Origin of the sequence: Ruegeria spongiae (assembly GCF_023502395.1) — a bacterium.
Taxonomy (GTDB): domain Bacteria; phylum Pseudomonadota; class Alphaproteobacteria; order Rhodobacterales; family Rhodobacteraceae; genus Ruegeria_C; species Ruegeria_C spongiae.
The window spans coordinates 1-56,237 of record NZ_JAMFMB010000012.1; the positions used below are offsets into that span (position 1 = coordinate 1).

At 62.2% G+C, this 56,237-nt stretch carries 53 protein-coding genes, 1 tRNA gene and 2 pseudogenes (1 of these 56 running past the window's edge); 28 read left to right on the plus strand and 28 right to left on the minus strand.

Annotated features, from left to right (window positions below):
* The 6 genes from M3P21_RS10810 to pepN form a co-directional block, all read right to left on the minus strand.
* Window positions 1-461 (minus strand): hypothetical protein (locus M3P21_RS10810; RefSeq protein WP_249709980.1); only part of this gene is annotated, 461 nt, incomplete at its 3' end.
* Window positions 462-890: 429 nt separating this feature from the next.
* Window positions 891-2,402, minus strand: a complete 1,512-nt coding sequence (gene gatB / locus M3P21_RS10815; protein WP_249709981.1) for an Asp-tRNA(Asn)/Glu-tRNA(Gln) amidotransferase subunit GatB — start codon at window positions 2,400-2,402, stop codon at window positions 891-893.
* 88 nt (window positions 2,403-2,490) lie between these two features.
* A complete protein-coding gene (locus M3P21_RS10820) occupies window positions 2,491-3,762 on the minus strand; it encodes a hypothetical protein (protein WP_249709982.1) in 1,272 nt (423 codons plus the stop codon).
* Window positions 3,763-3,901: 139 nt separating this feature from the next.
* Window positions 3,902-4,330: a hypothetical protein gene (locus M3P21_RS10825; RefSeq protein ID WP_249709983.1), complete on the minus strand. Its 429-nt coding sequence runs from the start codon at window positions 4,328-4,330 to the stop codon at window positions 3,902-3,904.
* Window positions 4,330-5,070: an SDR family oxidoreductase gene (locus M3P21_RS10830; protein WP_249709984.1), complete on the minus strand. Its 741-nt coding sequence runs from the start codon at window positions 5,068-5,070 to the stop codon at window positions 4,330-4,332. The genes M3P21_RS10825 and M3P21_RS10830 overlap by 1 nt, the downstream gene beginning before the upstream one ends.
* Window positions 5,071-5,073: 3 nt before the next feature.
* Window positions 5,074-7,626: an aminopeptidase N gene (gene pepN / locus M3P21_RS10835; protein WP_249709985.1), complete on the minus strand. Its 2,553-nt coding sequence runs from the start codon at window positions 7,624-7,626 to the stop codon at window positions 5,074-5,076.
* A gap of 251 nt (window positions 7,627-7,877) precedes the next feature.
* Between pepN and M3P21_RS10840 the strand changes: the two genes are divergently transcribed.
* The 5 genes from M3P21_RS10840 (at window position 7,878) to M3P21_RS10860 (ending at window position 12,870) form a co-directional block, all read left to right on the plus strand.
* Entirely contained in the window at window positions 7,878-8,198 is a 321-nt protein-coding gene (locus M3P21_RS10840; protein ID WP_249709987.1) for a hypothetical protein, read from the plus strand.
* Between the two features lie 161 nt (window positions 8,199-8,359).
* Window positions 8,360-10,507, plus strand: coding sequence for a malate synthase G (locus tag M3P21_RS10845; protein WP_249709989.1), 2,148 nt, complete (start codon window positions 8,360-8,362; stop codon window positions 10,505-10,507).
* Window positions 10,508-10,598: 91 nt separating this feature from the next.
* On the plus strand, window positions 10,599-11,024 hold the full coding sequence (locus tag M3P21_RS10850; protein WP_249709990.1) for a GlcG/HbpS family heme-binding protein: 426 nt from the start codon (window positions 10,599-10,601) through the stop codon (window positions 11,022-11,024).
* 57 nt (window positions 11,025-11,081) lie between these two features.
* Entirely contained in the window at window positions 11,082-11,960 is an 879-nt protein-coding gene (locus M3P21_RS10855) for a DUF4396 domain-containing protein (RefSeq protein ID WP_249709991.1), read from the plus strand.
* Between the two features lie 130 nt (window positions 11,961-12,090).
* Window positions 12,091-12,870 carry a gamma-glutamyl-gamma-aminobutyrate hydrolase family protein gene (locus M3P21_RS10860; protein WP_249709992.1) on the plus strand — a complete coding sequence of 260 codons (780 nt, stop codon included), beginning with the start codon at window positions 12,091-12,093 and terminating at the stop codon, window positions 12,868-12,870.
* A 71-nt stretch (window positions 12,871-12,941) separates the two neighbouring features.
* Here M3P21_RS10860 and M3P21_RS10865 read toward each other — a convergent pair whose 3' ends face one another.
* Window positions 12,942-13,565: an HD domain-containing protein gene (locus M3P21_RS10865; RefSeq protein ID WP_249709993.1), complete on the minus strand. Its 624-nt coding sequence runs from the start codon at window positions 13,563-13,565 to the stop codon at window positions 12,942-12,944.
* Window positions 13,562-14,431: a phytanoyl-CoA dioxygenase family protein gene (locus M3P21_RS10870; protein ID WP_249709994.1), complete on the minus strand. Its 870-nt coding sequence runs from the start codon at window positions 14,429-14,431 to the stop codon at window positions 13,562-13,564. Before M3P21_RS10870 ends, M3P21_RS10865 begins: the two co-directional genes overlap by 4 nt.
* Before the next feature lie 336 nt (window positions 14,432-14,767).
* Between M3P21_RS10870 and M3P21_RS10875 the strand changes: the two genes are divergently transcribed.
* Window positions 14,768-15,844 carry a T6SS phospholipase effector Tle1-like catalytic domain-containing protein gene (locus M3P21_RS10875; RefSeq protein WP_249709995.1) on the plus strand — a complete coding sequence of 359 codons (1,077 nt, stop codon included), beginning with the start codon at window positions 14,768-14,770 and terminating at the stop codon, window positions 15,842-15,844.
* Window positions 15,845-15,853: 9 nt separating this feature from the next.
* On the opposite strand, the gene M3P21_RS10880 is transcribed toward M3P21_RS10875, so the two are convergent.
* Entirely contained in the window at window positions 15,854-16,339 is a 486-nt protein-coding gene (locus tag M3P21_RS10880) for a PaaI family thioesterase (protein WP_249709996.1), read from the minus strand.
* 59 nt (window positions 16,340-16,398) lie between these two features.
* Window positions 16,399-17,265: a methylenetetrahydrofolate reductase [NAD(P)H] gene (gene metF, locus M3P21_RS10885; RefSeq protein ID WP_249709997.1), complete on the minus strand. Its 867-nt coding sequence runs from the start codon at window positions 17,263-17,265 to the stop codon at window positions 16,399-16,401.
* 88 nt (window positions 17,266-17,353) lie between these two features.
* Here metF and M3P21_RS10890 point away from each other — a divergent pair, with 88 nt between their 5' ends.
* The 3 genes from M3P21_RS10890 to M3P21_RS10900 all read left to right on the plus strand — a co-directional run bounded on the left by M3P21_RS10890 (window position 17,354) and on the right by M3P21_RS10900 (window position 19,344).
* Window positions 17,354-17,548 carry a YqaE/Pmp3 family membrane protein gene (locus tag M3P21_RS10890; RefSeq protein ID WP_249709999.1) on the plus strand — a complete coding sequence of 65 codons (195 nt, stop codon included), beginning with the start codon at window positions 17,354-17,356 and terminating at the stop codon, window positions 17,546-17,548.
* 6 nt (window positions 17,549-17,554) lie between these two features.
* Window positions 17,555-18,460, plus strand: a complete 906-nt coding sequence (locus tag M3P21_RS10895) for a LysR family transcriptional regulator (RefSeq protein WP_249710000.1) — start codon at window positions 17,555-17,557, stop codon at window positions 18,458-18,460.
* A 92-nt stretch (window positions 18,461-18,552) separates the two neighbouring features.
* Window positions 18,553-19,344, plus strand: a complete 792-nt coding sequence (locus M3P21_RS10900; RefSeq protein WP_249710002.1) for an inositol monophosphatase family protein — start codon at window positions 18,553-18,555, stop codon at window positions 19,342-19,344.
* Window positions 19,345-19,349: 5 nt separating this feature from the next.
* Here M3P21_RS10900 and M3P21_RS10905 read toward each other — a convergent pair.
* The 3 genes and pseudogenes from M3P21_RS10905 to putA all read right to left on the minus strand — a co-directional run bounded on the left by M3P21_RS10905 (window position 19,350) and on the right by putA (window position 23,895).
* Window positions 19,350-19,715, minus strand: a pseudogene (locus M3P21_RS10905) (GFA family protein).
* Window positions 19,712-20,455 (minus strand): rhomboid family intramembrane serine protease, encoded by a 744-nt coding sequence (locus tag M3P21_RS10910; RefSeq protein ID WP_249710004.1) that lies wholly within the window; start codon window positions 20,453-20,455, stop codon window positions 19,712-19,714. Before M3P21_RS10910 ends, M3P21_RS10905 begins: the two are co-directional and overlap by 4 nt.
* A 41-nt stretch (window positions 20,456-20,496) precedes the next feature.
* The gene (gene putA / locus M3P21_RS10915; RefSeq protein WP_249710005.1) at window positions 20,497-23,895 is read right to left on the minus strand and encodes a bifunctional proline dehydrogenase/L-glutamate gamma-semialdehyde dehydrogenase PutA; all 3,399 of its coding nucleotides are present in this window, start codon (window positions 23,893-23,895) and stop codon (window positions 20,497-20,499) included.
* A 109-nt stretch (window positions 23,896-24,004) separates the two neighbouring features.
* Between putA and M3P21_RS10920 the strand changes: the two genes are divergently transcribed.
* The 5 genes from M3P21_RS10920 (at window position 24,005) to M3P21_RS10940 (ending at window position 26,902) form a co-directional block, all read left to right on the plus strand.
* Window positions 24,005-24,475, plus strand: a complete 471-nt coding sequence (locus M3P21_RS10920; RefSeq protein WP_249710006.1) for an Lrp/AsnC family transcriptional regulator — start codon at window positions 24,005-24,007, stop codon at window positions 24,473-24,475.
* Between the two features lie 42 nt (window positions 24,476-24,517).
* Window positions 24,518-25,084 (plus strand): tetratricopeptide repeat protein, encoded by a 567-nt coding sequence (locus tag M3P21_RS10925; protein ID WP_249710007.1) that lies wholly within the window; start codon window positions 24,518-24,520, stop codon window positions 25,082-25,084.
* A gap of 59 nt (window positions 25,085-25,143) precedes the next feature.
* Window positions 25,144-25,229, plus strand: a tRNA-Leu gene (locus M3P21_RS10930).
* A 246-nt stretch (window positions 25,230-25,475) separates the two neighbouring features.
* Window positions 25,476-26,564, plus strand: a complete 1,089-nt coding sequence (rsgA, locus tag M3P21_RS10935) for a ribosome small subunit-dependent GTPase A (RefSeq protein ID WP_249710114.1) — start codon at window positions 25,476-25,478, stop codon at window positions 26,562-26,564.
* 146 nt (window positions 26,565-26,710) lie between these two features.
* Window positions 26,711-26,902, plus strand: a complete 192-nt coding sequence (locus M3P21_RS10940) for a hypothetical protein (protein ID WP_249710008.1) — start codon at window positions 26,711-26,713, stop codon at window positions 26,900-26,902.
* Here M3P21_RS10940 and M3P21_RS10945 read toward each other — a convergent pair whose 3' ends face one another.
* On the minus strand, window positions 26,903-27,661 hold the full coding sequence (locus tag M3P21_RS10945) for an alpha/beta fold hydrolase (protein WP_249710009.1): 759 nt from the start codon (window positions 27,659-27,661) through the stop codon (window positions 26,903-26,905). It lies immediately after the preceding gene.
* Between the two features lie 92 nt (window positions 27,662-27,753).
* Here M3P21_RS10945 and M3P21_RS10950 point away from each other — a divergent pair, with 92 nt between their 5' ends.
* Window positions 27,754-28,128, plus strand: a complete 375-nt coding sequence (locus M3P21_RS10950; RefSeq protein WP_249710010.1) for a hypothetical protein — start codon at window positions 27,754-27,756, stop codon at window positions 28,126-28,128.
* Between the two features lie 80 nt (window positions 28,129-28,208).
* Here the strand turns inward: M3P21_RS10950 and glyA are convergent, their stop codons facing one another.
* Complete coding sequence (glyA, locus tag M3P21_RS10955; protein ID WP_249710011.1) at window positions 28,209-29,504, minus strand: serine hydroxymethyltransferase; 1,296 nt, start codon at window positions 29,502-29,504, stop codon at window positions 28,209-28,211.
* A gap of 169 nt (window positions 29,505-29,673) precedes the next feature.
* Between glyA and M3P21_RS10960 the strand changes: the two genes are divergently transcribed.
* The gene (locus tag M3P21_RS10960; RefSeq protein ID WP_249710012.1) at window positions 29,674-30,435 is read left to right on the plus strand and encodes an NAD kinase; all 762 of its coding nucleotides are present in this window, start codon (window positions 29,674-29,676) and stop codon (window positions 30,433-30,435) included.
* A 353-nt stretch (window positions 30,436-30,788) separates the two neighbouring features.
* Here the strand turns inward: M3P21_RS10960 and M3P21_RS10965 are convergent, their stop codons facing one another.
* Window positions 30,789-32,243, minus strand: coding sequence for an amidase family protein (locus tag M3P21_RS10965; RefSeq protein ID WP_249710013.1), 1,455 nt, complete (start codon window positions 32,241-32,243; stop codon window positions 30,789-30,791).
* A 221-nt stretch (window positions 32,244-32,464) separates the two neighbouring features.
* Between M3P21_RS10965 and M3P21_RS10970 the strand changes: the two genes are divergently transcribed.
* On the plus strand, window positions 32,465-33,946 hold the full coding sequence (locus M3P21_RS10970) for a peroxidase family protein (RefSeq protein WP_249710015.1): 1,482 nt from the start codon (window positions 32,465-32,467) through the stop codon (window positions 33,944-33,946).
* Window positions 33,947-33,981: 35 nt separating this feature from the next.
* On the opposite strand, the gene prpE is transcribed toward M3P21_RS10970, so the two are convergent.
* The 3 genes from prpE to M3P21_RS10985 form a co-directional block, all read right to left on the minus strand.
* Complete coding sequence (gene prpE, locus M3P21_RS10975; protein WP_249710016.1) at window positions 33,982-35,871, minus strand: propionate-CoA ligase PrpE; 1,890 nt, start codon at window positions 35,869-35,871, stop codon at window positions 33,982-33,984.
* A gap of 234 nt (window positions 35,872-36,105) precedes the next feature.
* Entirely contained in the window at window positions 36,106-36,495 is a 390-nt protein-coding gene (locus M3P21_RS10980) for a GFA family protein (RefSeq protein WP_249710017.1), read from the minus strand.
* A 31-nt stretch (window positions 36,496-36,526) separates the two neighbouring features.
* Complete coding sequence (locus M3P21_RS10985; protein ID WP_249710018.1) at window positions 36,527-38,800, minus strand: NADP-dependent malic enzyme; 2,274 nt, start codon at window positions 38,798-38,800, stop codon at window positions 36,527-36,529.
* A 107-nt stretch (window positions 38,801-38,907) separates the two neighbouring features.
* On the opposite strand from M3P21_RS10985, the pseudogene M3P21_RS10990 reads away from it, so the two are divergent.
* The 6 genes and pseudogenes from M3P21_RS10990 to M3P21_RS11015 form a co-directional block, all read left to right on the plus strand.
* Window positions 38,908-39,048 (plus strand): annotated as a pseudogene (locus M3P21_RS10990) (cupin domain-containing protein); the annotation flags it as partial.
* A gap of 72 nt (window positions 39,049-39,120) precedes the next feature.
* Window positions 39,121-39,513: a cytidine deaminase gene (locus M3P21_RS10995; protein ID WP_249710019.1), complete on the plus strand. Its 393-nt coding sequence runs from the start codon at window positions 39,121-39,123 to the stop codon at window positions 39,511-39,513.
* A 4-nt stretch (window positions 39,514-39,517) separates the two neighbouring features.
* Window positions 39,518-40,825: a thymidine phosphorylase gene (locus M3P21_RS11000; RefSeq protein WP_249710115.1), complete on the plus strand. Its 1,308-nt coding sequence runs from the start codon at window positions 39,518-39,520 to the stop codon at window positions 40,823-40,825.
* 94 nt (window positions 40,826-40,919) lie between these two features.
* Window positions 40,920-41,906: an adenosine deaminase gene (locus tag M3P21_RS11005; protein WP_249710020.1), complete on the plus strand. Its 987-nt coding sequence runs from the start codon at window positions 40,920-40,922 to the stop codon at window positions 41,904-41,906.
* Window positions 41,903-42,535: a uracil phosphoribosyltransferase gene (gene upp, locus M3P21_RS11010; RefSeq protein WP_249710021.1), complete on the plus strand. Its 633-nt coding sequence runs from the start codon at window positions 41,903-41,905 to the stop codon at window positions 42,533-42,535. Before M3P21_RS11005 ends, upp begins: the two co-directional genes overlap by 4 nt.
* A 68-nt stretch (window positions 42,536-42,603) precedes the next feature.
* Window positions 42,604-43,368, plus strand: coding sequence for an SPOR domain-containing protein (locus M3P21_RS11015; protein ID WP_249710022.1), 765 nt, complete (start codon window positions 42,604-42,606; stop codon window positions 43,366-43,368).
* A 4-nt stretch (window positions 43,369-43,372) separates the two neighbouring features.
* Here M3P21_RS11015 and M3P21_RS11020 read toward each other — a convergent pair whose 3' ends face one another.
* Window positions 43,373-44,386, minus strand: coding sequence for a hypothetical protein (locus M3P21_RS11020; protein WP_249710024.1), 1,014 nt, complete (start codon window positions 44,384-44,386; stop codon window positions 43,373-43,375).
* Between the two features lie 159 nt (window positions 44,387-44,545).
* Between M3P21_RS11020 and M3P21_RS11025 the strand changes: the two genes are divergently transcribed.
* A complete protein-coding gene (locus M3P21_RS11025) occupies window positions 44,546-45,454 on the plus strand; it encodes a DMT family transporter (RefSeq protein ID WP_249710025.1) in 909 nt (302 codons plus the stop codon).
* A 39-nt stretch (window positions 45,455-45,493) separates the two neighbouring features.
* Window positions 45,494-46,141: a sulfotransferase family 2 domain-containing protein gene (locus tag M3P21_RS11030; protein ID WP_249710116.1), complete on the plus strand. Its 648-nt coding sequence runs from the start codon at window positions 45,494-45,496 to the stop codon at window positions 46,139-46,141.
* Between the two features lie 407 nt (window positions 46,142-46,548).
* On the opposite strand, the gene M3P21_RS11035 is transcribed toward M3P21_RS11030, so the two are convergent.
* The 8 genes from M3P21_RS11035 to M3P21_RS11070 all read right to left on the minus strand — a co-directional run bounded on the left by M3P21_RS11035 (window position 46,549) and on the right by M3P21_RS11070 (window position 54,596).
* Entirely contained in the window at window positions 46,549-48,747 is a 2,199-nt protein-coding gene (locus M3P21_RS11035; RefSeq protein ID WP_249710026.1) for a 3-hydroxyacyl-CoA dehydrogenase NAD-binding domain-containing protein, read from the minus strand.
* Window positions 48,744-49,229: a cupin domain-containing protein gene (locus M3P21_RS11040; RefSeq protein ID WP_249710027.1), complete on the minus strand. Its 486-nt coding sequence runs from the start codon at window positions 49,227-49,229 to the stop codon at window positions 48,744-48,746. The genes M3P21_RS11035 and M3P21_RS11040 overlap by 4 nt, the downstream gene beginning before the upstream one ends.
* Window positions 49,229-50,440 (minus strand): acetyl-CoA C-acetyltransferase, encoded by a 1,212-nt coding sequence (locus M3P21_RS11045; protein WP_249710028.1) that lies wholly within the window; start codon window positions 50,438-50,440, stop codon window positions 49,229-49,231. The genes M3P21_RS11040 and M3P21_RS11045 overlap by 1 nt, the downstream gene beginning before the upstream one ends.
* A gap of 10 nt (window positions 50,441-50,450) precedes the next feature.
* Window positions 50,451-51,089, minus strand: coding sequence for a glutathione S-transferase family protein (locus M3P21_RS11050; RefSeq protein WP_249710029.1), 639 nt, complete (start codon window positions 51,087-51,089; stop codon window positions 50,451-50,453).
* Between the two features lie 184 nt (window positions 51,090-51,273).
* Entirely contained in the window at window positions 51,274-51,486 is a 213-nt protein-coding gene (locus M3P21_RS11055) for a hypothetical protein (RefSeq protein ID WP_249710030.1), read from the minus strand.
* A gap of 55 nt (window positions 51,487-51,541) precedes the next feature.
* Entirely contained in the window at window positions 51,542-53,323 is a 1,782-nt protein-coding gene (locus tag M3P21_RS11060) for an acyl-CoA dehydrogenase C-terminal domain-containing protein (protein ID WP_249710031.1), read from the minus strand.
* Between the two features lie 46 nt (window positions 53,324-53,369).
* Entirely contained in the window at window positions 53,370-53,771 is a 402-nt protein-coding gene (locus tag M3P21_RS11065) for a MerR family transcriptional regulator (protein WP_249710032.1), read from the minus strand.
* Between the two features lie 456 nt (window positions 53,772-54,227).
* Window positions 54,228-54,596 carry a MerR family transcriptional regulator gene (locus tag M3P21_RS11070; protein ID WP_249710033.1) on the minus strand — a complete coding sequence of 123 codons (369 nt, stop codon included), beginning with the start codon at window positions 54,594-54,596 and terminating at the stop codon, window positions 54,228-54,230.
* Window positions 54,597-54,698: 102 nt separating this feature from the next.
* Between M3P21_RS11070 and M3P21_RS11075 the strand changes: the two genes are divergently transcribed.
* The 3 genes in view from M3P21_RS11075 to M3P21_RS11085 are tightly spaced (each overlapping or abutting the next) and all read left to right on the plus strand, a layout consistent with a single transcriptional unit that may run on beyond the window.
* Window positions 54,699-55,130, plus strand: a complete 432-nt coding sequence (locus tag M3P21_RS11075; RefSeq protein ID WP_373319994.1) for a PaaI family thioesterase — start codon at window positions 54,699-54,701, stop codon at window positions 55,128-55,130.
* On the plus strand, window positions 55,130-55,654 hold the full coding sequence (locus tag M3P21_RS11080; protein WP_249710035.1) for a PaaI family thioesterase: 525 nt from the start codon (window positions 55,130-55,132) through the stop codon (window positions 55,652-55,654). The genes M3P21_RS11075 and M3P21_RS11080 overlap by 1 nt, the downstream gene beginning before the upstream one ends.
* Window positions 55,651-56,237 carry the beginning of an MATE family efflux transporter gene (locus M3P21_RS11085; protein WP_249710036.1) on the plus strand. It continues 733 nt past the right edge of the window, so the window shows 587 of its 1,320 coding nt (coding positions 1-587); its start codon is at window positions 55,651-55,653; its stop codon lies beyond the right edge, outside the window. The genes M3P21_RS11080 and M3P21_RS11085 overlap by 4 nt, the downstream gene beginning before the upstream one ends.

Consider the following 56,237-nt stretch of genomic DNA (forward strand, 5'->3'; position numbering starts at 1 on the left):
AGTTGCCTTTCACGCAGACCCTTGTAGATACGGTTGTATGTCGCATTGATCATTGTGATTGAGCCGCAAATACTCGCAACAATAGCTCCGAGATTGAGTGCCACATCTTGAATCGCACTGAGCTCAATGAACCCCGGTGAGGAATATTTGATCTTCTTAATCTCAGGCTGCCGCTTCCTGCCGACAATACGCTTTACGCCATAGTAAAAGTGGACGGTAGAGAACCCCCCTTTCCAAGGGTAGCGAGCCATTTGCGAAAGCAACCGACCTTGCGTGTCAAAGCCGAGGCTACTGTCTGCACGAAGGGCGACTAAAGCAAATGCCGCGTAATATGACTGTTCAAAGTTTTTTGAGAATTCACTCAGCTCGTCTAGCTTCCATCTCTTGTCCAATTTGACAAAATATGAGGCAGGATCAGAAAATTGTGTTTGCGGGTCAAACTTATAGTCACCTTCTGCCAATCCAATTTCCCTTCAATATCAGTAAATCTGGAACAATATTTAGATTAGCTTGTCAGGTTGCCAAAGGGTTTACAACCCGGGCGAACTTTCAACAGTTGGCAGGATTTGGTGCATAAGTCATAAAATGTGGGCCAATGGCCAGACCCGAGCAAAATCACGGCGCGGAAGTGGTGCTCAAATCCGGTGCGAATTTGCCCTGTCGTGGTCGATACTTTCAAACTTTGCAAAGTCCGTGCCCTGCGCAAAGCGGGAGCCCGGTATATTGCGAAGGCTATGACGAAACAATGCAAGCCTGACAGTCACCCAACCCGCTGTGCCCCCTGTATCAGAGTCGCGCCGGTGACCCAAAAACAAAAAGGGCGTCACGAGTGACGCCCTTCGGAATGTCTAAATCAACCTTTTTGCCCGGCAAGGCAGGCTTGGGTGGTCTCACCCGCCCAGTTTCTGCGCCACCAACTGGTTCACCGCCTTGGGGTTGGCCTTGCCGCCGGTGGCTTTCATCACCTGACCCACGAACCAGCCCGCCAGTTTCGGGTTCACCTTGGCCTTTTCCACCTGCGCCGGGTTGGCGGCGATGATTTCGTCCAGGGCGGCCTCGATGGCGCCGGTATCCGTCACCTGCTTCATGCCGCGCGCGTCTACGATTTCAGCGGGGTCGCCGCCTGTCGTATAGACGATCTCGAAGAGATCCTTGGCGATCTTGCCCGAGATCGCATCCGAGGCGATCAGGTCGATGATCCCGCCCAGCTGCGTGGGCGAAACCGGCGAGTCGGTGATCTCGTGGTCTTCTTTCTTGAGCCGCCCGAACAGCTCGTTGATGACCCAGTTCGCGGCCAGCTTGCCGTTGCGCCCCTGTGCCACCTCTTCGAAATAGGCCGCCGATTCCACCTCGGCCGTCAGCACCGAGGCGTCGTAATCGGTCAGGCCGAAATCCGCGATAAAGCGCGCTTTCTTCTCGTCCGGCAGTTCCGGCAGCCCGGCGGCGATGTCATCGACCCAGGCCTGTTCGATCTCCAGCGGCAAAAGATCGGGGTCGGGGAAGTAGCGGTAATCATGCGCCTCTTCCTTGGAGCGCATCGAGCGCGTCTCACCCTTGTCGGGATCGTACAGGCGCGTTTCCTGATCCACCGTGCCGCCACCTTCAACGATGGCGATCTGGCGGCGGGCCTCGACCTCGATGGCTTGCTGGATGAAGCGCATGGAGTTCATGTTCTTGATCTCGCACCGCGTGCCGAGATAGTCGAAATCCTGGGTTTCCTGATATTTCTCATAAGCGCCCGGCAGGCAAATCGAGACGTTAACGTCCGCCCGCAGGTTGCCGTTCTGCATGTTGCCATCACACGTTCCCAGATAGCGCATGATCTGGCGGATCTTGGCGATATAGGCGGCGGCCTCTTCGGGGCCGCGAATGTCGGGGCGGGAGACGATCTCCATCAGGCAGACACCGGTGCGGTTGAGATCGACAAAGGACATGTTCGGGTCCATGTCGTGGATCGACTTACCCGCGTCCTGCTCCATGTGGATGCGTTCGATCCGCACCAGTCGGGCCGTGCCGTCGCCCATCTCGACCAGCACTTCGCCTTCGCCCACGATCGGGTGGTAGAGCTGGCTGATCTGATAGCCCTGCGGCAGGTCGGGGTAGAAGTAGTTCTTGCGGTCAAAGGCGGACTTCAGGTTGATATCGGCCTTCAGCCCCAACCCGGTGCGCACCGCCTGTTCGATACAATATTCGTTGATCACCGGCAGCATGCCCGGCATCGCCGCATCCACGAAGGCCACGTTCGAGTTCGGTTCCGCGCCGAACTGCGTCGAGGCGCCCGAGAACAGCTTGGCATTGGATGAGACCTGCGCATGCACCTCTATCCCGATCACCAGTTCCCAATCGTGCTTGGCTCCGGCAATGGTTTTGACTTTGGGCGTGTCGTAGGTCAGGTCCAGCATGGGGGCGCCTCATGTCCGTATCAGGTTCGACCCGCCTTCTAGGCCCGGCTCGGGTCGTGGGCAAGAGGCAATGCAGTGCGCGGCGGCTTCAGAGCGCCTCCAGCCGCAGCCCGTCAGGGGTGAAGGTGACCCGCTGGCCCTGACGGATTTCATCGGCAAACAGCGCTGAAAGGCAGCGCAGCGCATCCGCCCGCCCGCGCGAGGCGAACTGACGGGACGAGCGCACATGCAGATTGTTGACGAACCGATCCGAGGCATGGGCCCAGATCAGCGGGTGGATCTCGGTCAGGTGGTCGCGGATCAGCCAGTCGGCGGCGGCCGCGATCCGGGCGCGATTATCGCGACCCGGATCGTTCCCACCGGCCCCACCGGGCAGAGCAACACAGCAAAAGGCGGTCAGCAGATTGACCATCTCCTGATCGGGGCGGGCGCGCAGGATATCGCGCAGCCCGTCGAGAAAAAAGGGCACATCCACTCGCGCACAGGCCCCGGCATCCAGCACGATGGCGTCGAAATAGACCCAGGCATAGCCGCCGGCCCCCCACATGAACTGGGTGCGGACGGCGGTCCGGCGGGCCTCAAGTTCCAGCGCGCCGTAGCTGCCGAACCAGCGCGGCAGCATGTGATTGCCCAGCGCCCGCATATGGCGCGGGTTTTCCGGTGCCAGATCGATCAGCGTCTCATACTCGTCAGCGACGGCCAGGGCGCCATCGCTGCCGCCCGCGCGCGCGGCACAACCGGCTGCCAGCAGGGCCGGGCTTTGCAGGGTTGCGCCGCACTGGCGTGACAGCAGCGTTCGGGCGCGGTCGAAATGGGCGTTGGCGCGCCTTTCATGCCGGGGCGGGGTTGCCTCGGGCCAGCCCTGGCCGCGCCAGGCCCAGCCCAGATCGATATGGGTGAGCGCCACCACCAGCGCGATCATCGGGTCGCCCTGATGGTCCTGCAAGGCGGCCTCAAACCCCATCACGCCGTCCAGCAGCAGGTTTTCATCATCCGCGCTCTCCGAGGTCAACGCTTGCTCGACGCTCTCGACCACATCGGCGCGGGCCCCGAACGCCAGCAGGTCGACCGAGGGCAACCCGCCTTGCGTGCTGTCGCGCTGCGCCTCGGCCTGTCGCATCGCATGTGCCAGATCACCCCAGCGCTCTTGACGCACCAGAAACCGGCCGCGTTCCCGGATCAGGTCAGCCTCGCATTCTTCCAGCGCGCGCTCGTTCACGGGGATGTTCAGCCGGTCCTCGGCGACGAGCGCAGCGGGCACGCTCAGCCGTCTGACACGCGGGGATTTGGGCGCTTGTGCCTGCCGTCGCGGCGCCAGCGATCTCAGCCGATTTGCGATCGGTGCAATTCGTTTCAACATTCTCTGTCCTGCTCGCGTCTTTTTGTTCCTGACGCTGAATCTGCGCAGGGTTTGAGGCACAAACGTGGCCCGGAAGCGACCGAGAGGGACAGGTTTTGGGGTAATCTAAGGGTGCCGTTCCGGCATCCGCATCAATCCGTCAAAAGATCGCGAAATGATGCCGTTCCACGTGCAATCCGGCATGCTTCAGGCGGGCTTCGAAATCGCGATGCGGCGGCAGGCACTCATGGGGCAGGCGCAGTTTGCGGTCACTTTGCAGGATCAGCGTGACCCGCACCGACAGGTCCCAGCGGGTATCAAATCGCACGGTCTTGATGTCACCAAGGGCCATGTCGCGGCTGAGCGTGCCGGTGAACCAGCGCAACTCCTGCGCGGTCAGGCTCAGCCCCGCGCGCCGGTCGGTCAGGAATTCGTAAACCGCAGGCAAGGTGCAGAGCACGGCAAGAGCCGCGATCCACCAGACCAGGTCGATGGTAATCAGCCCCACCAGCAGCAGGGCGTAGACCGCGCCCAGAATGATCAGCGCGCGCCAACTGCGGCTGCGGTGATGATATTGGAACGCCTCCATCACCGCCCGCCCGTGACATCCAGCGTGGTGCCGGTGATGTAAGAGGCCTTGTCCGAGAGCAGAAACAGGATCGCCTCGGCCACATCCGTGACCGTGCCCGCGCGTTTGAGCGGCAGTGAGCCGCCGATCCGGTGCGCGCGGTCGGGGTCGCCACCCTTGGCGTGGATCTCGGTGTCGATAAAGCCGGGTCGCACCGCGTTGATGCGGATGCGCTCGCCAGCCATCTCGTCGGCAAAGCCCTTGGTAAAGGTGTCGATGGCGGCCTTGGAGGCGGCGTAATCGACATATTCATTGGCCGAGCCCAGCCGCGCCGCGCCCGAGGACAGGTTGACCACTGCGCCGCCCCGGCCACCGGCCTGCATGCGTTTGACCGCTTCGCTGGCCACCAGGATCGCGCCGATCACGTTCACATCGAAGATGCGCCGCAGCCTTGCGTGGGTCACCTCGGTCATGCGGATATGCAGATCGACGATGCCCGCGTTGTTCACCAGCGCGTCGAGCTGCGGAAAGGCCGCATCGAGCGTGGCGAATATCTGTTCGATCTGCACCGGGTCACTGACATCGCCGGGGCAGAGCACCACCGTTGCACCCGCAGCGCGCGCCGCTTTGGCAACCGCCTCGGCGCTTTCATGATCCTGCCGGTAGTTCAGGGCCAGATCATAGCCCCGCATGGCGGCCAGCCGCGCGGTTTCGGCCCCGATCCCGGCGCTGGCCCCGGTGATGAGCAGCGTGCGGCGCATCGCTCAGGCGTCCAGAATGCGGCTGACCATCTCGGTCGTGTCGCGGGACAACTCGGGCGTGGCCGCGATGCGTTCAAGCTGTGCCCGGATCAGCGCCTGCCGGTCGGCATCATAGCGTTTCCAGGTCTGGAAGGCCGAACACATCCGCGCCGTGGTCTGCGGGTTCACCGGATCAAGCCGGATCAGCCAATCCGCCAGCAGCGCATAAGATGTGCCATCGCCATGGTGAAAGCCTGCATGGTTCATCGCCAGCGGCCCCAGGACCGAACGGAACCGGTTCGGCGTCTTCCAATGGAAGTCGGGATGCCCGGTCAGCTTTTGCGCCACCGCGCAGGTTTGGTCGGGTTCGGCCAGCGAGACCTGCAGGCCGAACCATTTGTCGATCACCAGCCGGTCGGCCTGCCATTGGTCATAAAACGCCGCGAGTTCCTCTTGCCCCTTGCCCGCCCGCAGCAACGCACCCAGCGAAGAAAGCTGCAGGGTCATATTGTCGGATTTGGCGTATTCGCTGGCGGCAAGCTCTCCGCCATCAAGTCGGGTGGTCATCGAGAGCACCACGCTGCCCAGCGACCGTTTGCCCGACTGTTCGGCATCGGGGCGGTAGCTGGCATCGACGCGCATCTGGCTGTGCAGCCGCGGCAGCAGGTCCTGCGCGTGCTGCGCCATTGCCTGTTTCAGCGTCTCGCTTGCCCGCCAGATCGCCATCGGGTCGGGGATGAGGCCGCGATCGGCCAAGACACCTGCCAATTCCGATTGCGTCGGCAGCCCCGCCATCAGCGCGCGATAGGCCGGGTCAAGATCATCGTTTCGCAATACGCTGAGGACGCCGTCCAGATAATCACCCCCCGGTGTTTTACCATCGGTGATCATGCCGATCAGTGTCTCTGTGGCCAGCACCCGAGCCGCGCTCCAGCGGTTGAAAGGATCGGTGTCATGGGCCAGCAGAAAGGCCTGCGCATCGCGGCTGACACCATGCTCCAGAATGACCGGGGCGGAAAACTCGCGCAGGATCGAGGCGGTGGGTTTCGCGGCGAGACCGTCAAAACGGAATGTCTGGCGGGCCTCGGTCAGTTCCAGCGTCTGCGTCTCGCGCACCTCATCGCCATCGGGGCCGAGCAGGCCGACCGCGACGGGGATATGCATCGGCTGCTTGTCCACCTGACCGGGCGAGTCGGGAAGGCTCTGCGAGAGTGTGAGGGAATAGGTGCCATCCCCCCAATCCTCTTCGACCTTCACGCGCGGGGTGCCCGCCTGCGAATACCAGAGCTTGAACTGGCTCAACTCGCGACCGGTCACATCCTCGAACACTTTCAGCCAGTCTTCGATGGTGCAGGCCTGCCCGTCATGGCGCGCGAAATAGAGATCCAGCGCCTCGGCATAAGCCTGATCGCCCACCAGCCGTTTGAGCATGCCGATCACTTCGGCGCCTTTTTCATAAACGGTGGCGGTGTAGAAATTGTTGATCTCCTGAAAGCTCTCGGGGCGGACCGGGTGGGCGAGGGGGCCGTTATCCTCGGGGAACTGCCGCGCGCGCAGGTCGATCACATCGCCGATCCGTTTCACCGGCGCGCTGCGCACATCCGATGTGAACTGCGCGTCGCGGAAGACCGTCAGCCCCTCTTTCAGGCAGAGCTGGAACCAGTCGCGGCAGGTGATGCGGTTGCCGGTCCAGTTGTGGAAATACTCATGCGCGATGATCGCCTCGATCCGTTCGAAATTGGCATCCGTCGCGGTCTCCGGGCTGGCCAGAACGGCGGAGGAGTTGAAGACGTTCAGCCCCTTGTTTTCCATCGCGCCCATGTTGAAATCGTCCACGGCGACGATGTTGAACACATCGAGGTCATACTCGCGGCCATAGACATCCTCATCCCATTTCATCGAGCGTTTCAGCGCGTCCATGCCAAAGGCGCATTTGCCCTCATCGCCGGGGCGGACATAAAGGTTCAGGTCCACCTCGCGCCCCGAGACGGTGGTGAAGTGATCGGAATGAGCCACCAGATCGCCCGCCACCAGCGCAAAGAGATAGGCAGGCTTGGGCCAGGGGTCGTGCCATTCAGCAAAGCCCTCGCCGCTGTCGGTCGGGTTGCCATTGGACAAGAGGACCGGAAGATCGCCGTTCACCCGTACGGTGAAGGTGGACATCACATCGGGGCGGTCGGGGTAATAGGTGATCTTGCGGAACCCTTCGGCCTCGCATTGGGTGCAATACATGCCGTTGGACATGTATAGCCCTTCGAGGGCTGTGTTGTTTGCCGGGTCGATCTCGACCTCGGCCTCGAAGGTGAACGCACCATCAGGAACATCGCAGGTGAGGCCGGTTTCGGTCAGGGTCGGCGTGATTTCCTGGCCGTCGATAGCGGCGCGGATCAGCTTCAGTTGCTCGCCATGCAGGAAGAAGTCGGGGTGTTCAGCATCCGGTTTCGCGGCGAAACGGATTCGGCTGGTCACCCGGGTGGCGTTCGGAGCAAGATCAAAGATCAGGTTAACCTCGCGCACGTCAAAGCCGAATGGCGCATAGTCCTTGAGGTAGATTGTCTGAGGTGCTGCGTCTCGCATGGCGCGTTCGCCCTTCTTTCTGGTTTTCGTTGGCGCCATTGTGGCGGGCGGTCTCAAAGTGACCGCACGTCATGCGCGACTATAGTGCAAAACAATCCATTCAGAATTGATCTCTTCAGCAGAAGTTTGTCAGAACTCACCCCGACACGCTTTTGTGTCGAACAAATAGCGCTCTGGGATTGCGATGATCAAGGGCGCGCAAATGAAAACCGGCGACAGGAATAGAATGACGCCGGAACGAAGGGTTACAAATGGTACTGAACAAATTGAAACATCTGGCGCTGGTCGGTGCGTTGGTGCTGTCCGGGTGTGTGTCGCCGGATGTGGTGCAGCGCAACAACATCGGCGACACCAAGTTGAGCTGCGATGAAATTCACAATCAGATCGCGCAACTGGACGCGATCCGGGCGGAGGCGCGCAAGGGCCAAACGGTCTCGGGCCAGAATGTCGCGGCCGCCTTGCTGTTCTGGCCTGCGGTTATCGGCAATTATTCCAACGCGAGCGAAGCTCTGAAAGCGGCTGATGCGCGGCACGAAGTTCTGGTGTCGCTGAGCCGCAAACGGGGCTGTTAAGCGCCGCGTGCACAAACGCCACCGATCCGCCTTGGGGAGGTTGGATCGGTGCCGGACCTTCTGAATGCCAGAATAAGACGACTTTCTTTACACGTGTTGCCTATCGGAAACTTATTCCTTAGATCAAAGCGGCCAGAAAACATGACCAATCGGAGGGCAGAATGGGCGCGCGGATTGAAAAGCAGGGGCTACAGGTTGCGGCTGAATATGCGGATTTCATCGAGCGGCAGGCCCTGCCCGGGACCGGTGTGTCGCCGGATGATTTCTGGGCGGGGCTCAGCCGGCTGGCACATGACTTCGGTCCGGAAAACCGTGCCTTGCTGCAAAAGCGTGAGGATATCCAGCAGCAGATCGATGCCTGGCATGTCGCCCATCGCGACGCCCCCCACGATGCCGAGGCTTATAAGGCCTTTCTGACAGAGATTGGCTATCTGGTGCCCGAAGGCGCGGATTTCGAGATTGATACGGTCAATGTCGATCCCGAGATCGCGCTTGTGCCGGGACCGCAACTGGTGGTGCCGATCACCAACGCCCGCTATGCGCTGAATGCGGCGAATGCGCGGTGGGGATCGCTTTATGACGGGTATTACGGCACCGATGCGATGGGCTCTGCCCCGCCTTCGGGTGGCTATGACCGGGGCCGGGGCGCGCGGGTTGTGGCGCGGGCGCGGGTGTTTCTGGACGAGGCGTTTCCGATTTCCGGCACCAGCCACGCAGATGTGCGGCGCTACCATGTGAAGGGTGGCGCGCTGCTGATCGACGATCAGCCGCTTCTGCAGCCCGAGAAATTCGCCGGTTTTCGCGGTAACCCCAAAGCCCCGGATGCGGTGCTGCTGCGTAACAATGGTCTGCATGTGGAACTGGTTTTCGACCGCGCCCATGCCATCGGCAGCCGCGATCAGGCCGGGCTGGCGGATGTGCGGCTGGAAAGCGCGATGTCGGCGATCATGGATTGTGAAGACTCCGTCGCCTGCGTCGACGCCGAGGACAAGGTGCTGGCCTATTCCAACTGGCTGGGGCTGATGAAGGGCGATCTGGAGGCCACTTTCCAGAAAGGCGGCAAGACCGTCAGCCGGGCGCTGAATGCGGATCGCGACTTCATAGGCCCCGATGGCGCTCCTGTGGTGCTGAAGGGCCGCGCACTGCTCTGGGTGCGCAATGTCGGGCATCTGATGACCAACCCGGCGGTGCTGGATCGCGACTGCAATGAGATCTTCGAAGGGCTGATGGATGGGCTGACCACCACTCTGATCGCCATGCACGACCTGCAGCGCGAGAGCGGCAATTCAGTGCATGGCTCGGTCTATATCGTGAAGCCCAAGATGCACGGGCCGGACGAGGTCGCGTTCACTGACCGCATCTTCGACGCGGTCGAGGACATCCTCAGCCTGCCGCGCCACACCGTGAAGATCGGTGTGATGGATGAGGAACGCCGCACCAGTGCCAACCTCAAGGAATGTATCCGCGCGGCGAAATCGCGGGTCGCCTTTATCAACACCGGCTTTCTGGATCGGACCGGCGACGAGATTCACACCTCGATGGAGGCGGGGCCGTTCAGCCGCAAGGATTTCATCAAACGCAAGGGCTGGATCGGGGCCTATGAGACCCAGAATGTGGATATCGGGCTGGAATGCGGGCTGATGGGCCGGGCGCAGATCGGCAAAGGCATGTGGGCCATGCCCGACCTGATGGCGGCAATGCTGGAACAGAAGATCGAGCATCCCAAATCGGGCGCGACCTGCGCTTGGGTGCCCAGCCCGACAGCCGCGACCCTGCATGCGTTGCATTATCACAAGGTCGATGTGATGGCGGTGCAGACGCGCCTGCGCGCAGGCGGACGGCGGGCCCATCTGGACGGGCTGCTGGAGATTCCGCTGGCCGCGTTCCGCAAATGGACGCCGGAGCAGATCACGCGCGAGGTCGAGAACAATGCGCAGGGTATCCTCGGCTACGTGGTGCGCTGGGTCGATCAGGGTGTGGGTTGCTCCAAAGTGCCCGATCTGAACGATGTGGGTCTGATGGAGGACCGCGCGACCTGCCGCATCTCGGCCCAGCATATCGCCAACTGGCTGCATCACGGGGTGGTGGATGCGCAGCAGGTGATGGGCCGCTTGCGCAAGATGGCCGAGGTTGTGGACCGCCAGAACGCGGGTGACCCGGAGTATCGCCCGATGGCGCCCGGCTATGACGGGATCGCGTTTCAGGCCGCCTGTGATCTGGTGTTCAAGGGGCGGACGCAGCCCTCGGGCTATACCGAGCCGGTATTGCATGCGCGGCGATTGGAATTGAAAGCCTCGACGGGGGCCTGAGCCGGTAAGCGGGAAGGGGCTGTCTGCCCCCTCTGCCCCCGCGGGGCATTCAGTCCCGAGAAATTTTTAGCCAGAGGAAGAGGAACAGGTCATGGCATTGTCACTGAGGCGCGCGCGTACAATCATTCGCAAGACTTTGGAGAAGGGCCGCGAGCTGGAACTAAAACCGCTCTCGGTCGTGGTTCTGGATGCGGGCGGGCATGTGCAGGCGTTCGAGCGCGAGGACGGGGCGGCGCCGGGGCGGTTCGCGATTGCGCATGGCAAGGCCTATGGGGCGGTGATGCTGGGCATGGCGGGCACCGCACAGATGCAGCGCGCCGAGGGTCAGGCCTATTTCATGGCCGCTGTGAACGGTGTCTATGGCGGGCAGGTGGTGCCGGTGCCTGGCGGCGTGTTGGTGCGCGACAAGAAAGGCGCGGTGATTGCTGCTATTGGCGTCACGGGTGACACATCGGACAATGACGCCGCAGCGGCCCTTGCGGCGATCGAGGCGGTGGGGCTGACCGGCGAGATTTGATCGTCTTGCGGCGATAACCGGTATAATCTTCGATCATACGGATTGGGGAGAATACCGATGATCGAGGGCGCAATGCTGGTCTGGTTTCTGCTCACGGGTGCGAGCGCGGCATTTGTGATATGGGATTCGCTGTTCAATGGCGTGACAAGCTGGGTGCAGCGGGCGGCCTGGATACTGGTGACGCTCTACACCGGGCCGGTGGGGCTGTTCTTCTACCTGCTGACTTGCCGACGGCCGTTTCCCGGCGGGCACGATGCCTTCACCAGGACCACCTGGAAGCAGGGCGTTAACAGTGAGATGCATTGTGTGGCCGGGGATGCCACCGGCATCATCGTGGCGGCAAGCCTGGTGCATTTCCTGACCCTGCCCAATGGCTGGGATATCGTGGTCGAGTATTCCTTTGGGTTCATATCGGGCCTTTTCATCTTTCAGGCTCTGATGATGTTGCCGATGTTCGGCAGCTACACCCAGGCAGTGCGCAAGACGATCTTTGCCGAAACCGTGTCGATGAATTTCGTGATGACCGGCATGATCCCGACGATGGTGCTGCTCGCCGCAGCCTGGCCCGGTTCGGAGGACCCGCTGACGCTGGGTTTCTGGTTTCGCATGAGTCTGGCGACCGTTGTCGGTGCTGTAGTGGCCTTTCCGATCAACTACTGGCTGGTGGCGAACCACCTCAAACACGGCTGCATGACGCTGCCCGGTGCGGATGGTCCGGCGCCGGACATGGGGCACCGTTCGTCGGAAATGGCGGGGCATGAGGGTATGGAGATGGGCGGTCAAATGGATCACGACATGAAGCGCGACCACAAGATGGCCATGCGGTCCGTGCCGACCGGGCAGGCTCTGGCTTGGATCATCGGCACCTATGCGCTGCTGATTGCGGCGCTGTGGCTGACTTCGCGAATGACGCCGATCACGTTCCAGGGTTGGTAGCGCGGCTACACCTCACTATTGTGCAGGGTTCCACATGCGCCTGCGCCATGACGCAGAATGTGCATTGTTGCGAAGCGGATAGGGCGGCAATACAGTCAATCACAACATGAAACCCAGTGCAGGAGCATCCATGGCGCGTCCGGTTGTCGGCATCATCGGCAATTCCTACCTGATGAACGATCAGTATCCGACCCATGCGGGCGGGACGATGAATTCGGATGCGGTGGCCAATGTCTCGGAATGCCTGCCGCTGCTGATCCCGTCGGACCCGCGCTTTGTCTCGGTCGCGGAATTGCTCGAGGTCTGCGATGGCTTCGTGCTGACCGGCGGGCGGCCCAATGTGCATCCGGCGGAATATGGCGAAGCCGAGACCGAAGCGCATGGCGAGTTCGACCGGGCGCGTGATGCGATCGTGTTGCCGCTGGTGCGCGCCTGCGTCGAGCGGGGACAGCCGTTCTTCGGTATCTGCCGGGGGTTTCAGGAGGTGAATGTCGCCATGGGTGGCACGCTCTACCCCGAAATTCGCGATTTGCCCGGGCGAACGAACCACCGGATGCCGCCCGACGGTACGCTGGAGGAAAAGTTCGCTCTGCGCCATGTGGTGACACTGCGCGAGGGCGGGGTGTTTCACAAGGTTCTGGGTGCGCGCGAGGTGATGACCAACACGCTGCACGGGCAAGGGATCAACACGCCCGGCGAACGGATCGTGATCGACGGAGAGGCTGCGGATGGGACGCCCGAGGCGATCTATGTCGAGGACGCGCCGGGCTTTACCCTGTCGGTGCAATGGCACCCGGAGTGGAATCCGGGCAGTGACCCGGTGTCGCGCCCGCTGTTTTGCGCATTTGGCGATGCGGTGCGGGAATGGTCCGTGTCGCGGCGCGGAATCGGATATCAGAAATCCGCCTGAACCGGGTGACAAGGCCGTTTGATACGCCTTATCCCGCGGTCACACTGCTGGCATCTTTGTTTTTCGCGCGTTCAGGCGGCGCGTTCTGCGGCTCTGACAGGGTCGCTCAGAGGGGCCCGTTGTCCCGGGCGGATCACCTCCGGGTCATAGGGTTTGCGGTCAAACACCTCGCGGACCATGGGCACGAAGAACTCCAGCGGTAGCGTGTCATAATCCGGGTCGAACGAGGCCTGATCCCAGCGTTCGCAAAACACCGCGTTGTCGTCGAAACAGGGGTGGCCGCGATGGCGGTCGCGCTTGTTCTGGTCGAACCCCTCCAGGTGATGCCCGTAATAGAGCATCTGGAAATCGCCATGGGTCTGGACCACCCAGGCGCATTGTTCGCGCACAAAGGGTCTGAGGATCGTGGCGGCGTATTCGTCATGATTATAGGGCGCGTAGATGTCGCCGATATCGTGCAACAGGGCCGAGACGACCCAATCGGTATCGGCCCCGTCGCGCCAGGCGCGGGTGGCCGATTGCAGCGAATGGCCCAGCCGGGTGACCTGATAGCCCGACAGGCTTTCGTCCAACTCGACCAGCGCCTTGAGCAGCCGATCGGCGGTATGTCGTGTGTGGTCGATCTCATGGGCGGTGAGAAATTCATACTCTTCCCGCGTGCCGTCCTTCATCTGGGTGAACTTGACCTGTTTCATCCTGCATAGACCCCTTTCTGTTCCTTGGCCCCGGCCATCTTGGCGGCAAGCTCGGCCTTCATGACCTCTTCATAAAGCGCCAGCGAACGCGGCGCGAACAGGGTTTCGGGCGGCGCCATCAATGTGAAATTGCCATGCCGGTCCGCCCCGCGCGCGAGCATGGCATAGTCGCGGTCGGCCACCTGCTGGGCAATATCAGGCCGGCAATAGCGGATCACCAGCCCGATCCGCCGGTCATCGGAACTGTTGGCGCCCGAGCCGTGGATCGTCAGCCCGTGATGCAGCGACATCTGGCCCGGCTGCAACTCGATCGCGACCTTGTCTTCATCGGCCACATCGACCTTGATCTCTTGCCCGCGGCTCAAAAGGTTGGTGTCGCTGAACGTGTCTTCATGCGGCAGGATCGGGTTCTTGTGGCTGCCCGCCACAAAATCCATGCAGCCCGAAGCGGGTGTGGCGGGCGACAGCGCCAGCCAGGCAGTGACCAGCCCGTCGATCTCGCCCAGCCCCCAATAGGTCAGGTCCTGATGCATGGTGACAATATGCCGGGTCTGCGGTTCCTTGACGAAGAACTCGACCGCATAGATCAGGATATCTGGGCCGAGGATGGGTTCGACCGCGTCCAGTATCCTGGGGTCCATCGCAACCTGATAGGCCATCGGCATCACGCAATGGGCGTTGATCTTCTTGTAGGTATTGAGCGGGCGGGGCAGGTCGCTATCGGTCCAGTCCCGCTCGATCCGCTGGAATTTGACGCGCCACTGCGCGGCCTCGTCCGTGCCCATCACGGTGAGCGGGAACAGGAAACCGTCGCGCCAATAGGCCTGCGTCTGGTCTGTCGTCAGGGTCGCATCTCCCTGCGTCATGGCTGGGTCCTCCGCCCGGTTGCGATTCTGCTGCGATCAGTGTCGTGGGGGGGCTGCGGCGGTGTCCACGCCATCTCCGACATCGATATTGTCGCATCCGGTATGGTCTGGCCGCGTTGCGCCAGCATATCGCCGTAATTGTGCCCGATCCGCCCGTTAGGCTGTGCTGCATGGTTACAACGGCTCACGGCAACGTTTCTTGTGTGTATCTTGTCACAGACGCACCGGGTGCCCATGATTTAAGGTACATCTATATTGATCCCGCCGAGGCGAGGGGGCGCCGAAGCGGATATCGCAGGAGATTGTGGCCCCTGAGTGTATGAGAACGGGTGCGGTATGGGTTTCTCACGGCTGAGTAGAAAATTGCTGGGATGGCTTGGAAAGCCGTTGCGTTCCGAGCATTCCGCCGAGACGGCGCATCGCCTGCCGAAGGTGCATGTGATCATCCTCGATGGCACCATGTCCACACTTGAGCCCGGTCGCGAGACCCATGCGGGCCTGACCTATCGGCTGCTGAGCGAGATGGGCGGGCAGGTGTCGGTGTTCTACGAATCCGGTGTGCAATGGCAAAGCTGGCGTGGCACCACGGATGTGCTGCTGGGCCGTGGGATCAACCGACAGATCCGCCGGGCCTATGGCTATCTCGCCTCGCGCTACAAGCCCGGCGACAAGATTTTCCTGATGGGGTATTCACGCGGGGCTTACGGCGTGCGCAGCCTTGCGGGCGTGCTGGACATGGTCGGGCTGCTCAAGGCCGAACATGCGACCGAGCGCAATATCCGGCAGGCGTACCGTCATTATGAATGCAACCCGCGCGGGCCCCACGCAGCGGATTTTGTGCGCGCCTATTGCCATGAGGATGTGCCGATCGAGATGATCGGGGTCTGGGATACGGTCAAGGCACTTGGCTTGCGTCTGCCGCTGCTGTGGCGCTGGGCCGAGGCGCGTCATGCGTTTCACAACCATCAACTGGGTCCAAGCGTACGCCACGGCTATCACGCGCTGGCGCTGGATGAGTCGCGCGAAGTGTTCGAGCCGGTGCTGTGGAAATGCGACCCCAGTTTCAAGGGACATGTGGAACAGGTCTGGTTCCGGGGGTCACATGGCGATGTCGGCGGCCAGCTTGGCGGGTTTGACGCAGCACGTCCGCTGTCCAATATCTCGCTGCTCTGGATGCTGGATCACGCCAAGGCGCATGGTCTGCCGCTGCCGCAGGGCTGGCGCATGCGGTTTGCCACCGATGCCGGCGCGCCTTCGGCCGGAACATGGCGCGGATGGGGCAAGATTTTCCTGTTGCGCGGCAGGCGCCGGATTGGTCAAGACCCGTCAGAGCGGTTGCACGAGTCAATTCCGCGCGAAGCGCTGGAAAAGACCGAGGACGCATTGTCCTTGCAATCCCATGCGGTCAACTGACCAGACGCCTCAGCCTCTCGGCAGCGACAGCACGATGCAGGTGGTTGAGCCGGTCGCATAAAGCCGCCCGTCTTCGACGCCGCGAATTTCTCCTCGCGCCACGCCGGTGGAGCGTCCGACATGTTCGGCCAGCCCCTCGCATTCCACTTCGGCATCCAGCGGAATCGCGCGGAGAATGTTGATCTTGTATTCCAGCGTCGTGAGGGCCACCCCGGAGGGCAGGCGGGTCTGCACCGCGCAGGTCATGGCGCTGTCCAGCAGCGTACCGTACCAACCACCATGCACGGTACCCTGCGGGTTGCAGGTATCGAATGTGGGGGCGCCGCGAAAACAGACGCGGCCCTCTTCGACCGTGTGCATCTGGTAGCCCAGCGTCTTGCCAATGGGCGGGGCGGGCAGGCGACCTTCAAGGATGCCACGGATGAAGTCCAGCCCCGACATCGCGGCCAGATCATTGGGGTTGAACAACTCGTTTGGTCCGTCCGCATAAAGCATGTCGCCTCCTGCCGTGGTGATCTGTTCACGTTAGGCAGAAAAGGCTGACAGGCAAGGTCTTATGCGACGTTCTGCAAGTCCACCTGCGGCACGATCCCCAGCGCGAAACAAACATCGCGGGTCAGTTCGGGACGGTTGAGCGTGTAGAAATGCAGCTTGTTGACGCCGCCGTCGATCAAGTTCGAGCAAAGCTCGGTGCAGACTGCGGTGGCCAGCAGATCCTCGCGCCCGTCGCGGGTGGCTTTTTCGAAGGCATTGATCAGCCATTCGGGGATATGCGCGCCGCAGCGCTTGGCGAAGTTCTGCACGCCGGACCAGTTTTCGATCGGCAGGATGCCCGGCGTAATCGGCGCGTCGATCCCCGCCTTTTCGCAGGCGTCGCGGAAACGGAAGAAGCTTTCCGCGTCAAAGAAGAACTGGGTCAGCGCCTCATTTGCGCCTGCGTCGATCTTGGCCTTGAGCCAGTCGATGTCGTTCTGCGCATCGGCAGCCTCCGGATGCAGGTCCGGATAAGCACCGACACGGATGTTGAACTTGCCGGTCTCGGCCAGCGCCTCGATCAATTCGACCGAGCTGGCAAAACCGTCGGCATGTGCGCGAAACCCGCCCGCGCCTTTGGGCGGATCGCCACGCAGGGCAACGATATCGGTTACGCCGGCTTCGGCGTAATCATGGGCGATCTTGAGGGTTTCCTCGCGGGTGGCGTTCACGCAGGTCAGATGCGCCGCCACGTTCAGGCCCGAATTCTTGTTCAGCGTGGTTACCGCGTCGCGGGTCAGATCGCGGGTGGTGCCGCCCGCGCCATAGGTCACCGAGACAAAACGCGGATCGAGCGGCGCCAGTGTCTGAACCGTATCCCACAGCCGAAACGAGGCCTCCAGCGATTGCGGCGGGAAGAATTCGAAGGAAATGTCTGGTGTGCTCATGGTCGTGTCCTCAATGTATTTCCCCTCTTGTCGCACATGCAGCATTGTGAAACAATTTCATAACACTCAAGTATAACATGAGGTGAGTATGAGGTTGGTTCTGGCGATCCTGTTGCCGTTTTTCGTGTTCTTCACGATCCGGCGCCCGTGGCAGGGGATATTTTGCCTGCTCTTGCAACTGACGCTGATCGGCTGGATTCCGGCGGCGATCTGGGCGGTTTATTCGCTCAGCCAATACAAGACCGAGCGCAAGATCGAAGACAGTCTCGGACGCAGGAACTGACCTGATATGCATATCGAATTTCGCCATTTGCGCACCATCAAGGCCATTCATGACTATGGCGGGCTGGCGCGGGCGGCAGATCAGCTCAACATCACGCAATCGGCGTTGAGCCACCAGATCAAGGGGCTGGAAGATCAGGCCGGGGTCGAGCTGTTCGTGCGCCGCTCAAAGCCGATGCGGCTGTCCCCGGCGGGGCAGCGGCTGCTGCGGCTGGCCGAACAGGTTTTGCCGCAGGTCGAGGCGACGCTGTCCGAATTTTCCTCGCTGCGCGACGGGCGCTCGGGGCGGATGCATATCGCGATCGAGTGCCATGCCTGTTTCGAATGGCTGTTCCCGGTGCTGGAGGCGTTCCGCAAAAGCTGGCCGGATGTGGATGTTGATATTCGCCCCGGTCTTGCCTTCGACGCGCTGCCCGCGCTGCAGAAGGAAGAGGTTGATCTGGTCGTGTCCTCGGACCCCGAAGAGCTGCCCGGCGTCGAATTTGTGGAACTCTTTGACTATAATGCCGTTTTCGTGGCTGCGGCGACCCATCCTCTGGCCTCGAAGCCTTATGTCGACGCCGAGGATTTTCGCGGCGAGACGCTGATCACCTATCCAGTCGAACGCACGCGGCTGGATGTGTTCAGCCAGTTGCTGATCCCGGCCAAAGTTGAACCTACTGCCATCCGGCAGGTCGAGCTGACGGCGGTGATCCTGCTGTTGGTGGCGTCGAACCGGGGTATCTCGGTGCTGCCCGACTGGGTGGTGCGTGAGGTGAAATACAGCTCGGACTATGTGACGCGACCCCTGACCGAAAGCGGCATCACCCGGCGTCTCTATGCGGCGATCCGGTCGGATGATATGGACAAGCCCTTCGTGCGCAAGCTGGTCGATCTGGCGCGGGTCGAGGCGCGCAAGCTGCAGACTCAATGACCCGCGCAGGGCCGCTATGCAAAAGCGTCCCTTGGCAAGCCATTGGGGCCGCTATATACGCGCGCGGTAACCCGGACAGGAGCCTTTGACCAATGAATGGCAGCGCGAACCTCAACATCATGATCAAGGCTGCCCGCAAGGCTGGCCGGTCGCTCGTCAAGGATTTCCGCGAGGTGGAGAATCTGCAGGTCTCGGCCAAGGCGGCGGGCGACTTCGTGTCCAAGGCTGATCTGTCCGCTGAGGCGATCATCAAGGAAGAGCTGCGCGGCGCGCGCCCGACCTATGGCTGGATCGCCGAAGAGGGCGGTGCCGAGGATGGCGAAGACCCGACCCGCCGCTGGCTGGTCGACCCGCTGGACGGCACCACCAACTTTCTGCATGGGATGCCGCATTGGGCCGTTTCCATCGCGCTGGAACACAAGGGCCAGATCGTGGCCGCCGTGGTGTTCGACCCCGCCAAGGACGAGATGTTCGTGGCCGAAAAGGGCTCTGGCGCATGGCTGAACGAAAGCCGCATCCGGGTCTCCTCGCGCAATCGCATGATCGAGTCGGTGTTCGCCACCGGTCTGCCCTTTGGCGCACGCTCGGGCGATCTGCCCGAGACGCTGCAGGATCTGGCACGCATTCTACCGGCAACGGCGGGCGTGCGCCGCTGGGGCTCTGCCGCGCTCGATCTGGCCTATGTCGCGGCGGGACGCTACGAGGGGTATTGGGAGCGCAGCCTGCAAGATTGGGACATGGCAGCGGGCATCCTGCTGGTGCGCGAGGCAGGTGGTCTGGTCGAGGCGGTGAACCCCGAGCAGAAGCTGCTGGAAAGCGGCGATGTGCTCTGCGCCAACGAGCCGATTTTCAACCAGTTCGCCAAGGTGATCCGCAACACCTGAGCCGCTTAGCGGTCTGACGGATGGTTCACGCCATCCGTCCAGGGGATATCTCCGTATGTGCGAGGATTGCCGCCGTCTATACAGCCCAGATTGACGCCGCATTCGCGCGGGTCCGCGCGGCGGCGATGATGGGTGTAGATGCCGCAGGTCTTGCAGAAGTAATGCTAGGCGGTCTGCGTGCCCCAGGAATAGAGCGTCAGATTGTCTTCGCCTTTCAGTACCTTGAGAGACGCGGCTAATGCTGTGACCGCCGCCGCGCCCCGGCGCAGGCAAAAGGAACAGTCACACCGCGCGGCAGAGGCAAGGCCTTGGGGGAAATCGGCCTCAATCTCAATGGCGCCACAATGGCAGCTGGCTTTCAGAACACTCATTTGCGGGGTACTTTCGGGATGCGGCTGGGGCTGAAGGTGTATTCGTGCTCGGGATGCGGTGGGTGACCGTGGGTTTTGCGCCAAAAGGCTGGCCCGCCCAGTTTCAGCCAGAGCGGGACGCTCAGCACCAGCCCGGCTGCAAACCCGCCGGTATGGGCCCAATAGGCGACACCACCTTCATCTGGGTCCGCGCCGAGCCCGCCAATGAATTGCATCCCCAGCCAGACGCCCAGCATGATGTAGGCAGGGATGGTGAAGACGCGGAAATAGATGATCAGGATCAACAGGATATCGACGCGGGCTTTGGGAAACAGCAGCAGATAGCCGCCCATCACGCCCGCAATGGCACCGGAAGCGCCCACCATGGGCACGATTGATCCGGGTGCGCCCAGCACATGCAGAAACGCCGCGCCAATGCCGCTGGCCAGATAGAAGATCAGGAAGCCCAGATGCCCCATCTCGTCTTCCATATTGTCGCCGAAAATCCACAGGAACAGCAGGTTGCCCGCCAGATGCAGCCAACCGCCATGCATGAACATCGAGGTCACATAGGTATAAAGCGCGACACCATCCGAGGCGCGGGCCGGGATCAGAGCATAGTCGAAGAAAATGCGGTTGATCCGGCGCGGGTCGTCCATGACGCCGACATAGCTGAGGAAGAACAGCAGATTGGCCGCCATCAGGGCGTAAACGACATAAGGCGTGCGCCCCGACGGGTTGTGGTCGCGAATGGGTAACATGACGGGACGCTGAGCCGAATTCAGCCCAGCGTCAAGACAGGTTATCCGGCGCCGCCCAACAGCGCTGCGTTGCCGCCTGCAGCCGTGGTGTCGACGCAGACATGACGCTCGCCCAGCACCCGCGCGCGGTCGGGCAGGCCGGGGATCAGCGGCAGGATCGGACCCTGACGCCGGGCCAGATACCGCTCGATTGCGCGCGCGGTTTCCGCGTCACCCCACCAGAGCACGCCCGCGATGCCGCCCAGCGTTTCAAGCTGTTCGGGGGCGAGTGAGCCGGTGGCGCGGATCGCCATGCCGCCCAGATCCTTCACGGCTTTTGCCTGCGCCTCAACAGCGGATGCGCCGGGGCCGAGGCAGAGGAGCGGCGCGCGCGGGAATTCGCTGAGCCGGTTCGATTCACCGGTGGGGCCGGGCAGGGTTGTTGTGGTCACCCCGGCCAGTGGTCCGCTCGGCGTGGGCAATTCGGTCATGGGGTGGTCCCAGGTTTCCTCCGACGTCTGGCGGTCGGGGGCCAGAAAGCGAGCCATGTAGTTCGGCCCGCCCGCTTTTGGCCCGGTGCCGGACAGCCCCTCACCGCCGAAGGGTTGCGAGCCGACGATGGCACCGATCTGGTTGCGGTTCACATAGATGTTGCCCGCATGCACAGCCTCAGTGATGTGCTGCACGCGGTCGTCGATCCTTGTGTGCAGCCCAAAGGTCAGCCCGTAGCCGGTGGCATTGATCGCTGCGATCACCTGATCGAGTTCCGAAGATTTGAACCGCGCCACATGCAGGACCGGGCCGAAAATCTCGCGCTCCAGCGCGGCAATGCCGCTGACCTCGATCAGCGTGGGGGGGATGAAGATGCCCTCAGGCGGCGCGGGCAGTTCCTTCAGCACCCGGCCTTCGGCGCGCGCCTTGGCGATATGATCGGCTATGACCTGACAGGCCTCGTCGTCGATCACCGGGCCGCAATCGGTTTCGATCCGCCACGGGTCGCCCAGGCACAACGCATCCATCGCGCCTTGCAGCATGGTCAGAACATCCTCGGCAATGTCTGCCTGCAGGTAGAGGCAGCGCAGCGCCGAGCAGCGCTGGCCTGCGGATTGGAAGGCGCTTTCGACGATCGCCTGTACGGCCTGTTCGGGCAGGGCGGTGGAATCGACGATCATTGCGTTCAGACCGCCGGTTTCCGCGATCAGAGGGCTGCCCGGGGCCATATTCTCGGCCATCGCCGCGCGGATTTTCAGCGCCGTGTTTGTCGAGCCGGTGAACGCCACGCCATGCACACGCGCGTCCGAGGTGAGCGCCGCGCCCACTTCCGGTCCGCCGGGCAGCATTTGCAGCGTGGCGCGGGGAACGCCCGCTTCATGCATGAGTTGCACGGCGCGATGGGCGATCAGCGGGGTTTGGCCGGCGGGTTTGGCCAGCACTGCGTTGCCAGTGGCCAGAGCGGCTGAAATCTGACCGGTGAATATCGCCAAGGGGAAGTTCCAAGGCGAAATGCAGGTGAAGGTGCCTGCCGGGTCTCCTGCGGGGATGTTGGCGGCGTAGTAGCGCAGAAAATCCACCGCCTCGCGCAGTTCGGCCACCGCATCTTTCAGCGATTTGCCAGCTTCGCGGGCAACCAGTGCAAACAGTTCGCCGTAATTGGCCTCATAGAGGTCGGCGGCGCGATTCAGGATTTTCTTGCGCTCTTCGGGCACGGCATCCCATGGCTTGGCCGAGGTCAGCGCCAGTTCCACATCCGCAGCGCTGGCAGGCGCGACTGTTCCGGGAGCGTCCTGCGGCAGGGCTGGGTTGATCACCGGTTCAGCGGTCTTTGGCCGGGCATCTGCTGCCAGCAATGGCGCGGCGGACCATTGTTGGAGCTTGAAGGGGGTGCGGGCGGCCTCGATCGTCTCAAGCGTGGGCGTATGGGCCAGATCGAAGCCTTTGGAGTTGGGGCGTTCGGGGGCGAACAAGTCCGGCCCGGTCGGGATCACCTGCGCCTCCGCCTCGATCAGGTCGAACGGATTGGCGGCGACCTCTTCGGGGGGCACATCCTCATCCACGATCTGGTTCACGAAGGAGGAGTTGGCGCCGTTCTCCAGCAGCCGACGAACCAGATAGGCCAGCAGATCGCGATGCGCGCCGACGGGCGCGTAGATTCGGCACTTGGTCTGGGCCTGTTCCATCACCAACCCGTGCAGGGTCTCGCCCATGCCGTGCAGGCGCTGGAACTCATAGGGTTGCCCCTTTGCCATATGCAGGATCGCGCTGACCGTATGGGCGTTATGGGTGGCGAATTGCGGATAGATGCGGTCGGTCATGCCCAGCAACTTGCGGGCATTGGCGATATACGAGATGTCGGTGGCGGCCTTGTTGGTGAAAACGGGGAAGCCATCGACGCCCTCGACCTGGGCGCGCTTGATCTCGGTATCCCAATAGGCGCCCTTGACCAGCCGCACCATGATCTTGCGGTCATGGCGTTCGGCCATCTCATAGAGCGTGTCGAGCACCAGACCGGCGCGGGGGCCATAAGCCTGCACCACGATGCCGAAACCGTCCCATCCGGCCAGCGCCGGTTCACCCATCACCGCGTCGATCACCTGCAACGACAGCGACAGGCGGTCGGCTTCCTCGGCATCCACGTTCAGCCCCATGCCCGCCGCCTTGGCCAGCAGAGCCAGCGCGCGCAGGCGCGGCACAAGCTCATCCATCACGCGGGCCTCTTGCGCGACCTCATAGCGCGGATGCAGGGCCGAGAGCTTGACCGAGATGCCTGGATTGGCGCGGATATCGTCATGGGTGCAGGCCTCGGCGATGGCGGTGATCGCGCGGGAATAAGACAGGTGATAGCGGGCGGCGTCACCTTCGGTGCGCGCGGCCTCGCCCAGCATATCGTAGGAATAGGTGTAACCCTTGTCCTCCATGCCGCGGGCGCGGTCCATCGCCGAGTGAATGCTTTCGCCCAGCACGAACTGACGGCCCATCTCTTTCATCGCGTGACCAACGGCAGTGCGGATCACCGGCTCACCCAGCCGTTTGATCACGCCGCGCAGCACGCCGACCGGCGATTTGGCCTCGTCCAGCACCTTGCCGGTCAGCATCAGCGCCCAGGTCGAGGCATTGACCAGCGAGGACGAGGATTGCCCCAGATGCTTGCCCCAGTCTGACGGCGCGATCTTGTCCTCGATCAGCGCGTCGATGGTTTCGGCGTCGGGAACCCGCAGCAGCGCCTCGGCCAGACACATCAGCGCCACACCTTCATCGGTCGACAGACCGTATTCGGCCAGAAACACTTCCAACATGCCGGGCGCGGTGGTGGAACGAATGTCGCTGACCAGTGCGGCTGCGGCGGCACAAATGGCGCCGCGATCGGTGGCGCTCAGGTCGGCGGTCGCGGTCAGGTCGGCCAATACGGCGGCCTGATCGGCATAGGTGTACTGGTCGATTGTGCGGCGCAGGTCGTGTGTCATGGTCCCTCCGGTCTCTATGGGTAGTATACTCGCAGAAATGCGGGTCAATCGCCTGAAATTTTGGTAAGCGTGGCCTATCGGGCTGAATATGGAGGCAAATGAAGTGCAGATGGACTTTCCCGACCTGGACCGCTTCGATCAGGCGATTCTGAAGATATTGTCCGGCGACGGGCGCATTTCGGTCGCTGATCTGGCGCGTCGCATCGGCTTGTCGAAATCCCCAACACAGGCGCGGCTGCGCAGGTTGGAAAAAGAAGGCTTCATCGCCGGTTACCGGGCGCTGATCGATCCGATCCGACTGGGGCTGGATCACGTGGCTTTTGTTGAGGTACGCCTGAAGGACACCCGCGAAAAGGCACTCGCCGAGTTCAACGCCGCCGTGCGCCAGCTGGGCGAGATCGAACAGGCGCATATGATCGCGTCGAATTTTGACTATCTGCTCAAGATCCGGACCCAGTCGATGAGCCAGTACCGCGCTGTTCTGGCCGAGAAAATCTCGACCCTGCCGCATGTGGCCAGCACCTCGACCTTTGTGGCGATGGAGGCGGTGAAAGAGACCGGGTTGCAGGGGCCGCTGTGACGCGGGGCTTGACGCAGGGCCAATCCGCGCCAAGCTTGGAACATGCGACACCTTGCCGCCTGCCTGCTTTGCACCCTGACCGTGACCAGCATTGCCACGGCCGAGACCTGCCCGATGGCGCCCGATCATTCCGCCCGTCTGGACGCGTTGATCCTTGAGGTTCAGCGCGCGCCCACCGAGGCGGAGGCGCGGCTGATCTCGAATCAGATGTGGGAATTCTGGTCTGATGCACCCAACGAACAGTCGCAGGCGATCCTGGATCGCGGCATGACAAGACGCTCTGCCTGGGACCTGCGCGGCGCGCTCGAGGATTTCAATCGGCTGGTTGTCTATTGCCCGGACTATGCCGAAGGCTACAACCAGCGCGCCTTCGTCAATTTCCTGCGCCACGATTTCGCCGAAGCGCTGGTTGATCTGGACCGGGCGCTGGCCCTGTCGCCGCGCCATGTGGCGGCGATGAGCGGCAAGGCCCTGTCGCTGATGGCGCTGGGCCGGACCGACGAGGCCAGTCTGGTGCTGGATCAGGCGCTGAAACTCAACCCGTGGCTGCCCGAGCGTAACCTGGCCGCCCCCGGTGGCCCGCTGGAGCGCAAGGGGCAGGACATCTGAACCGCACCCGCTTTAACACGTTGAGATTGCCGCTATTCCGGTTTACAGCAGCAGAAGTTGCGGGCGTGGTGGAATGGTAGACACAGGAGACTTAAAATCTCCAGGCAGCGATGCCGTGCCGGTTCGAATCCGGCCGCCCGTACCAGAATTCCGGGAGAGTACATAGAACAGACGGGCTTGCATGGCAGGCACAGCTGACCTATCTCGAAGGTCTGGAATGGAGATTTTATGTCCCGGTGAAGAGGGGAGGCGTCAGGCCTCCCGCTGCAAGACCAACAGCACAAGCGCCTGCTGAACCCGGTTCGGCTGGGCCGTTGGATTGTGATCTCAGACATCAATGAGCCTTTACACCCGAGCATGGCTTGGGACCCGGACATGAAAGTTGACCCAAATGACACGGGACTATTCCGCATTTCTTCCGCCGCACAAGCATGGGCATTTGCCAGACCGGCCCGCCGCTTTCCTCGAAACCTATGGCTGGCAGGCGTTTTTTGCCCAGCAGATCAGCATCGAGGCCCTTGTTGACACGCCGCCCGTGCGCGTCGTCGAGGTGCACCGCAACGCGCTACATGTGCTGGGGGATGGCATTGATCGGACGATCCCGCCTATCCCTGACGTGACCGTCGGCGACTGGCTGCTGATGGACAAGGCGCAGCCACAGGCAAGTCGGGCCTTGCGGCGCAAGACCGTGATGAAGCGCCGGGCGCCGGGCACAGACCGGCAGGAACAGCTGATCGCGGCCAATATCGATACCTGTTTTGTGGTGACCTCCTGCAACCAGGATTTCAGTGTTGCCCGGCTGGAGCGCTATGTCGCGCTGGCCTTTGAGGCAGGGATCGCGCCGGTGATCGTGCTGACGAAATCCGATCAGGTGACGGATGCGCAGGCCTATGTCGATCCGGCTCGCGAGATCTCGGACCGGGTGCCGGTGATTGCATTGGACGCACGCGGGGACGAGCCGCGCCGGGCGCTGGTCGGCTGGTGCAAGCCGGGGCAGACCGTGGCGTTTCTGGGATCGTCCGGTGTCGGCAAGTCGACGCTGACCAATGCGCTGGCGGGCACCGAGTGGGTGGCAACGCAGGCCATCCGCGAGGATGACGCAAAGGGCCGCCACACCACCACGCGGCGACAATTGCATCTGGTGCCGGGCGGCTGTCTGGTGCTGGACACGCCGGGCATGCGCGAGTTGCAACTGGCTGGCGCGGCTTCGGGCATAGACGATCTGTTCGCGGATATTTCTGACCTGTCGCAGGCGTGCCGGTTCAACGACTGCGCGCATGTCACCGAGCCGGGTTGTGCGGTGCTGTCTGCAGTGGAGACCGGCGCACTGGATGCCGCGCGTCTGCGCCGCTGGCGCAAGCTGGTGGCAGAAGATGCGTTCAACGCGGCCAGCCTCGCCGAACGGCGGAACCGGGACAAGAGTTTTGGCAAGATGGTCCGTCAGGTCATGAAAGAGAAATCCGGTCGCACCCGGCGCTAAACTCGATGCGGGCGCAGTTCGGTTTTGCCACCGGTCTGCGTCTGCTTTTTTTGGCCAGGGCCATGCTGTGATCTGATCCGGATCAAAGTGGCGCAATCTGCCGTGGGATAAAGTCTGCCGAAACCATCTATTCGGAGAGTTTAGCCATGCTGCGACTGGCCTTTGCCCTGTTCACCCTCGTCTCAAGCGCCTTGGCAGGCACTGGGGTTATCATCGTGCTATCCATGGGTGCGGTCAGCCTGTCCGCCATCCTCGGCGCTGCAGCGGTTGGTTTCGTGCTGGCGATCCCTGCGACCTGGCTGATTGCCAAGCGGATTTACACCGCTACGAGCGGCTGATCAGGCGTCAAGATAGGCGCGCAGATTGGCCTCGAATTCGCGCGGCTTGTCGGCGTGCAGCCAATGGCCCGCACCGGGGATCTTGGCGAATCGCGCTTGCGGAAACAGGGCGCGAATCTGTGCCCGGTGCTCGGGCAGCACATAATCCGATGCCGCGCCCGTCAGGAACAGCGTCGGGCCGTCCCACCGGGCGGTGGTCTCGGGAAAGCCCATGATTCTGGGCATCTCGGCCTCCAGCGCGTCAAGATTGTAGCGCCAGCGCTTGCCCGCAACGTCGAGGGACTGGGTAAAAAAGCTCTGCAGCGCCGGTTCCACGCCCAGCTCACCCAACTGCGCGGAGGCCTCGGATTTGCGGGTGACTATGCCCAGATCAACCGCGCGCATCTTCTCGACGAAGGGCAGTTGCGAATGGCTGTAGGCCACCGGTGCAATATCGGCGATGACCAGCCGACGGACCAGATCGGGATGGCTCAGCGCCAGCATCATCGCGGCCTTGCCGCCCATGGAATGGCCCAGAACGTCGAAGGGGGCGCCGAAATACGTGATCACCTCGGCCAGGTCATCGGCCAGATCCGGATACCCATGTGTGTCATGCCATGGGCTGTCGCCGTGGTTTCGCATATCCACCGCGACCACCTGCCGCGTATCCGACAGCCGTTTGGCGATCACGCCCCAGTTTCGCGCCGACCCGTACAGGCCATGAGCAATCAACACAGGGGTCCGGTCGGTGGGGGTGCCATGCAGGATCATGTTCAACATGGCTCTTTGATAGCCATGGCGGATCGCCGCCGCCAGCCCCCATTGTCGCCACGCACGCCCCGGTGTAGTTTGCGCGTCGGAGCGAGGGTGAGATGGCCGATCAGAACAGTGTTGAACAGCAGATTGCCCAGACGATCGCGTTGCTGCGTGCCAAGCTCGGTGTGCGCGGCAAAACCCTGGCGGCGGCCCTGGGCAAGGCACGGCACCGCTTGCCGCGGCGGATCTACAAACAGGCCTTGCTGCTGGCACTGGTCGAGGACCGCGCCACGCATCCGAAACTGCGCCTGACGCTTGATAGCCCGGCATTGGCCGGGGCGGCGGAAAAAGTGAGGACCCATCTAGATGCGATCAGCCTGACCGAGCGCCGCAAGGGCTGGCTGCTGGGCATGCTGGGTGGGCTGGTGTTCAACCTGCTGTTGTTTGCGGTGCTGCTGCTATTGCTGCTGCTGTGGCGCGGGTTTGTCTGAGCGCGAAGATTCTGGCGGTCGGTCAGGAAAAAAGGCGACGCAGGGCGCGCCGCCTTTTGGTGTCTCAAGCCCGGTCCGGATCAGAGGTTCGGGTAGAGCGGGAAGCGGGCGCAGAGCTGGGCGACCTCACCCTTGACCTTTTCCTCGACCGCGCTGTTGCCGTCTTCACCATTGGCGGCCAGCCCGTCGACCACTTCGATGATCCAGTCGGCGATCTGGCGGAATTCAGGCTCGCCGAAACCGCGGGTGGTACCGGCGGGTGAACCCAGACGGATGCCGCTGGTGATGGTCGGTTTTTCCGGATCGAACGGCACACCGTTCTTGTTGCAGGTGATATGTGCCCGGCCCAGGGCCTTTTCGGTGGCATTGCCCTTGACGCCCTTGGGCCGCAGGTCAACCAGCACTACATGGGTGTCGGTGCCATGGGTCACCGTATCCAGCCCGCCCTTGATCAGTTGATCGCTGAGCGCCTGCGCATTGGTCACGACCTGCTTGATATAGTCCTTGAATTCGGGGCGCAGCGCCTCGCCGAAGGCCACCGCCTTGCCGGCGATCACATGCATCAGCGGGCCGCCCTGAATGCCCGGAAAGATTGCCGAATTCACTTTCTTGGCGATCGCCTCGTCATTGGTCAGGATCATGCCGCCACGTGGGCCGCGCAGGGTCTTGTGGGTTGTGGTCGTCGCCACATGCGCATGCGGGAACGGCGAGGGATGCTCACCGGCCGCAACCAGACCGGCGAAATGCGCCATGTCCACGTGCAGATAGGCGCCGACCATATCGGCGATCTGACGCATGCGGGCAAAGTCGATCTGGCGCGGGATGGCCGAACCACCGGCGATGATCAGCTTGGGGGAATGTTCCTTGGCCAGCGCCTCGACCTGATCGTAGTCCAGCATGTTGTCCTGCTGGCGCACGCCATATTGCACCGCGTTGAACCACTTGCCCGATTGGTTCGGGCGCGCACCATGGGTCAGGTGACCGCCCGCATCCAGGCTCATGCCCAAAATGGTGTCGCCGGGCTGGATCAGAGCCTGGAACACGCCCTGGTTGGCCTGGCTGCCCGAATTGGGCTGCACGTTGGCGAAGTCACAGCCGAACAGCTGTTTGGCGCGGTCGATGGCCAGGTTCTCGGCGATATCGACGAACTGGCAGCCACCATAATAGCGACGCCCCGGGTAACCCTCGGCGTATTTGTTGGTCATCACCGAGCCCTGCGCCTCCATCACGGCGGCGCTGACAATATTCTCGGAGGCGATCAGTTCGATCTCATCGCGCTGGCGGCCCAGCTCGGATGTGATCGAGCCGAAAACCTCGGGATCGCGGTCGGACAAGGATTGGGTGAAAAAACCGGTGTCACGTAGGCTGGCGTTCATGGTCGCTCCGACTGGTTGGGGTGTGATCTGGCGGATTTCCTATCGGAAACCGCCTGTGCGAGAAAGGCCGTAAAGCGACTAATCGACCCTTGGGGGCGTCAAGTCTGGCCTAATGCGGAAAGGTATGTTTGTTTCGGAACCATATGCGCAGCACCGGAAACCCAGTGACATGACCAAGAGAATCGCCTTTCTGGCGAGCGAGGCGCCCGTGGCGCAAACCGCGCGCGCCGCCTTGATTGGCCGCTATGGCGATGTGGCACCGCAGGAGGCCGAGTTTGTCGTGGCGCTGGGCGGTGATGGGTTCATGTTGCGCACGCTGCACAGCACGCAGCATCTGAACACGCCGGTGTATGGCATGAACCGCGGCACCATCGGCTTTCTGATGAATGAATATGGCGAAAGCGATCTGCTGGAGCGGTTGGCCGAAGCCGAGGAAGAGATCATCAACCCGCTGTCGATGCGGGCGATGGATCAGTTCGGCAGCACCCATGAAGCGCTGGCGATCAACGAGGTGTCGCTGCTTCGGGCCGGGCCGCAGGCGGCACGGTTGAAGATCACCATCGATGGCCGGGTGCGGCTGGCGGAACTGGTTTGCGACGGCGCGCTGGTGGCGACACCCGCCGGATCGACCGCCTATAATTACTCGGCGCATGGGCCGATCCTGCCCATTGGTGCGGATGTGCTGGCCCTGACGGCAATTGCCGCGTTCCGGCCACGGCGCTGGCGCGGGGCGCTGCTGCCCAAGACCGCGATGGTCCGGTTTGACGTGCAGGACCCGGAAAAGCGCCCGGTCATGGCGGATGCGGACTCGATTTCGATCACTGATATCGACTGGGTCGAGATCCGCTCCGACCCTTCGGTCTCGCACCGGATTCTGTTCGATCCCGGACACGGGCTGGAAGAGCGGCTGATCTCGGAACAGTTCACCTGAAACGGTCCCGGCTCTGAAAATTTTCAACTATTTGGAAGCTCTGTGAAGCAGGTCACAGCCGGGTCGGCAAGAATCAGCTAGTTTTGATCTTGCCGACGACATGGTCCCGACAAATTGAGTGAGTGGCAATTCGGGGACGCGTTCGCTAACGAGTATGCAGTGTTTTGCATGAGTGGGCGCAGGGAAAGCCGGGGGGTAGCACCTGTGTTCGACAGAAGTCGGCGGTTAGAAGTGAAGTGGTCCCGGATGAAGTTTGAGTGGTTTCATCCGGGGCCCGCCACAAAGCCGTAAATACCATTGGCGAGTCCGGGGGGACGCCATACGGCACGTATTAGAGCTGGGGGGCTTTGATATTAAAGTTGGGGGCTAAGACCGGGTCGGGCCATGCGTTGCCAGAGATGGCAGCACATGCGCCCGACCCGCTTTTCTATGGACAGCGCGGCATCTACCGCCAGATCCTCGCGCCAGCGCGGGGCAACGATCTGGACGTTGATCGGCTGATCTCCGGCAGGAAGACGCGCCAGACGCGCCGGCACGCTGGCCGCCGGAAGCCCCATGAAATTCATCGAATAGGACCAGACCGCGCTGCCCAGAACCTCATGCACGCCCTCGGCGCCTTCGGTGTCGCGGTCGGGGCGAAAGAACGGCTGCGGCAGGAACGGGGTCAGGGCCAGCGGATAGCGTTGCTGGAACATCGTCCATTCGCGGGTGAAGAAGCTGCGCTTGGCCATCATCTCAAGCAGGCCCTGGCCGAGATAGGGCGGAAACTCCTGAAAATAGGTGGCGAAGATGTCGCGGATTTGTTGCGAGCCAATATGGTCCACATCCGCCTTCATCATCGAATAGACTTCGCCCATCAGCGCGCGATAGCCCGCGCGGCCCGAGGCGAAGACATCCGGGGTCTCGACCTCTTCGACCTGGTATCCGGCATCTGTCAGCGCGTCGCGCGCGCTCAGCAGCGCGGCGTCGACCTCGGGGTGCAGATCATAGCCATAGGTCTCGCGGGTGAAAGCCACGCGGAGCGGCTTCTCAAGCGGGTCGAGCCGCCAGGGCATCGGCACATGGAACGGGTCGCGCGGGTCGGCGGCGATCAGCGAGGGCATCGACAGATGCAGGTCCTGCGCCGTGCGGGCGAACACCCCCTGCACCGACATGGATTGCGCCAGCATGCCACGTTCAGCGCTTTGGCTGGGGTTCCAGGCGGGCACCCGGCCGATCCCCGGCTTGACCGTCACCGCGCCGTTGGCGGCGGCCGGAAAGCGCAGCGAGCCACCGATATCATTGCCATGGGCCAATGCGCCGATCCCCGCCATCACCGCAGCCCCCGCACCCCCCGAGGAGCCGCCTGCCGAGACATGGTCGCCCCAGGGGTTATGGGTGCGCCCGAACAACGGGTTGTCGGTATCGGCGCGGAACGAAAATTCGGGTGTATTGGTGCGCCCGATGATCACCGCGCCCGCCCGTTGCAGGTTGCGCACAACGGGCGCGTCATCCGGTGCGATCAGATCCTTGAGCGCGGGGATGCCGTTCGAGGTCGCATAGCCTTTCTGATCCACGTTGATCTTGACGGTCACCGGCACCCCATGCAGGGGTCCGCAGGGGTCGCCGGCGGCGCGTGCCTTGTCCAGCACGCGCGCATGTGCGCGCGCGTCGTCCGCACAACTGTTGACCACGGCGTTCAGCGCCGGGTTCACACTCTCCATCCGGTCCAGCGCGGCGTCGACCGTGGCCTCGGCGCTCAGATCACCCGAACGGGTCTTTTCGACCGTTTCGCTTGCAGACAGTTGCCAGATTTCTGTGCTGTTCATGCCCGTCCTCCCGCGCCGCAGCCTAGCCGGGCAGGGCGCAAGTTCAAGCGATTCCGGTGTGGGTGCGCGCGCCGGTTTGTTGGGCGGAAACCCGCCGAATTACAAGCGACCTGAATCGGCATGTTGTGGTTGCAAGTGGTTATTTGCACACTCAATGGGCGAATTAATGCGCATAAAAGTACACATTTTAATAATTAGCTTACTTTAAAGAGGATTTGATCATGGCCCATGGCTCAAGACATTTCGACATTCTTGCCCCCCGTTCAAAATTTTACCACGGCCCGTTTGGCCGCATCTGCCCCGATCTTCCGGCCTGGCCGGGCATGGATGACGCCGCGTTGAAACAGGTGGCGAACGATCTGATGGTCGAGGTGCCGGGCAAGACGCCCGGAGAGCTGACCGATCCCGGGACCATCGACGATCTGGAGGATCAGTTCGGTTCGGACATTCCGGCGGGCTACACCTATTTTGGTCAGTTCGTCGATCATGACATCACCTTTGATCCCACGGCCCTGTCGATGCGCCGTACCGATCCCAACGGGCTGCTGAATTTCCGCACGCCGCGGCTGGATCTGGACAATGTCTATGGGCGCGGTCCGGCGGATCAGCCCTATCTCTACGATCCGTCCGACAAGGCCAAGCTGGCCATCGGTGCGGTGTCCAACGATGCCTCGCTGCCGGATCTGCCGCGCCTGAACGGCACCGCCGTGATCGGGGACATGCGCAATGACGAGAACTCGATGGTCAGCCAGTTGCAACTGGCCTTCCTGCTGGCCCATAACAGGCTGGTCGATCGCGCCCGCGCTGTCACCCCGGGGATCAGCACGTCGGACGCCTTCGAGGCGGCGCGCACCACGCTGCGCTGGCTCTACCAGCATATTGTTTGGCATGACTTCCTGCGGCGTATCCTGTTGCCCGGCACCCATTGTTGCGCCCTCAGCCTGGAAGAGGCCTGCGGGGGTCGCAAACACTGGGTCTGCGGGCTGGACGATATCTATAGCTGGAAACATCAGCCCTACATGCCGGTCGAGTTTTCGGTTGCGGCGTATCGTTTTGGCCATTCGATGGTGCGCAATGCCTATCAGACCAACTTCCCGGTGCGCGGCTTTGGCGCATTTGCCCCGATCTTCGACAATTCCGGCGTAGCTGATCCGGACGATCTGAAAGGGTTCCGGCCGATGCTGGCGCGCAATTCGATCCAGTGGGACTGGTTCCTGCCGATGACGACCTCGCGGCCTCCATTCCCGCAGATGGCGCGCAAGATCGACGCCAAAATGAGCAATGCGCTGTCCTTCCTGCATGAGGGGCCGGTGGGTGACAACCTGAACATTCTTGCTTTCCGCAACCTCAAGCGCGGTATGCAGATGGGGCTGCCCTCGGGCAGTGATGTGGCGCGGAAATTCTGCGTCGACCCGATTGCGCTCTGCGAGGGCGAGCCGGATTCGCTGTGGTATTACATTCTGCGCGAAGGGCAGGATGTTGGTGGCAATTCGCTGGGTGCGGTAGGTTCGATCATCGTCGCGGCGGTCTTTGCCGGTCTGCTCAAGGGCGACCCGTGTTCCTGGATCAATGTCGCACCGTGCTGGAGCCCGGATGACGATCCGCTGCTGGAAGAGGGCGACAAGATCGACGATCCGTCCTGGAGCCTTGCGTCTGTCATCCGCCTTGCGGGGTTGAAGCCCGACGGGATCGGATTTGCCTGAAGAAAAAGCGGGGCGCCCGATGGCGCCCCGGTTGCTTATTGCGCGTAGCCGATGCTTCGCAATGCGGTTTCGATCTCGCCCAGAATGGCGGGGTCGTCGATCGTTGCGGGCATCTTGTAGTCCTTGCCATCCGCGATCGACACCATGGTGCCGCGCAGAATTTTGCCCGAACGGGTTTTGGGCAACCGGTCTACCACCACCGCCAGCTTGAAGGCCGCAACAGGGCCGATCTTGTCGCGCACCATCTTGACGACCTCACCGGTGACCTCGGCAGAATCGCGCGCGGCGCCGGAGTTGAGGCACAGGAACCCCACCGGCATCTGGCCCTTGAGCTGGTCCGAAACGCCGATCACCGCGCATTCGGCCACATCCGGATGAGCGGCCAGAACCTCCTCCATCCCGCCGGTGGACAGGCGGTGGCCTGCGACGTTGATCACGTCATCGGTGCGCGCCATGATATACAGATAGCCATCCTCATCCATCATGCCCGCATCGCCGGTCTCGTAATAGCCGGGGAACTGGGTCAGATAGGATGTGCGGAATCGGTCTTCGGCATTCCATAGCCCCGGCAGGGTGCCCGGGGGCAGGGGCAGCTTGATCGCGATGGCGCCAAGCTCGCCGGGTTTCACCGGGTGACCGCCCTCGTCGAGGATATGCACGTCATAGCCCGGCATCGGCTTGGCCGGTGACCCCAGTTTGATCGGCAGTTCCTCGATCCCCAGCGGGTTTCCGGCGATGGTCCAGCCGGTTTCGGTCTGCCACCAATGGTCGATCACCGGCACGTTGAGCGCCCGTTCCGCCCATTCGATCGTATCGGGGTCGGCACGTTCGCCCGCCAGAAAAAGCGCCTTGAGGCAGGACAGGTCATACCCGGCCATCAGATCGCCATTGGGGTCTTCGCGCTTGACGGCGCGGATGGCGGTGGGAGCGGTGAAGAAGCTTTTGACGTTATGTTCGGAAATCACCCGCCAGAAGGTGCCCGCATCGGGCGTTCCGACCGGCTTGCCCTCGAACACGATGGTGGTGTTGCCGTGGATCAGCGGCGCGTAACAGATATAGGAATGGCCCACGACCCAGCCCACATCCGAGGCGGCCCAGAACACATCGCCGGGATCGACGTTGTAGATGTTCTTCATGGTCCAGTTCAGCGCCACCAAGTGACCGGCGGTGGGGCGTACCACACCCTTGGGCGCGCCGGTGGTGCCGGAAGTATAGAGGATATAGGCCGGATCATTGCCGTTCACCGGCACGCATTCGGCCGGTTCGACGCCGTATTGGAACCCGTGCCAGTTATGGTCGCGGCCCTCGATCAGTTGCGCGACTTCCTGTTCGCGCTGGAAGATGACGCAGAACTCGGGCTTGTGCTCGGCCAGATCAATCGCCCCGTCCAGCAGCGGCTTGTAGTGGACCGCGCGGCCCGGTTCCAACCCGCAGGAGGCGGCGATGATCGCCTTTGGTTTGGCGTCGTCGATCCGCACCGCCAGTTCGTTGCTGGCAAAACCGCCGAAGACCACCGAATGCACCGCGCCCAGTCGCGCGCAGGCCAGCATCGCTTCCAGCGCTTCGGGGATCATCGGCATGTAGATGATCACCCGGTCGCCTTTTTTGATGCCCTTCGCCCGCAGCGCCCCCGCAAGCGAGGCCACCCGGTTGCGCAGCTCAATATAAGAGATCTGCCGCTTGCTATGGGTGATCGGGCTGTCATGGATGATGGCGATCTGCTCACCGCGCCCGGCCTCGACATGCCGGTCCACCGCGTTCCAGCAGGTGTTCACCTTGGCATCACAGAACCATTCATAGAGCGGCGCATTGTCGTCAAAAAGCGCTCGTGTCGGCGCCTCGACCCAGTCGATCCCCGTCGCCGCCTCCAGCCAGAACGTTTCGGGGTCATCTTTCCAGCTGTCATACACGTCCTGATAGGCCAAGTCCCTGTCTCCTCCATTCGTCTGGCACCGGTGTTAGAAAGGGCGTGCCGTGCGGGGCAAGACCAATAAGTTCCGTTGCGTCACATTATCGCGAAAATTTGCAATTCTACCCTGAAATGACTTGCTAAACTCTGCAAACCCCAAGTGTTTTCGCAGGTTTTGTTTGCTTTCACGAGCGCTTTGCAAACCCGACACTTGCGCGTTGCAAAGTGCGCCTTTCCTGATTCGCTCGCGTCAGCTTGGGATGCTTGCGTATTTCGGCAGGTGGTCTCCGATCTGCAGCCACGGGATGTGCTCGCTGTGGAACACGTGGATCTGGGGCGCGATATCCTCGGGGTTTTCCAGCGTCGCGACATAGAGATGCACGGTCTCTTGGTCCGCGTCATTGCGATAGGCCATCGGCGTTCCGCAGGTGCCGCAGAACAGCCTCTCGACCCGCTCCGACGAGTGATAGGTTCGCGGCTCGCCACCGGACCAGCGCACGCTGTCATGTGGAACACCGAAGAAGGCTGTGACCGGGGCCGCGCAGTTGCGCCGACAATCCGCGCAATGGCAGTAACAACTCCAGGCGACGGCCCCATCACTTTCCCAGCGCACGTCGCCGCAATGGCAATGTCCCTTCATCTGAACGCACCTCCCACTGAACTCAGACGGGTTAACCGTAATGCGCAACCGGCGTTCCTGCAATTGCGGACATGTTCAGCAGCCCGCGCGCGGTGATCGAGGGCGAGACGATATGGGCGCGGTTGCCCATGCCCATCAGGATCGGCCCGACCTCAAGCCCGCCGGCACGTGCCTTGAGGATGTTGCGCACACCGCTGGCGGCATCGGCATGGGCGAAGATGAGGATATTGGCCGCGCCGTCCAACCGGCTATGGGGAAAGATCCGTTTCCGCAGCACAGGGTCCAGCGCCGTATCGACGTTCATTTCGCCCTCGTAGACAAAATCGCGGCGTTCGGAATCGAGGATGTCCAAAGCCTCGCGCAGACGCTTGCCCGACCCTTTGGGCTGGTTGCCGAATTGCGATTGCGAGCACAGCGCGATCTGCGGCTCGATCCCGAACCGTTTGACATGACGGGCGGCGCCGATGGCGATCTCGGCCAGTTGTTCGGGATTGGGCAGTTGATAGACATGGGTGTCGGCGATGAACAGCGGGCCTTCCTCGAGGATCATCAGCGACAGTGCGCCATGGGCATAGAGACCGCCGCGCCCCAGCACCTGGTTCACATAGTTCAGATGCCAGCGATACTCGCCAAATGTGCCGCAGATCAGCGAATCCGCCTCGCCGCGCTGCACCATGATTGCGCCGATGGCGGTGGTGTTGGTGCGCATCACCGCCTTGGCGATGTCAGGCGACACGCCGCGCCGCATCATCAGTTCGTGATAGGAATTCCAGTAATCGTAGTAGCGCGGGTCGTTTTCCGGGTTCACGATCTGGAAATCCCGGCTCGGGCGGATGTCGAGGCCAAGCCGTTCGCAGCGGGCTTCGATCACGTCGGGGCGGCCGATCAGGATCGGGGTTTCAGTGGTTTCCTCAAGAATGGCCTGGGCGGCGCGCAGCACCCGCTCATCCTCGCCCTCGGCGAACACGATCCGGCGCGAGGCGATCCGGGCGGAATCGAAGATCGGGCGCATCAGCAGGGCGGATCTGAACACCGACTGGTTCAGTGTCTGCTTATAAGCCTCAAGATCCTCGATAGGCCGTTTCGCGACCCCGCTTTCCATCGCCGCCTGTGCAACCGAGGAGGAGACGACGCCGACCAGCCGAGGATCGAAGGGTTTCGGGATCAGGTAATCCGGCCCAAATGTCAGCTGCTCACCGCGATAGGCGGCGGCGGCTTCGGCGCTGGTGGTGGCGCGGGCCAGTTCGGCGATGCCGTCGATGCAGGCCAGTTGCATCTGATCGTTGATCTCGGTCGCACCCACATCCAGCGCGCCCCGGAAGATGAACGGGAAACACAGCACGTTGTTGACCTGATTGGGAAAATCGCTGCGCCCGGTGGCGATGATGGCGTCGGGCGCGACTTCGCGCGCGGCCTGTGGCAGGATTTCCGGCGTCGGGTTGGCCAGCGCGAAGATAATCGGGCGATCGGCCATCCTGGCAACCATCTCGGGCTTCAACACGTTGGGACCGGAAAGGCCCAGAAACAGATCGGCGCCGTCGATCACCTCGTTCAGCGTGCGCAGATCGCTGTCCTGCGCATAGGCGGCCTTATGCGGGTTCATGTCTTCGGTCCGGCCCTCATAGACCAGCCCGTGAATGTCGCAGAGCCAGACATTTTCCCGCTTCACGCCCATTTTCAGCAGCATGTTCAGGCAGGCGATGCCCGCTGCGCCGCCGCCTGTTGAGACGATCTTGATGTCTTCAAAATTCTTGCCCGCCACATGCAGCGCGTTCTTGGCCGCCGCCCCCACCACGATGGCGGTGCCGTGCTGGTCGTCGTGAAAAACCGGAATGCCCATCCGCTCGCGGCAAAGCTGCTCGACAACGAAACAATCCGGCGCCTTGATGTCTTCGAGGTTGATCGCGCCGAAGGTGGGTTCCAGCGCGCAGACGATATCTGCCAGTTTCTCGGGGTCGGATTCGTTCACTTCGATGTCGAAACAGTCGATATTGGCGAATTTCTTGAACAGGACGGCCTTGCCCTCCATCACCGGTTTCGAGGCCAGCGCGCCGATGTTGCCCAGCCCCAGCACCGCCGTGCCATTCGACACCACCGCCACCAGATTGCCGCGTGCCGTGTATTTCGCGGCATCCTCGGCGTTGCTCTTGATCTCGAGGCAGGCTTCGGCGACCCCCGGAGAATAGGCCAGCGACAGGTCGCGGCCATTGGCCATGGGTTTGGTCGGGCGGATCTCGAGTTTGCCGGGTTTTGGAAATTCATGATAATCCAGCGCGGTTTCGCGAAGTTTCTGTGTGTCCGACATTCCAAAGCTCCCGGCTGAATTTAGTTTAGCTTTAAACTATCCTTTACGTGAGGGAAATGGCGGGCTTCGTCAACAGCTGGCGCGGGCGGCTTCTTGCAAAAGCTGTGGGGCGCGACCCGTACCGGCTGGAAAAGGGCGACGCTTTTGTCATCCCGCCGGAGATGCAGACACAGTTGAGCGAGCCGAGTGCGGATGTGGAAATGCTGGAGGTGGCGCTACCGGGGGTGTTCAAGACCGAACTTGGCTAGAGGATGTCTCGCGGATTGGGTTTCTTTGCGGTATTCAATCCTGACCAGATGATCAAAAGCCGGGGAATCGCCATGAGTTTGAAAGACAGTGCCCTTGCGGTCCGCAAAAACGCCCATGCGCCTTATTCGAACTTCAAGGTGGGCGCGGCGATCCGGTCGGCCTCGGGCGTGATCTATGCCGGGTGCAATGTGGAAAACATCGCCTATCCCGAAGGCACCTGCGCCGAAGCGGGCGCAATTGCGGCGATGGTGGCGGCGGGTGAGACGCAGTTGACCGAGGTTTATGTGGTCGCGGGCAGCCCCGCGCCGGTGCCGCCCTGTGGCGGGTGCCGCCAGAAACTGTCGGAATTTGGCGCGCGCGATGTGGTGGTGACCATGGCGACCACCGCTGGCCTCGAGCAGGTGATGACCATCGGTGACCTGTTGCCCGGCGCGTTCGGCGCGGAGCATATGAAAGATGTCTGAGCGCATGGATGCACGGGCGATCATCGCAAAGCTGCGCCGCCGCGAGGTGCCCGATGCGGCCGAGCTGGCCTGGTTCGCGCAAGGTCTGGCCGATGGCAGCGTCAGCGACGCGCAGGCCGGGGCCTTTGCCATGGCCGTCTGCATGGGCGGTCTCGGGCCGGAGGGGCGCGCGGCGTTGACCGTGGCCAAGCGTGACAGCGGCGATGTGCTGCGCTGGGACTTGCCCGGACCGGTGATCGACAAGCATTCAACCGGCGGTGTGGGTGATTGCGTCTCGCTGGTTCTGGCCCCGGCGCTGGCCGAATGCGGGGCTTATGTGCCGATGATCTCGGGACGCGGGCTGGGCCATACCGGCGGCACGCTGGACAAGATGGAGGCGATCCCCGGCGTCACCACCCAGGTAGGGCAGGAGCGGCTGGCGCAGATCGTGCGCGACACCGGTGCCGCGATTGTCGGTGCCACGGCGCAGATCGCGCCTGCTGACAAGCGGCTTTATGCGATCCGGGATGTGACGGCGACGGTGGAAAGCCTCGATCTGATCACCGCCTCGATCCTGTCGAAGAAACTGGCGGCCAGTCCGGACGCGCTGGTGCTGGACGTGAAACTGGGCTCTGGCGCTTTCATGAAAACGCATGAGGCGGCGCGATCGCTGGCTGTTGCGCTGACCGAGACGGCCAACGCCGCCGGGTGCCGTACATCGGCGGTGATCTCGGACATGAACCAGCCGCTGGCGCGCGCGCTGGGCAATGCGCTTGAGGTGGATGAGGTCATGCAGGCGATGACCAGCGGGGCCGAGACACCGCTGTCGCGCCTGTCGGCTGAACTGGGCGGCGTGGTGCTGTCCGATGCCGGAATTGCGGATAACGCGCAACAGGGCGCGGACCGGTTGTCGGCCATCATTGCGGATGGTCGCGCAGCGGAGCGTTTCGGGCGTATGCTGGCCGCCGTGGGCGGCCCGGTGCAATTTGTCGAGAACTGGGCACGGTTCCTGCCCGAGGCGCATGTGATCCAGGAGGTGACCGCGCCTGATGCGGGCTATGTCCGTGCGATTGATGGCGAGGCGCTGGGTCTTGCGGTGGTGGCGCTGGGCGGTGGGCGGCAGGTGGAAAGCGATGTTGTCGACCCCTCGGTCGGGCTGTCTTCGGTCGTCCGGCTGGGGGGACGGGTCGAGCGTGGCGCGCCATTGGCCGTGATCCATGCGGCGCGCGAAGATGCGGCGCGGCACGCCGAACAGGCGGTGCGGGCGGCGATCCGCCTGTCACCTGATCCGGTTGCGGTGCCAAAGCTGATTCACGAGGTTATCCGGGCCTGAAGCGCTTGCATGGGCGCAATCAGATGATAGGTAGCGCCGATTACGCGGAGACCATGCGCGGTAGGGCGCGATGGTAAAGACAAGGAGTGTGCTCGTGAGCGTTGCCGCATTGCCAAAGGTTGAATTGCACCTGCATCACGAAGGCGCTGCGCCGCCTGCCTTCATCCGCCAGTTGGCGCATGAGAAAAAGATCGACCTGAGCCGTATCTTCCGTGCCGACAGCACCTATGAGTTCCGCGATTTCGCGCATTTCCTGTTGGTCTATGACGCCGCCTGCGAAGTCTTGCAGACGCCCGAGGATTTTCGCCGCCTCACGCTTGCCATTCTCGAAGAAAGCGCCGCGAACGGCGTGGTCTATACCGAAACCTTTGTCAGCCCGGATTTCTGTGGCGGCGGTGATCTGAAGGCCTGGCAAGAGTATGTGCATGCGATCCACGAGGCCGGCGACGAGGCCGAACGCAAGTTCGGCATCACCATGCGCTCGGTGGTGACCTGCATCCGCCATCGCGGTCCGGATCTGGCCCGCTTGTCGGCCCATTGCGCCGCCGAAACTGCCGGGGACCGGATCGTCGGTTTTGGCATGGGCGGCAATGAAGGGATGGGCAAACAGGGCGATTTCGCCTGGAGCTTTGATTGCGCCCGCGAGGCCGGGCTGCGCCTGACCACCCATGCGGGTGAGTTCGGCGGGCCGGACAGCGTGCGCGACGCGGTGCGCGATCTGGGGGTGGAACGGCTGGGTCATGGCGTGCGCGCCATCGAAGATGCCGATCTGGTCCATGAACTGGCCGATCGCGGCATCGTGCTGGAGGTGTGTCCGGGCTCGAACGTGGTTCTGGGGCTCTACCCCGATATTGCGGCGCACCCGATCCAGCGCCTGCGCGAGGCGGGGGTGAAGGTCACGGTTTCCACCGATGATCCGCCGTTTTTCCATACCACCATGGCGCGCGAATATGAGATGCTGAATGCGGCCTTCGGCTGGGAAGAACCCGATTTCGCCGAGATCAACAAGACCGCATTACACGCCGCCTTCTGCGATGAGGACACGCGCGCGCGCGTTGCACAAAGACTGGAGACATCATGAGCGAACATCTGACCGTCGTTGACCACCCGCTGGTCCAGCACAAGCTGACCCTGATGCGGGACAAGGGCACCTCGACCGCCACGTTCCGGCAGCTGTTGCGTGAGATCACCGAGTTGCTGGCCTATGAGGTCACCCGCGGATTGCCGATGACCACGCGCCATATCGAGACTCCGATGGAGGAGATGGACGCGCCGATCCTGGCCGGCAAGAAACTGGCGCTGGTGTCGATCCTGCGGGCAGGCAACGGGATGCTGGACGGAGTGCTGGAGCTGATCCCGTCGGCGCGGGTGGGTTTTGTCGGGCTTTACCGGGACGAGGAGACACTGCAGCCGGTGCAGTATTACTTCAAGGTGCCCGAGGGGTTGAAGGACCGGATGGTGATTGCGGTCGATCCGATGCTGGCCACCGGTAACAGTTCGGCCGCGGCGGTTGACCTGCTGAAACAGGCAGGCGCCACCGATATCCGGTTCCTGTGCCTGCTGGCTGCCCCCGAAGGCGTTGCCCGGATGAAAGAAGCGCACTCGGATGTGCCCATCGTCACCGCCTCGCTGGACCGCGAGTTGAACTCCAAAGGCTACATCATGCCGGGGCTGGGCGATGCCGGTGACCGGATGTTCGGTACAAAGTAGTTTAACGGTTGCATCCTTTACTCGCTGCGTCCGATAGGCCATGATTTTCAAAATCTTGCGAGGTCGTCATGAAGCTAACGGGAACACTCCTATCCGCACTTGCCGCAGCCCTGATCGGCGGCGGGAACGCCTTGGCGCAGACCTCGAACCAGCCTCAGAGCTCGGCGGCGCAAACGATCACGCTGAAGCCGGGGACACGGATCGTGCCCCGGCATGTCTATGACAACCGGCGCAACACGACCGGCCAATACGTGCCGCGTGGCTATCGCCGGGTCTGGGATGACGATCGGCTGAACACCAATCGGGCGGAGATTACCATCGCCCGGGCGGTGGCGGTGACTCGCCAGACCTACAAGGTGCCACGCGGATACCGCTATGTTGCGCGTCAGGATGACCGTCTCAATCCGCGGCGCGGGCTGCGCACACCAGCGGGCGACGCACAGACCGACCGGATCTGGCAACGCACCGTGCCGCGCAAGCTGGTGGAACTGCCGACCGATCGGCCTGTCTATGATCTGCCCGACACCGACAACCTGCTGGCCGCGACGCCGGATGAAAAGGGCGTGTTGCGCGTCTCGACCCGGTCGGACCCGGCTGCGGGGGCGCTAAAACCTGCGTTCTACCTGCGGATCTCCTCGCATGCAACCAAGGCAGGCGCGACCGCAACCACAGGCCAGGTGCAGGCGACAGGTCTGCCGACGCGCTACGGTGTGACGCGCGGCGGCGACCGGACGCTGGTGCTGGCCGGTCCGTTTGACAGCGAGGCGGCGGCGAAATCTGCGCTCGCCAAGGCGCGCAAGGCCGGGTTCCGCAAGGCGCGTCTGATAAAATAACGGATCAGGTGCCGCAGATATTCTGCAATCGCACCCAAGCGCTGTCCGGCAGCACCGGTTCAAGCGTGCGTCCGGCCATGGGGTCGGCCTCGATCAGGCCCAGAACGGTCTCGCCGGTAATGTCGCGGGCATAGGCATAGGGCGTCGAGGGCACGGCGGCCTGACCAAAGACCGCCAGCATGACATCATCGGGCAAATCGGCACGCGGCGCGGACAGCACCTGTTCGGCATAGTGATCGAGGCTCTCGCGGGTCAGATCGCCGGTGGTCAGAAGGCGAAACGCGGCAACAGGACCTGCGGTCTCCAGCAGTTCCGCCAGAGGGTCCAATGCCTGCGCCCGCGCGCGCTCTACCAGAATGTAGCCGGCGGCAACGGCGGGGTCCTCGTGATCCTCGATCAGGGTCTTGTTCACGGCGACGATCCCGCCGGGCAAATGCAGCGTATCGGCAATGCCCCCCGGCAGGACAACCAGCCGGTCGACACCGGTGCGGCGCGCCAGCACGTCGAGCGCGGCTCTCGCCTCATTGGCCGCGCAGGCGCGCCCGGCGACGCGTTCGATTCGGGCCAGCACCGCGCGCCCGATCTCGGCGCGCTTGATCTCGGGCACCACGGAGGTCACATGCCGCTGCAGCGCGCCGGGCAGCCAGAATACCAGCAGCGCGGCAACCGCCGTGATGACACCGGTGACGCTGAGCCAGCGCAGTCGTCCGGGATGCGGGCGCGCCCGCGCGATGGCGCTTTGCAGCCGTGCGATCGCCTCGATCATCGTGGTTTCGGAGTCGGCCAGTTCCAGCGTTTCCTCAGGGTCGCCGTCAGGGTGGAAAATGGCCGGGAAGGCACCGGGGTTCTGACGCTCCAGCGCGGCCAGCGACCAATGGGTGATCGCCTGATCGTTGAAGTCCGAGATGGTCAGCGTTGCGTCACCGATCGAGACAACAACCTCGCGGCGCTGTTCATCGGGGTTCGGGCGCCAGAGCCCGGTGGCCTCGATCCGGTCATATTGCGTGAGGGCGGTCATATGCGCTGAAACTGCTCGTTAGTCTTTTGACGCAGCCTAACATGCGGGCTGCCTGCGCCGCAAACGCCTTGCGACCGCGAAGAGGCGTGAATTCGGGATTGCAATGGCCGGGGCTTGCGCCGCAGCATGGACCGGAACGGGTGGGGCGCGGGACGGAACATGCAACCAACATCGCAAGGATCGTTGCTGAGCGCGGCCATGTTGATGATCGCGGCGATGTCCATCATCGGAGTGATCGACAATTACATCGTCGTTCTGGCAGAGTTTATCGGGCTCTGGCAGTTCCATGTGACGCGTACGCTGGTGGCGCTGCCGCTGATTGCCGGCCTGTCATTGCTTGGGCTGGGCGGGTTGCGGCCGGTACGATACTGGGCGGTTCTGCTGCGGTCCCTTTTGCTTGCGACCGCAATGATGTGCTATTTTACCGCGCTGGCCTTTATGCCTATCGCGCAGGCATTGGCTGGCCTGTTCAGTTCTCCGATCTTCGTCCTGCTGATCACCGCCTTCGTCCTGCGCAATCCGGTGGGACCCTGGCGGATCGGTGCGGTGATGATCGGGTTTTCCGGTATTCTGCTGGTTTTGCAGCCCGATCCGAATGCCTTTGATTATCGCATTCTCATCCCGCTCTGTGGTGGTTTCTTCTATGCGCTGAGCGCGATCGCCACCCGCAGCCTGTGTGCGGGGGAAAGTACGGTTGTCCTGCTCGGGGCATCGATTGGCGCGCTTGGTCTGATCGGGGGTATTGCCCTTCTGGGTTTGTCCCTGTTCCCGCTTGAGGCAGCGCCCGGCCCGGACGGGTTTGCGGCGCGCGGTTGGGTCTGGCCGATGACCCCGGCGATCCCGTTTGTGCTGCTTCAAGCCGCGGGATCGGTGATTGCGGTCTATATGCTGACCAAGGCCTATCAACTGGCCGAGCCTTCTTATGTGTCGGTTTTTGAGTACTCGGTAATGATCTTCGGACCGCTCTTTGCCTGGGTTGCCTTCGGTCAATCGCTGGACGTGACGCAGATCTTCGGCATCGGGTTGATCGCGCTTGCGGGCATCACCATCGCCTTGCGCTCGGGTTAGAGGTTTTGCCGGGCGGCTCAAGCGGTTAGCGTGTCCCCCATGATCATCTCGCGCGGCCGGTCCTATATCTTTGTTCACATCCCCAAGACCGGGGGCACCTCTCTGGCGCTGGCGCTCGAGTCGCGGGCGAAGAAGGACGACATCCTGATCGGCGATACGCCAAAGGCCCGCCGCCGCCGCCACCGGCAGCAATCGCTGCCCGCGCGCGGGCGGTTGTGGAAACACGCCACGCTGCGCGACATCGACGGTGTGGTCAGCGATGACGAGCTTGAAGATTTCTTTGTGTTCACGCTGGTGCGCAACCCCTGGGATCGCGCGGTCAGTTACTACCACTGGTTGCGAGAACAGCGTTTTGACCATCCAACGGTGACCTTGGCGAAGCGGTTGCAGTTTGAGGCGTTCGTGCTGCATTCCGACACGCTGGCCGCTTTCCGTAGCCACCCCTATACCAGCTACATGCGGGACGCGGCGGGGGTTGATCGCAGCAATCTCTATATCCGTATCGAGCATTTCGAAGCAGATGCCACAGCGCTTTGGCAGCATCTGGGCTTTGAAGTTGTGATGCCGCACGTCAACCGATCAGAGCGTTTGGCAGATTACCGGCGCTATTATTCCCCACCAATGATCGACGCGATCGCCAAAGTCTGCGCGGTTGATATTCACAAGTTTAACTACCGTTTTGAGTGATCCATCTCAGATGTTGTTTCCGATTGTGGCGCAATCATTCCTCGGCTGCATGATTGCGTGAAAATGACCGGCCAATGACACAAATTAGACGCTGTCAGGGCATAAAAAAGCTTCCGAATCGGCGCTCCTTTCCCCTACGTAAACTTTGGCCAGTCCGGCTTTGCTGCTGCCACCGGGACGGCACTTGATCACGGTCGGATCTGTGGAAGCCGCGAGGTCGCGGCGGTGCTGATGATCAAAGCCCCCACAAGGAACGATGGGTCGCATTTTCGGCACGCCAGCCATCACGGCAAAGCTGGCCCAACTTCCCGCCCTCGCGGGATGTTTGGAGACCACCCCCCTCTGTCTCCGAACGAAAAAACCGGCGTTCAATTTCGGAGCGCCGGTTTCCTTTTTAATGAATTAGATCAGGCTGCTTTGGCTTCCGGATCGAAGCGCCCGTAAAAGCTTTGCCCCTTGGCGGCCATGTCACGCAGCAGTTGCGGGCAGGCGAACCGGTCGCCATAGGCGGCAGTCAACTGATCGCAGCGCTCGGCGGCATAAGGCGTGCCGATGATATCGAGCCAGCTGAGCGGACCGCCGGACCAGGGCGCAAAGCCCCAGGCCAGAACCGCGCCCACGTCGCCTTCGCGGATGTCCATCAGAACGTTTTCTTCCAGTGCGCGCACGGCTTCCAGAACCTGTGCGAACATCAGGCGTTCCTGCACTTCGGTCAGGTCGGGCTGATCTTCGGCCAGCGGGTATTTCTCACCCAGACCCTCCCAGTAACCCAGACGCTTGCCCTTCTCGTCATACTCGAAGAAGCCGGCATTGGCTTTGCGGCCCAGACGGCCCAGATCTTCGAGCCAGAAGATCAACTCGTCGGCGGGGTTCTCGGGGTAGTCATCGCCCAGAGCCTCTTTGGTGGCCCGCGCGATCTTGGCGCCCAGATCGATCGAGGTCTCGTCGTTCAGCTGGATTGGACCCACCGGGAAGCCCAACTGCGTTGCGGCATTGTCGATCAGCGCGGGCGAGACGCCTTCGGTGATCATCCGCAGACCTTCGTTGATGTAGGGAATGATGCAGCGGTTGGCGTAGAAGAAGCGCGCATCATTGACCACGATCGGCGTCTTGCGGATCTGGCGCACATAGTCCAGCGCCTTGGCCACCGCACGATCACCGGTTTCGCGACCCTTGATGATCTCGACCAGCAGCATTTTCTCGACCGGCGAGAAGAAGTGGATGCCGATGAACTGCTCGGGGCGCGACGACGCCTTGGCAAGATCGGTGATCGGCAGGGTCGAGGTGTTGGAGGCAAAGATGCAATCCTCGGGGATCACGGCTTCGACCTTCTTGGTCATCTCGGCCTTGACGGCAGTGTCTTCGAAGACGGCTTCGACGATCAGGTCACAGCCTTCAAGTGCTGCCAGATCGGGCGTTGCGGTGATCAGAGACAGCATCGCCTCTTTCTTTTCGGGCGTTGCCTTGCCGCGCTTGATGCCCTTGTCAAGATGGGCTTCGGTATAGGCCTTTCCCTTGTCGGCGGCGGCCTGGTCGCGGTCGATCAGGACCACCTCGATACCGGCCTGTGCCGAGACCAGCGCGATGCCCGCGCCCATCATGCCTGCGCCCAGAACGCCGACCTTCTTGACCCTCTGGTCCGCGACACCGGCGGGGCGCACGGCGCCTTTTTCCAGCGCCTGCTTGTTGATGAACAGGCTGCGGATCATCGCTGACGAGGACGGGTTCATCAGCACATTGGTGAACCAGCGTGCTTCGATCTTGAGCGCGGTGTCGAAGTCGACCAGCGCGCCTTCATAGATCGCCGAGAGCAGCGCCTTGGCCGCCGGGAAGGCGCCTTGGGTCTTGCCGTTGACCATGGCCGAGGCACCAACGAAGGTCCCGAAACCGGCAGGGTGGTAGGGGTCTCCGCCGGGCATCTTGTAGCCTTTGGCATCCCAGGGTTTGACGATGTCCTCGTCCTTGGCGTTCAGCACCCACTGGCGCGCCGCTTCGAGCGGATCGGCAGACAGCTCGTCGACCATCTTGGCGGCCTTGGCCTTGGCCGGGTCCATCATCTTGCCTTCCAGCAGAACCGGAGAGGCCGCCATGGCGCCAACCATGTAGGAATAACGAATGGTGCCACCGCCGCCGGGGAAGATGCCCAGCAGAATCTCGGGCAGGCCGATCTTGGATTTCGGGTTGTCGGTCATCACGCGGTGGTGACAGGCCAGAGCAATCTCGGTGCCGATACCGGCGCAGGTGCCGTTGATGGCGCAGGCCACCGGCTTGCCGCCCTTGTTGGTCTTGAGCTCCATGCCCGCGCGCTCAAGCTTGCGCAGGACGCGGTGGCCGGCCATGGTGAAGTCGAACAGCGCCTTGGCCGGTTCGTCGCCCGCTTCTTCGCGGATCGTGGCCAGCGTGTTCAGATCCATGCCCCCGGCAAAGTCCTTTTTTGCGCTGGTGATCACGATGCCTTTGACCGCGTCGTCAGCCAGGGCCTGTTCGACGAAGCCGTCGAATTCCCCATAGGCCTCGCGGGTCAGCACGTTCATGCTTTTGCCCACGGCGTCCCAGGTGATGATAGCGACGCCGTCGGCGTCCACGTCGTATTTAAAATCGGTCATGTCTCGTCTCCGATCTGGTCAGCCGTCAGAGGGCTGCCATCTTTGCGGGTGAAGGCAAAACCGTTCATGTCCTGCTTCACCATCATGTCGATATCGCTGTAATAGCCGGTTTCAGTCGGGGTTCGGGTGCCCACCACCAGAAAGGCGGCAGGGGCATCCGATTTGTTTACAAGGTGATGCCCGTTGGCATCCCCGGCGGGGAAGGTGGCGCAATCGCCGGGCTGCATCGCATGGTCGCCGTCATCGTCGATCAGCGTGCAGATCCCTTCGGTCACCATCACGAACTCGTCCTGCTCCATATGGTAATGGCGCAAGGACGAGGCCGCGCCGGGCGCAAGCCGGACCAGATTCACACCATATTGAGTAAGCCCACCGGCATCGCCCAGCCGCTGGCTGCTGCGGCCTTCGCCATTGCGCGCCAGCTTGCCGGGATAACCCGATCCGGTCAGCCACTCGATCTGGGTGAGGTCCAGCTTGGGCATCAGACGCGCTCGATCACCGTGGCGGCACCCATGCCGGATGCGATGCAGAGCGTGGCCAGACCGGTTTCCTTGTCGGTGCGCTCAAGCTCATCCAGCAGCGTGCCAATGATGATCGCGCCGGTGGCACCCAGCGGGTGACCCATGGCGATCGAGCCACCATTGACGTTGACCAGTTCCGGATCGACATCAAAGGCCTGCTGGAAGCGCAGCACAACGCTGGCGAAGGCTTCGTTCACCTCAAAGAGGTCGATATCGCCGATGGTCATGCCGTTGTCGGCCAGGATCTTCTCGGTCACCGGAACCGGGCCGGTCAGCATCATGGTGGGCTCGGTGCCGATCTTGGCGGTGCCCTTGATGCGCGCGCGCGGCTTCAGGCCGTATTTCTCGCCAAATTCCTTGTTGCCGATCAGAACCGCCGCTGCCCCGTCCACGATGCCCGAGCTGTTGCCCGCGTGGTGGATGTGGTTGATCCGCTCCAGATGGGGGTATTTCATCAGCGCGACCTTGTCGAAGCCGGGCATCTGCTCGCCCATGGCCTGGAAGGCCGGCTTGAGGCCACCCAGCGACTGCATGTCAGTGCCGGGGCGCATGTATTCGTCATGATCCAGGATCGGAATGCCGTTCTGGTCCTTGACGGTGATCACCGATTTCGAGAAGCGGTTTTCTTCCCAGGCTTTGGCAGCGCGGCGCTGGGATTCCATGGCCAGCGCATCGGCCTGGTCGCGGGTGAACCCGTACTCGGTGGCGATCAGATCGGCCGAGATACCCTGCGGCACGAAACAGGTACCCATCGCGATCGTGGGATCGACCGGAAAGGCGGCACCGTCGCTGCCCATGGCGACCCGGCCCATCATTTCGACACCACCGGCGATATACGCATCGCCGCCGCCGCCCCTGACCTGGTTGGCGGCCAGGTTGACCGCCTCCATGCCGCTGGCGCAGAAACGGTTGATGGAAAGGCCGGGGATGGATTGATCCAGCTCCGAGGCCAGCACGGCAGTCCGTGCCAGGCAGCCGCCCTGTTCCTTGACCTGGGCCACGTTGCCCCAGATCACGTCCTCGACCGCATGGCCTTCCAGGCCATTGCGCTCTTTCACCGCGTTCAGCGTCACTGCGCTGAGCCGCGCGGATGTCACCTCGTGCAGGCTGCCATCCTTGCGTCCCTTACCCCTGGGGGTACGCAGAGCATCGTAGATGTATGCTTCGGTCATGTTGCTCTCCTCAAGCTCGGTCCGACGATTTGCCGGGCATCAGATCATAGGGGTGTTTCCAGCCACGCGTTTCACTGATCCGCGTGAGCCAGGCGTCGATATGGGGCCAGTCGGCCCGGTCAAACCCGAAAGGTTCCGGATAATAGAGATAGCTGCAGCAGCTGAGATCGGCATTGGTGAGCCCGTCGCCAACAATCCAGTCGCGCCCGTCCAGATGGGCGTTCAGCGTTGCGTAAGCGGCCTTGAGCCGGCCCTGGTTGAAGGCAATCACCTCGGCGGGGCGCTTGTCTTCGGGCAGGAAATTGATCAGGTAACGGGTCAGCCCCGCCATCGAGCTGAATTTGTGATTGTCCCACAGGACCCAGCGCAGAATGTCATAGCGCTCAGCCTCGGTCCGGCCGCCGAACTTGCCGGATTTCTCGCTGACATAAGCCTGGATCGCGCCCGATTGGCTGGTGCGGAATTCGCCGTCGATCAGAACCGGCGCTTCGCCCATTTCGTTGACGTCGCGGCGAAACTCCGGGGTTCTGGTCTGGCCGTTGAAGAAATCGACGAACACAGGCTCCCAGTCGAGCCCCGACAATTCGAGGGCCAGCGCTGCCTTGTATGAATTCCCGCTTTCTGCGAAGCAGTGAAGTTTCATCGTCATGTGCTCAGCACTCCTGTGAAGCGTCTGCTGCCCGCTGTTATTGAGTATTCCGAGAAAGATGAAGTGTGCCGGTACGTCAGTCGCGAATGTACGCAACGCGCAATGCGCCGGGGCTTCAACCTTGTCGGAAGGCTCAGTGAAATCCGGTGTGCCAGCTTGTCCCTTCAGCCGGTTGCCGGGGCGATCATCGTTTTCGGTCCTCCAGTTCCGCATTGAACAGACGCAGTCTGTGGGTCAGGTTTTCGTCATTGATGACGCTGTTGAAGTTCTCGAACAGGAACGACAATGCCTCGCCCTCGTCCAGCCCCGCCTCGGCGGCAAACCTCTTCAATCTGCGATAGCCGTCCTCGGTCATGGCGACGGGGAAGCGGCGGGTCAGGCGGAAACGTTTCGGCATCTTGATCCTCTGGGTTGAAAGGCTCCGGACCGGGTGGCCCGGAGCCAATCTGGGATCAGAACTGATCGGCGTCCAGTGTCATCACCGGTGCCGCGCCCGACTGGATGCGGGCCAGGTGCATGCCAGTGGCGGGCAGGCGGCGCGCCATGTAGAAGCGGCCGGTGGTCAGCTTGGTCTCGTAGAAGTCCTTGTCCGAAGCCCCCCCGGCCAGCGCGTTGCGCGCGGCGAGCGCCATCTGCGCCCACATCAGACCCAGGCAGACATGACCGAACATGTGCATGAAGTCATTGCTGCCAGCCAGCGCCTCGTTCGGGTTCTTGGCGGCGTTCTGCATGAAGAACATGCCTGCCGACTGCAGGTCCTTCGAGGCCGCTTTCAGCGGTTCGATGAAGTCGCGGTCAAAGGCTTCGTCCTGACCGGCGTTTTCCTTGCAGAAGGTTTTGACCATCTCAAAGAACGCCATGACATGCTTGCCGCCATCGACGGCCAGTTTGCGGCCCACCAGATCCAGCGCCTGAACGCCGTTGGCGCCTTCGTAGATCTGAGCGATCCGGGCGTCGCGGGTGTATTGCGACATGCCCCATTCCTCGATGTAGCCATGGCCGCCATAGACCTGCTGGGCCTTCACGGTCATGTCGTAGCCTTCATCGGTCAGGAAGCCCTTGATGACCGGGGTCAGCAACGAGATCAGGCCGTCGGCATCTTTATCACCCGCACGGTGCGCCTTGTCGATCATGGTCGCGCCCCACAGGACAAACGCGCGCGCGCCTTCGCAGAAGCTTTTCTGATCCAGCAGGCTGCGGCGGATATCGGGGTGCACGATCAGCGGATCGGCGGGACCATCAGGGTTTTTCACGCCGGTCACGTCGCGGCCCTGCAGGCGGTCCTTGGCGTATTCAACGGCGTTCTGATAGGCAGCGTCGGCCTGGCCGAGGCCCTGCATGCCAACACCCAGACGGGCTTCGTTCATCATGGTGAACATGGCGCGCATGCCTTTATGTTCTTCACCCAGCAGGTAGCCGGTCGCGCCGTCATAGTTCATCACACAGGTCGAGTTGCCGTGGATGCCCATTTTTTCTTCGATATTGCCCACCGTGGCACCATTGCGCGCGCCCAGGCTGCCATCCTCATTCACCAGGTATTTGGGCACGATGAACAGCGATACGCCCTTGATACCCTCGGGGCCGCCGACGATCTTGGCCAGCACCAGGTGGATGATGTTGTCGGCCATGTCATGTTCACCGGCCGAGATGAAGATCTTCTGACCCGATATCTTGTAGCTGCCGTCGCCCTGCGGTTCCGCCTTGGTGCGCATCAGGCCCAGATCGGTGCCGCAATGCGGTTCGGTCAGGTTCATGGTGCCGGTCCACTCGCAGCTGACCATGTTGGGCAGATAGGTGTTCTTCTGCTCTTCGGTGCCATGCGCCAGGATCGCCGAGGCCGCACCATGGGTCAGGCCCTGATACATGGTGAACGCCTGGTTGGTGGCCAAGAACATCTCGCCCACAGCGGTTGCCAGAACATAGGGCATGTTCTGTCCGCCATATTCCTCGGGCATATCAAGGCCGGTCCAGCCGCCCTCTTTCATCTGCTCGAACGCGTCCTTGAAGCCCGTCGGCGTATAGACGACACCATTTTCCAGACGGCAGCCTTCCTTGTCGCCGACGACGTTCAGCGGGTGCAGCACGTTGCTGGCGATCTTGCCGGATTCTTCCAGGACGGCACCGGTGAAATCAGCTTCCAGCTCATTGTAACCCGGAATATCCGAGCCGGAGACGTTCAGCACATCGTGCAGTACAAACTGGGTGTCTTTGGTAGGGGCGTTGTAAATTGGCATGAAGGGCTTCCTTTTGGACTGGTCGACAATCTTCAGGGTATTGAGATCATTCGGCGGCTTTTTTTGTATCTTCCATAGAGACGAGGATTTTCTCGCCCCATTTCAACTGCGCTTTCAGATCGTCGATCGCCTGTTTCAGTTCGTCGCGCTGTGCTTCCATGTCGGCAAGGCGCTCACGGGCGATTTCGAACGTGCGTTGCAGTTGCGTGTGTTGCTGGTCACCAATGTGATAAAGGTCAAGCAATTGGCGGATTTGTTCAAGGCTAAAGCCGAACCGCTTGCCCCGAAGAATGAGTTTCAGCCGCGCCCGGTCACGCTTGGTGAACAGGCGTTTCTGGCCATCCCGGATCGGAAACAGCAACTCCTTGGCCTCATAGAAGCGCAAGGTACGAGGCGTGACCTGATAGGCGTCACACATCTCGCGAATTGTCATCGTGTCTTCGTGCATATTCTCAGACTCTCAAACTAAACAAGCAGTGCACCGGAAAGGTGCGCAGCCCGCCGGCGCAATACAACATCAGCTTTACGTTTGCGTAAGCGAAACGCTACGTCACTTAAAGTTCTGACGTTGGATCATTTCAGAAGGCGTCGTGAAAGGCCTATGGTGAGAGATGTTTAATATACTTATTACAATGATTTAGGCGGTTTTATCATCGCTTCGGGTGCGCTTGAATTTGTTGACGGGTAAGTTGATCCGCATCAGCGCGCATATCTCTTTCCGATCGTAATGCACCGTGCGCAGCGGTTTCGAACCTGTTCGGCCCACGCTTTCAGGCGGTCCTCAGCCAGGCGACGCAGCGGGCAGAATAGCCTCGGATGAGTGCCACCCAACCATGTCAAAGAGGTTATGTTTGCTGAGTGCGAAGGGTTTGTCGGATCGGCAAAGGAACCGGACCGAATGGGGCTATTTCAGCAGTCCGACCGTCTGATCGCGCAGCCGTACCAACTCGTCCATCGCGTCGTCAAGTTGCTGGCGCTGCTTGCGCAACTCCTCCAACTGACGGTTGGCAACCTCGACAAAGGTTGCCATCTGAACCTTGTCGCCCTTGTCTTCGTAGATCAGCAGCCATTGTCGAATTTCTTCCAGCGCAAACCCGCAGCGCCGCCCCCGCATGATCAATTCCATACGCGCCACTTCCCTGTGCCCATAGAACCGGGACCGGCCTTCGCGGTCGGGGTGCAGCAGTTCGATATATTCGTAATATCGCAATGTGCGTGGCGTCACTTCGAACTTTGCGCACATTTCCTTGAATGACAGACGGGTCTCGGTCATCGATAATCTCCTTGTATCGCAACCTATTGCGTCGGCAGTTTTGGCGCAACAGTTGGGCTTGCTCTTTTGCGGCGCGCCACACCATAAAGAGGTGTTAACGGATTGGAGACACAATTGGTCGACAGCGAGAAATTTGCCAAACAGTTCATCGAGGCGATCCCGCATGCGCGGGCGCTGGGGCTTGAACTTATCACTATAGGCAAAGGGCAGGCCGAGATTTCCATGCCCTACAAACCCGAGCTTGTGGGCGATCCGCGCAACGGTGTCGTGCATGGCGGCGCGGTCTCGGCGCAGATGGATACGTGCTGCGGGGCTGCGGTAATGTGTCACCCCGACGCCCCGGCAGGCACCGCCACGATCGACCTGCGGATCGACTACATGCGCGGCGCGAATCCCGGTCAGACCATCACCGCCAAGGCGACCTGTTACCACGTCACGCGAAATGTGGCCTTTGTCCGGGCGGTCGCGACCGACGAGGATGTGGACAACCCCGTCGCCACCGCCACCGGCGCCTTCACGGTTGAGGGACGCTGATGGCGCGCGCCCGCCCTGAACCGATGCATGTGGTCAGGCAGCGCCGCGATGCGGCGTTTGCGGCGCTGGTCGATGGCATTCCCTATGCGCAATTCCTGGGCATCACACTGGAACGACGGGGCGATGAACTGACCGGCGTGCTGAATTTCGACGACAAGCTCATCGGCAACCCGTTTCTGCCCGCGCTGCATGGGGGGGTGATCTCGGCCTTTCTGGAAACCACCGCGATCCTGACGCTGGCCTGGCAACATTTCCTGCCACTGATCGAGGCCGGAGATATCGAGGTCGAATCGCTGACGCTTGAGACGATACCGAACTTTCCCAAGACCATCGATTTCACAGTTGACTACTTGCGCACCGGCCTGCCGCGCGACGCCTATGCGCGGGCCTGGGTGGGCCGCGCGGGCCGCCGCTATGCCACCGTCCGGGTCGAGGCATGGCAGGATTCGCGCTCGAAACCTTTCGCGCAGGGGACCGGGCATTTCCTGATGCCCCAGCCCAGGGATTCCGAGACCGGGTCGTGAGCGCCACGCGCGCGCCGATCACCCATCGCCGGGTGCTGGTCATTGCCGCACCCATCGTCTTGTCCAACGCCACTGTGCCCATCCTGGGCGCGGTCGACACAGGGGTTGTTGGCCAGATGGGACAGGCCGCGCCGATCGGGGCGGTCGGCATGGGTGCGGTGATTCTGTCGACGATCTATTGGGTCTTCGGTTTCCTGCGCATGGGCACGACCGGTCTGGCAGCACAGGCGCGCGGGGCCGGGGACAGTGCCGAAACCGGCGCGCTTCTGATGCGCGGCGTGATGATCGGCGGGGCCGCCGGGCTGCTGTTCATCGTGACGCAGGCGGCGCTGTTCTGGGGCGCGTTCAAGCTGTCGCCCGCAAGCGCCGAGGTCGAGGCGCTGACCCGGCAATATATGGCGATCCGCATCTGGGGCGCGCCCGCGACCATCGCGCTATATGCGGTGACCGGCTGGCTGATCGCGGTTGAACGAACGCGCGGAGTGTTCGTGCTGCAGCTCTGGATGAACGGGCTCAACATCGCGCTGGACCTGTGGTTCGTTCTGGGCCTCGGCTGGGGTGTCGAGGGCGTGGCCATCGCGAC

Coding starts and splice junctions, on each gene's coding strand:
- gatB (WP_249709981.1), bottom strand. CDS start 2,402: ATGCTGGACCTGACCTACGACACGCCCAAAGTCAAAACCATTGCCGGA.
- M3P21_RS10820 (WP_249709982.1), bottom strand. CDS start 3,762: ATGTTGAAACGAATTGCACCGATCGCAAATCGGCTGAGATCGCTGGCG.
- M3P21_RS10825 (WP_249709983.1), bottom strand. CDS start 4,330: ATGGAGGCGTTCCAATATCATCACCGCAGCCGCAGTTGGCGCGCGCTG.
- M3P21_RS10830 (WP_249709984.1), bottom strand. CDS start 5,070: ATGCGCCGCACGCTGCTCATCACCGGGGCCAGCGCCGGGATCGGGGCC.
- pepN (WP_249709985.1), bottom strand. CDS start 7,626: ATGCGAGACGCAGCACCTCAGACAATCTACCTCAAGGACTATGCGCCA.
- M3P21_RS10840 (WP_249709987.1), top strand. CDS start 7,878: ATGGTACTGAACAAATTGAAACATCTGGCGCTGGTCGGTGCGTTGGTG.
- M3P21_RS10845 (WP_249709989.1), top strand. CDS start 8,360: ATGGGCGCGCGGATTGAAAAGCAGGGGCTACAGGTTGCGGCTGAATAT.
- M3P21_RS10850 (WP_249709990.1), top strand. CDS start 10,599: ATGGCATTGTCACTGAGGCGCGCGCGTACAATCATTCGCAAGACTTTG.
- M3P21_RS10855 (WP_249709991.1), top strand. CDS start 11,082: ATGATCGAGGGCGCAATGCTGGTCTGGTTTCTGCTCACGGGTGCGAGC.
- M3P21_RS10860 (WP_249709992.1), top strand. CDS start 12,091: ATGGCGCGTCCGGTTGTCGGCATCATCGGCAATTCCTACCTGATGAAC.
- M3P21_RS10865 (WP_249709993.1), bottom strand. CDS start 13,565: ATGAAACAGGTCAAGTTCACCCAGATGAAGGACGGCACGCGGGAAGAG.
- M3P21_RS10870 (WP_249709994.1), bottom strand. CDS start 14,431: ATGACGCAGGGAGATGCGACCCTGACGACAGACCAGACGCAGGCCTAT.
- M3P21_RS10875 (WP_249709995.1), top strand. CDS start 14,768: ATGGGTTTCTCACGGCTGAGTAGAAAATTGCTGGGATGGCTTGGAAAG.
- M3P21_RS10880 (WP_249709996.1), bottom strand. CDS start 16,339: ATGCTTTATGCGGACGGACCAAACGAGTTGTTCAACCCCAATGATCTG.
- metF (WP_249709997.1), bottom strand. CDS start 17,265: ATGAGCACACCAGACATTTCCTTCGAATTCTTCCCGCCGCAATCGCTG.
- M3P21_RS10890 (WP_249709999.1), top strand. CDS start 17,354: ATGAGGTTGGTTCTGGCGATCCTGTTGCCGTTTTTCGTGTTCTTCACG.
- M3P21_RS10895 (WP_249710000.1), top strand. CDS start 17,555: ATGCATATCGAATTTCGCCATTTGCGCACCATCAAGGCCATTCATGAC.
- M3P21_RS10900 (WP_249710002.1), top strand. CDS start 18,553: ATGAATGGCAGCGCGAACCTCAACATCATGATCAAGGCTGCCCGCAAG.
- M3P21_RS10910 (WP_249710004.1), bottom strand. CDS start 20,455: ATGTTACCCATTCGCGACCACAACCCGTCGGGGCGCACGCCTTATGTC.
- putA (WP_249710005.1), bottom strand. CDS start 23,895: ATGACACACGACCTGCGCCGCACAATCGACCAGTACACCTATGCCGAT.
- M3P21_RS10920 (WP_249710006.1), top strand. CDS start 24,005: ATGGACTTTCCCGACCTGGACCGCTTCGATCAGGCGATTCTGAAGATA.
- M3P21_RS10925 (WP_249710007.1), top strand. CDS start 24,518: ATGCGACACCTTGCCGCCTGCCTGCTTTGCACCCTGACCGTGACCAGC.
- rsgA (WP_249710114.1), top strand. CDS start 25,476: ATGACACGGGACTATTCCGCATTTCTTCCGCCGCACAAGCATGGGCAT.
- M3P21_RS10940 (WP_249710008.1), top strand. CDS start 26,711: ATGCTGCGACTGGCCTTTGCCCTGTTCACCCTCGTCTCAAGCGCCTTG.
- M3P21_RS10945 (WP_249710009.1), bottom strand. CDS start 27,661: ATGTTGAACATGATCCTGCATGGCACCCCCACCGACCGGACCCCTGTG.
- M3P21_RS10950 (WP_249710010.1), top strand. CDS start 27,754: ATGGCCGATCAGAACAGTGTTGAACAGCAGATTGCCCAGACGATCGCG.
- glyA (WP_249710011.1), bottom strand. CDS start 29,504: ATGAACGCCAGCCTACGTGACACCGGTTTTTTCACCCAATCCTTGTCC.
- M3P21_RS10960 (WP_249710012.1), top strand. CDS start 29,674: ATGACCAAGAGAATCGCCTTTCTGGCGAGCGAGGCGCCCGTGGCGCAA.
- M3P21_RS10965 (WP_249710013.1), bottom strand. CDS start 32,243: ATGAACAGCACAGAAATCTGGCAACTGTCTGCAAGCGAAACGGTCGAA.
- M3P21_RS10970 (WP_249710015.1), top strand. CDS start 32,465: ATGGCCCATGGCTCAAGACATTTCGACATTCTTGCCCCCCGTTCAAAA.
- M3P21_RS10980 (WP_249710017.1), bottom strand. CDS start 36,495: ATGAAGGGACATTGCCATTGCGGCGACGTGCGCTGGGAAAGTGATGGG.
- M3P21_RS10985 (WP_249710018.1), bottom strand. CDS start 38,800: ATGTCGGACACACAGAAACTTCGCGAAACCGCGCTGGATTATCATGAA.
- M3P21_RS10995 (WP_249710019.1), top strand. CDS start 39,121: ATGAGTTTGAAAGACAGTGCCCTTGCGGTCCGCAAAAACGCCCATGCG.
- M3P21_RS11000 (WP_249710115.1), top strand. CDS start 39,518: ATGGATGCACGGGCGATCATCGCAAAGCTGCGCCGCCGCGAGGTGCCC.
- upp (WP_249710021.1), top strand. CDS start 41,903: ATGAGCGAACATCTGACCGTCGTTGACCACCCGCTGGTCCAGCACAAG.
- M3P21_RS11015 (WP_249710022.1), top strand. CDS start 42,604: ATGAAGCTAACGGGAACACTCCTATCCGCACTTGCCGCAGCCCTGATC.
- M3P21_RS11020 (WP_249710024.1), bottom strand. CDS start 44,386: ATGACCGCCCTCACGCAATATGACCGGATCGAGGCCACCGGGCTCTGG.
- M3P21_RS11025 (WP_249710025.1), top strand. CDS start 44,546: ATGCAACCAACATCGCAAGGATCGTTGCTGAGCGCGGCCATGTTGATG.
- M3P21_RS11030 (WP_249710116.1), top strand. CDS start 45,494: ATGATCATCTCGCGCGGCCGGTCCTATATCTTTGTTCACATCCCCAAG.
- M3P21_RS11035 (WP_249710026.1), bottom strand. CDS start 48,747: ATGACCGATTTTAAATACGACGTGGACGCCGACGGCGTCGCTATCATC.
- M3P21_RS11040 (WP_249710027.1), bottom strand. CDS start 49,229: ATGCCCAAGCTGGACCTCACCCAGATCGAGTGGCTGACCGGATCGGGT.
- M3P21_RS11045 (WP_249710028.1), bottom strand. CDS start 50,440: ATGACCGAAGCATACATCTACGATGCTCTGCGTACCCCCAGGGGTAAG.
- M3P21_RS11050 (WP_249710029.1), bottom strand. CDS start 51,089: ATGACGATGAAACTTCACTGCTTCGCAGAAAGCGGGAATTCATACAAG.
- M3P21_RS11055 (WP_249710030.1), bottom strand. CDS start 51,486: ATGCCGAAACGTTTCCGCCTGACCCGCCGCTTCCCCGTCGCCATGACC.
- M3P21_RS11060 (WP_249710031.1), bottom strand. CDS start 53,323: ATGCCAATTTACAACGCCCCTACCAAAGACACCCAGTTTGTACTGCAC.
- M3P21_RS11065 (WP_249710032.1), bottom strand. CDS start 53,771: ATGCACGAAGACACGATGACAATTCGCGAGATGTGTGACGCCTATCAG.
- M3P21_RS11070 (WP_249710033.1), bottom strand. CDS start 54,596: ATGACCGAGACCCGTCTGTCATTCAAGGAAATGTGCGCAAAGTTCGAA.
- M3P21_RS11080 (WP_249710035.1), top strand. CDS start 55,130: ATGGCGCGCGCCCGCCCTGAACCGATGCATGTGGTCAGGCAGCGCCGC.